Origin of the sequence: Methylosinus sp. LW4, from assembly GCF_000379125.1 — a bacterium.
Classification (GTDB): Bacteria; Pseudomonadota; Alphaproteobacteria; order Rhizobiales; family Beijerinckiaceae; genus Methylosinus.
In genome coordinates this window covers 393,595-448,935 of the sequence record NZ_KB900626.1, presented here as the reverse complement: position 1 = coordinate 448,935, position 55,341 = coordinate 393,595, and the positions used below count along the sequence as shown (strand labels likewise).

Sequence of the window (55,341 nt, the reverse complement as noted above, 5' to 3'; positions counted from 1 at the left end):
CGCAACGCCTCGGACGATTCGACGCTGATGCGCATGTCTATGCCCGAATGCGCCAGCTTCATCTTCACAGTGACCGCGCCCAGCGCCGCAGGCTCGAGCTCTATGGTCAGGATTTTCGGCGCGACGCTCTGCCGTTGCCCTTCGCCGACATTCGTAGCGGGCGCCGCCGCCGGCGTCGAAGACGTCAGAGATGCAGAAGCGATTAGGCTGCGCGCTTGCGGCGCGAGGAGCTCGGCGAAAGCCGTCGGCAGCTGCGCCGCCGGCGCGAGAATAGCGAGCGTTCCGATAGGCGCTGGCGTAACCGCGCTCGTTCCGTCATCGACCATCGTCGCGCTCGGTTGCGTCGAGACGCTCGGCGCATCTGGCGGCGGCGTCACATTGTCACGCGTCTCGAAACTCGCCGATCTGGAATCGATGGATGGCCGAGACCGATCGTCGATCGCCGCCATTGAGCCGCGATCGGAATTTCTGTCGGCGCTGGACGATGACGCCTCGATGCTGCGAGCATCGGCGAATGACGCGGCGACAGAGGAGGATTCGACGGACTCCGTCACCGTCGATGCGCTCGCGCGCCGATCGTCAGCGGAAGCTCGGTCGCTCGACCGGATAGCGGACGCGCGCTCACGCTGCGGCGCGGATATGATTGGCGCGGCGCTCGACGCAGCAAAGGCGGCGCGCGACGCATCGCCGCTCGCTACGACAGCCGAGGGTTGAGCCGACGCCGCGCCGGTCGATGCGGCGGACGCTCCTACTTCGCTGCCGGCGTCATCCGGCGGCGCAGATGTGGTCGGCGCAGCTCTCGACGCAGAGAAGCCGCCGCTCTGCGCATCGCCTTTCGTTACGACTGCGGAGGGCTGGACCGGCGCCGCGCCTGTCGATGCGACAGACGCTCCGACAGCGCTGCGGGCGTCATCCGGCGACGCCGATGTGGTCGGCGCAGCGATCGACGCAGAGAAGGCGCTGCGCGGCGCACCGCCATTCGCTACGACAGCCGAGGGTTGGACCGGCGTCGCGCCTGATGCGGCAGATGCTCCGACAGCGCTACGAGCGTCATTCGGCGGCGCGGATGTGGTCGGCGCGGGGCTCGACGCAGAGACGAAACTGCGCGGCGCATCGCCATTCGCTACGACAGCCGAGGGTTGGACCGGCGTCGCGCCTGCCGATACGGCTGACGCTCCGACAGCGCTGCGGACGTCATCCGGCGGCGCAAAAACGGGTGCGCGCGCGTCGGCCGCCGCAGATCGCGAGGCGGCAGGCTCCGACGATCGCCGCCCGGCCTGCTGCGGATCGCTGGCGCTTGCGACGCTCGGCGCCGACGACTCCACGCGCGATGCCGCGACGACAGGCGTAGCGCGATTGGTGACAGGCGGCGGGCGTCGAGTTTCGCTCGAGATCTGCGAAAAAGACGTCGCAGCCGGCGCGGCGACATAATTTGACGCGGCGCTCGCATCCGCGGTCGCAGCGTCCTGCAGCGGCGTCGAGAGCGACGAGCTCGGTTGATCCGCACCCAGCGCTATTGTCCCGGCGTCGGCGGCTCGGTCGACTTGAGCGCCTCGATCCGACGCCACGCCCGTGACATTGGACGCGCGCATCGATGCGACGCTCGTCGTCATTGTTCGAGATGCGAGCGCATCGGCCGGCGTCGCCGCAATATTGCTGCGGCTACGATCGGCTTCGAAAGACCTCGATGGCCAAGTCTGCGTGGGGGAAACGTCCGCGCTCCTCGCGTCGCCCTCGACGCGGGATTGGACGAGCGTCGCGCGCGACGATGTATTCTGCGCAATCGGCGTGGCGCCGTCCGCCGTCGAGCGCGCGGCGATGTCGACGCCGGCTGTCGCGCTCGCGGATTCGACGCGCGCGAAAGCCTGCGTCGAGATCGGAACGGTTCCGGCCAAGGCGTCACGCAGATCGAATGGAGTCGGCGTCGTTCGCGTTTCGTCCGACGAGATATTCGATGTCGAAGAACCAATGTCGTTGCGCGACGACGACGCGACGAAGCTCACATTGTCTTCCGTCATCGAGACGCTGGCGAAATCGTCCGAGGGAGACCCGCGCATGTCGCGAGCCGTGTATGACGCCGAGGGCGCGACATCGAATTGCGACGAAACATTCGTCGATCCCGGCTGCGGAAGCGAATTAGTGGCCGGCTGCGCTACCTCGCCGCGAAGCTCGAAGGACGGGTACGCGTGAATGTCGGCGGTCGCGACACTCTGTGCTCTCGGGGCGGCGGCGGCGAAAGCGCCCCCCTGCGATGCGACGAACGAAAGCGCTTCCGCGCCCCGCCCGAGCGAAGATCGGTCAGCGACGGCGGGCGCTCGGTCATCGGAGGGCGCCTGCGACGCGCGAGGCGCCGCACCGGAGCGCGATAGAGCGGAGGGCGCCGGAGCGACGTCGCCTGTCGTAGCGTCGATCGGCGACGAGTCGAGCGCGGCAATGGAGCTCGTCGTCGGATTCGCCGCGCTCCCTTGCGAAGACGTCGAAGCCGACGGACGCGCCGGATCACGCAAATCGAATGGAGCGAAGTCGCTCGTGCGAGTGACCGCCGCCTCGCGGACGTTCTCGTCCGAGTTCCGCATCCGCGGCGGCGCTTGCGTCTCGGCCGCAGACGGCGCCAATGGCGAGGGATCGCGATAGGCATAGGACGCAATGAGATCGGAGCGCATATTCACGCTGGCGGCTCGCGTCGCTATAGGCGCTTGCCTGGACGACGAAGAAGAAGTGGCGGGCGGCGCCTCTCTCTGCGTCGTCGCCTCATTGCCGTCGAGCGTCGACGAAATGTCAATCGGCCCGGACTCAGAAGCCGCCTCCTCCGACACGGCGAGCGCTTCGACCGTCGATGAACGCGCGTCCCCGATCGTCACGGCCGTGGCGACCGAATTGTTCGACGAAGCAAATCTGGAGGAAGTCCACTGCGGCGTCGAAGCCGGCGTCGCTGTCGGCGATACGCCTCGCTGAACAATCGGCGTAGCGATCGAAGCGGCGGAAATCTCAGCCCCCGACGACGGCCGGCTATTACGCAGATTGTCGGTGGCTTCTGTCGGCGCCGTCGAATTCGGGACGAGGGAGTCGCTTCCGATCGCCTGCGCCGATACGCGATTGTCGAGGTCGCGCTCCACGCGCATTTCGCCGGCGGGCGGCTCCGAAACAGGCGCATAGTCAGGAGTGAAATTCACGCGCGGGGATTCCGCGCGCAACGAAGGGTCGGCGGTCGAAGTCGTGACCGTCGAAACATAGACCGGCTGCGGCGCGACCGTCTCCGGCAAGGGACCTCGGACCGAAGAGGAGACTTCGGTTTGCACATTCGCCGCAAAGGACGACGACGAGGGCGAGCGTCGCTGCGCCGCGGCCGTGCTCGGCGCCGGCGCCGACGAGACGGATGCGGTCGAAACGATGCGCGGCGCGGGCGTCGTAGCGATGGCCGCCGCGTCATCGTCGAGCGAGAGAGCCCCGAGATCGCTCGACGTCACGACATTGGATTGCGAAGCGACGGCGCGCCTACCGACGGTCGAGTCCGCAGACAAAGAGGCGGCGGGTCGTGATGCGGATGGGCGCGAAGCTTCGTCCCGCCCCTCCGACGACGCTTGCATCGCGGAAGCCGCCGACTGCGAGACGCTATCGGATCGCCTGCTGGATGCGCCAATCGGCGACGCAATCGTCGACGCCTCGCCGGATGAGCCGACGCGCGGCTCTGCGGCCTGATCGCTTTTGTCCGGCTGCGGCGACGAGGGCGCCGGATCGGAGGTCGAAGCCTCCGTCGGCGCGTCGGAACCAGCGCTCGCCGCGATGGCCTTGTCGGACCCGATCGTACGTGGTCGCGGCGAAATCGCGGGAGCCGAGAGCGAGCGCGGAATCTCGTTCGCACTGCGTTCGGCTTGCGACGCGCTCGCTTCGTCGCGCGTCGGCGCCGACGCATCGTCGGTGGAGACGGCGCCGGCCGGCGACGAGGCCGATTGCGCATCGGCGGCGGGTCGCCAGCTCATGTCGAAGGCCGGGATCGCGACGAAAGTCTGCATCGGCGCCGGCGCATTGCTCGTCGCCTCGGTGGCCGGAGCTTCCGCGGCGTCAGCCGTCCTATGATCTGTCGTCGCTTCCGAGACGGGGACGCGCGAGGAAGCGGCGCTTCGATCGTCGAGATCGGAGAGCAGCGAAGCGAATTGATCTGCGTCCGTCGCCTCGGACTCGCGCTGCCCGGACGAAGCCGCATCGGCCGATCGGCCAAAAACACGCGTGGCGTGAAGATTGGGAAAGAGAGCGTCGAGCGTCATCTGCGTGTCGCCCGCTGCAATAGCGCGTCGGCGTCGCTCAAAGCCTGCTGCGCCGTGCGCTCGACCATCGAATCGGGACGCGGCTCCTCTTGCGCCGGCGGCGTCGCCGCAGCGGAAGAGACGCCGTCCGTGACGCCCTGAAGACGGCTGATCGCAGCGGTCACGATATTGCGAACCTCGACATCGGCCGAAGGGAGAATTCTCGGGTCGATTTTCTGAAACTCCGCTTCCGCCGTCTCGAACTCGCCGGCGAGCCCGGCGATCGCGGCGCGATACAGCTCCACGCGCGCGCGCGCCGCAGGCGTGTCGGCGAGCGGACCCGCATATTGCGTCTCGGTGGTCGCGAGAGCGACCCGGCCACTCAAAATCGCTTGCCGCGCGACTCCCATATGAGTCTCGAAGCGCAATCCTGGCGAAGCGCTTTTCAGCAGACCGCGAAATTCGCTCAAGCGCGAATTATCGCCATTGGCCGACACGCGCAGCGTCGCAGCGCGCATTTCGTCCCAATAATTACGCGAGAAGGGCGATTTGGCGTATTGCGCGCCATAGCGACGGCCGAGCACGAGAAATTTGGTGGAATCCTGCATCACATCGACGATCGACATCTCGCGTCGCAGCGCGGCCTCCTCGACGAGAGAGCTCGGCATCAGCAGACGCGCGAGATCGAACAGCTCGCGCGCCTTCGCTTTATCGGAGCCGATCAGCAGCCCGCCTTGGATCAAGGCGAGATGCGCGGCGAGCGTGTCCGTCTGCGCGCGCGCATCGATCGGGGTCAGCAGCTTCGCTGCCTCTTCATTGCGTCCTTCCGCATAGGCGACAGCGCCGGCGACGAGTGGCGCGTCCGCATCGGGGATGAGATGCGCGTCGAGAATCTTTCGGATCGAGCGCGAGGGTCCGCCGCAGAACAGAAAGATCGCTGCGGCGACGGAATTGCTCTTTTGCTTCCAATCATCCGCCTCGAGCGACGCGACGACCTGCTCTATGCGCTCGATCTGCGCGGGAATGGCGCCTCTCGCGCCAGCGGCGCCCTGCACCATCGAGCCTTGCAGAGTGTTGAGCGCGCGCACCTGCTCGGTGAGCTCGCCGGCGCCGGCGCAACAGGTCGGACCAAAGACCAGCCCGGCAGCGAGAATGACGGCGCGCACGGTTATCTTCAACGCTCGCTCCTGCGCAGCAAAATTTCGATGCGGCGATTGACCGCCGCGAGCGGCTCTTTGGGAGTCTTCGGCCGGCGATCGGCATAGCCGGCGATTTTCACCACGCGCTTCTCGGGAAACCCGCCCCGCACGAGCATGTAATAGGCCATGTTGGCGCGATCGGACGAGAGGCGCCAATTGTCATAAGTGGCCGATTTGTACGATCGCCCGTCCGTGTGTCCGCGCAGCTCGATCTCGCCGCTCTGCTTGGCGAGAAGCTGGCCGATTTGGCCGATGATGCGAACCGCCTGCGGCCGCGGCTCGACGGAGCCCACGGCGAACATCGAGAAATTGACGTCATCGGTCAGGCTGATGAGCAATCCCTCGGATGTCTCCGCAACCTCGACATGCGGCGCGGCGCGCAGAGCCGCGAGCTCCGCTTTGACGACCTTCTCCACCGCGGCCTTCACGCTCGCGGCCGAAGCCTCGCCCTTCTTGTCTTCGGCAGGCGCCGAAGCCACTCCGCGCGGAGGCTGTGCCGGAGACTTGCTCTGCGGCGTCGACGGCGCAGGCTTCGCGCGCGGACCTTCCAACGGCTCGGCCGTCGTCGATTTGTCGGGCGAGCCGCTGTCCTCGATACGCTCGTCCACATAGCCGACGCCATGGGCGCTGCGATCGAAGGGATCGCCGAAGGACGAGGGTTGCGCCGACTTTTTGTCGATCTCGTCGAGAGTCGACATCGGATCATAGAGGAGCGCGGCTTCGTGCTGCGGGCTCTCCTTCTCCGCAGAAGCCGGCGGCGCCGAAGCCGGCGCGCCCTTGTCCGGCGCGGTGCTGGATTGCTGGCTCTTGCCCTGCCCCGCTTCGGCCGGATCACGCAGCCCCTTATGCGCGGGATTCGAGTCGATGAGCTGAACAGGATTGAAATATTGAACGATCGCCGCCTTGGTCTCCTTCGATGTGGAATTGATGAGCCACATCACCAGGAAGAAGGCCATCATAGCCGTCATGAAGTCGGCGAAGGCGAGCTTCCAGACGCCGCCGTGATGCCCCTCCTCCTCATCGCCATGCTTCTTGCGGATGAAGATGATCTCGCTTTCTTCGTGGTCGCTCATGCGGCGTCATCCCCTTCGCGCAGCTGCGCCATCCATTCGCCGAGCCGTGTCTCGATCGTCGTGGCGTCGAGACGCGCGCGCACGTCGACCCCGCCGACTTCCTCTATCTTGGTGGAGATGTCCTCGCCATTCAGCTTGGCGCAGATCGCCTCGAGCAGATCCACCGGCCCGCTGAGGTGAATCACCGGATTTTCGCGATCGGCGATGAGGATGCGCAAAGTGTCCATGAGAGCGACGAGCATCTTCTCTCTGATCTCGCGCACCACGAATGGCTCGAGAATGCGCTCGACATCTTCGCCGATGCGCGCGGAGTAGCGGCCGAGCGAGTCGCGAAATTCACGACCGAGCCGCTCGCCTTCCTCGCGCGACCAGCGGCGCCGCTCCTCCTCCAACCGCTGCGCGACGACGGCGCGCTCGCGCGCGATCGTCTCGTCGCATTCGGCCTTGGCGGCGGCGCGTCCCTCGGCGAGCAATTGCTCGCGCAGCTCATCGGTGAGAACGGGTCGGATGTCCTCCGGCTCGGGCTCTGGAATGTCGATCGCCGGCTCGGGCTCGTCGAATTCGGGCGCGAGCGGCGGCGGCTCGGGCGCGAGAATTTTCGGCGGCTCGTCGAAGCAAGGGAGATAGAAGGCGACCGAGCGCGCCATCAAACGCGACCTTCCGCATACATCCATTGCTTCAGAATTGCGACCGCCTGCATCTCATCGGCCTCGATCAGCCGCTCGAGCCGCTTCTGCTGGGTGAATGTCTCCTGATCGGCGATATCCTCGATCAGTCCCGTATCGACCGCCGCCGCCATTGTGAACTCTGGCGCCTCGAGCGGCGTGAAGGGTAGCTCTATGCCGCCATCGAGATCGAGCATGGGCGAGTCGTTTTCGGCGAGCGCCACGCTCGGCGTTTCCGCGAGCAGCGCGCGCGTCGCGGGACGCAAGCCGAAGATGACGAGCATCACAGTGACGGCGATCAGCGCCAGCGCATTGATGACGGAGCCGAGCTGATGGGTGAGCGCGTCGGCCCAGCCGGGCGCCTCGACCGGCCCCATGTCGTTCTCATTCGGCATGAACTCGACGGCCGAGACTTTTACCGTGTCGCCACGCTCCTTATGCAGGCCGGCGGCCGTCGAGACCAATTGCTCGATCTCCTTGATCTGCCGCTCGACGGCTTCCGGCTTCGGCGCATCCTTGCCGGGGCCGCCGAGGCTGGCGCGATTGACCAGCACGGCGATAGAGATGTTCTCGACCGTGTAGCCGCCGCTGACCGTGGTGATCGTCTTGGACGAGAGCTCGAAATTGGTGAGCTCCTCATTCTTCTTGTTCTCGTCGTTGGACTGCTTGCCCTCGGATGCGGCCTGCTTATTGTCCTGCGGGATGTTGCGATCCGCGCCGGCGGAGCCGGTGGTGCTGTTGTTCTGCGACGTCGAATTCTCCTTGACGACGCGCACCGATCTCTCAACCCGCGACTCGGGATCGAAGATCGTCTCATTGGTCTGCTTGCGATCGGTGTTGATGCGCGTTCGCACGCTCACCTGGAAATTCGACAAGCGCAGATAGGGCGTGAGTGTGCGACGGATATTGTCTTGAATATCCTTGGCGACAGTGCGCTCGAGGGTGAGCGTCTTGCCCGGCACGGCGTCGCTCTCATCGCCTTCGGAGGTGGTGAGCAGCATGCCGTCGGTGTTGAGCACCGTGACCTGATCGACCGTCATGCCGGGAATGGAGGCGGCGACGAGATGCCGGATCGCATGCGCGGCTTTGGAGTCGTCGGGACTCTCCGTGCGAATGACGACGGAGGCGGAGGGCGGCTGCTTGGCGCGGCGGAACGAGCCCTCGTCGGCGAGCACGATATGCACGCGCGCCGCCTTCACGCCACGAATCAGCTGAATCGTTCGCGCGAGCTCGCCTTCCAACGCGCGTATGCGCGTCACCTCCTGCATGAAGGAGGTGAGGCCGAGCGAGCCGACCTTGTCGAACAGCTCGTAGCCGGCGTTGGCGCTCTGAGGCAGGCCTCGCTCGGCGAGCATCATGCGCGCTTGAGCGGTCTGGCCGTAATGGACCGAGACGGCGTTGCCTTCCGGGTTGATATCGAATGGAATTCCACTCGATTTCAAGGCGGCGCCGATGCGGCTCACATCCTCTCGATCGAGGCCGGCGTAGAGCACCTCGAAATTCGGACGTGATAGATAATAGGCCCCGACCCCGGTCACCGCCAGGACGAGGACAAAGATCATGGCGAGGGCGGCGAGCTTGCGGGGACCAAGTCCGAGCAGATTGTCTCGCAGCTGAATAAGGCGATCCATCGGGGGCGTTTCATCGGGTTGACGCGATGCGATGTCCCAATGTGCCGTCGGTGGCTTGCGCGAACTTTGCCGATCGTCTCGGCTCAGAGGAGGAAGGGTCTCGCCGTCTGCGGCGAGACCCTTCCTCGGATCCTCGAAATCGTCACTGGAACAGCTTGAGGATGATCTGGCTGTTCTGATTGGCGATCGACAGGGACTGCACGCCGAGCTGCTGCTGGGTCTGCAGAGCCTGCAGGCGCGTCGAGGCCTCGTTCATATCGGCGTCGACCAGCGAGCTGACGCCATTGGTGAGCGCCTCGTTCAAGGTCTTGACGAAGGCGGCCTGGCCCGTGACCGTCGTCTGCGTCGCGCCGATCTGCGCGGCATATTTGGTGAGATCGGAGATCGCCTTGTCGGCGTTGGTCAGCGAATCGGTGATGACCGAGCTCGAAGCGACATCCGTCGCGGACAGATTGGTGAAATCGGTCGCGGCGGTCGCGCCGGTTCCCTGCGCGGCTTCCAAAATGCCCGAGCCGGCCGCGACCGCAGGCGAAGCGCCGCCGCCGCCGATCAGCGCGGTCGCCGTGAGATTGATCGTGTTGAGCGCCGAAGCGGTCGAGCCGCCGCCATCCGTGTAAGAAGCGATGAAGGCGAAGGAAGACTGCGAGCCGTCGAGAATGTTGAGGCCGTTGAAGCTCGCCGAGGCGACAATGCTCTTCAGCTGATTGCTGAGGCCGGTCAGGCTCGTGCCGATCTTCGCCGTATCGGCGCCGGGCTGCGCCGCCTGCGCGACCGCCGACTTGATGTTGTTCAGCACCGAGATCGCATTGGTGACGGCGGTCTGGGCGATATTGAGAAGCGATGAGCTCACCGTCATCGAATCGCCGATCGTCGACAGCACGCCCTGATCGGACTTCATCGTCTCGGCGATCGACCAGGTGGAGGCGTTGTCGGTGGCGCTCGAAATCTTCAGACCCGTCGAAACTTCCTTCTGCGTGTTCGCAAGCGCCTGCTGCGTCGCACGCAACGACTGAAGTGCCGTGATAGCCGAGGGGTTAGTGAGAATGCTGGACATGACTCATCGATCCCTTTTGGGGTGAAACTAGTGACGAATGGCATCCCGGAATTTCACCGGCTCGACGGAAACGGCATCATGCCTTTGGGCTCGGGAGCCCTATCCGAAGCAGTCATCGGCGGAGCGCCACATCGCGGGAGCCAATCCACTCGACGACCCGTCGAAACCGTTGCGGTCTCGACGGTTACAGCACAGCCTGCACGGTGGTTAACCTAACTAGATAACCTTAACAAAGGTCTAAGCGGGCAAAAGCGCCGACGCTGGCGCGAGACAAAAAAAGCCGCGCCCCGAAGGGCGCGGCTTCCAGCCGGAGATAAGGAGGAAGGCGGCGTATTACTGGAACAGGCGCAGGATGATCTGGCTGTTCTGATTGGCGATCGACAGCGACTGAACGCCGAGCTGCTGCTGCGTCTGCAGAGCCTGCAAGCGGGTCGAAGCTTGGTTCATGTCGGCGTCGACCAGAGAGCTGACGCCCTGCGTCAGACCGTCGTTCAGTGTCTTGATGAAGGCGGCCTGACCGGTCACGCTCGTCTGCGCGGCGCCGATCTGCGCGGCGTATTTCGTCAAATCCGCGATCGACTTGTCGGCGTTCGACAGAGTGTCGGCGATGTTCGAGGAGGAGGAAACGTTGGTCTGCGACAGGTTGGTGAAGTCCGTCGCCGAGGTCGCGCCGGTGGCCTGAGCCGCCTCCAATATGCCGCTGCCGGCCGCGACCGCGGGAGAAGTGCCGCCGCCGCCGATCAGCGCGGTCGCGGTGAGATTGATGGTGTTCAGCGAAGAGGCCGTGCCGCCGTTTCCGTCGCTGTAGGAAGCGATGGAGTTGAAGTTGCTCCGCGAGCCGTCGAGCAGATTCAAGCCGTTGAAATTCGCGGAGGTCACGATGCTCTTGAGCTGATCGCTGAGGCCCGTGAGGCTCGTGCCGATCTTCGCCAGATCCGCGCCCGGCTGGGAAGCCTGCGCCACCGCGGATTTGATGTTGTTGATGACCGAAATGGCGTTGGTCACCGCCACATTGGCGACGTTGAGCACCGAGGAGCTGACCGACAGCGAGTCGCTGATCGTCGAGAGGACGCCCTGGTCGGACTTCATCGTTTCGGCGATCGACCAGGTGGAGGCGTTGTCGGCCGCCGACGAGATTTTCAGGCCCGTCGAAATCTCTTTCTGGGTCGAGGCGAGAGAGGACTGGACCGTGCGCAGCGACTGCAGAGCGGTGATGGCGGAGGCGTTGGTCAAAATGCTGGACATGACTCGTCGATCCTTGGATGAGGTGAACGCGACATCCCGGAAATTCACCGGCTCGACGGAAGCGGCATCATGCCTTGGGCGCCCGGCCCTATCCGAAGAACTCTGTCGACGGCGCGCCCGCGGTTTCGCACGGCGGCGCTCGACAATCGGATATTACACGCAGGGAGGAGGATCGCCACAAAACGCGGAGAATGCGATTAATGAAGGGCTAACAGGGATTTGGAGCCGCGCTGCGCGGCCGGCGCTCCCTGGGGCGCGCCTCAGCCATAGGAGCGGATGAGGCTGCCGACGAGGAGATTCCACCCGTCGATGAGAATGAAGAACAGCACTTTGATCGGCAAGGAGATGGCCGTCGGGGGCAGCATCATCATGCCCATCGACATTGTGATCACCGCGACCACCATGTCGATGACGAGAAAGGGCAGCACGATGAGAAAGCCGATCTCGAAGCCGCGGCGAAGCTCGGAGATCATGAAGGCGGGCGCGAGAACCTGGAGACCGATCTTCTCATAGTCTCCGGTCGTCCCTTTGTCCTTGGTCAAATTCTCGAACAGCTTGATGTCCTTGTCGCGCACATTGGCGATCATGAACTTGCGGAATGGCTGCGAGATTTTCTCGAACGCCTCCACCTCGGTGATCTTATTGTCCATCAATGGCTTCAGCCCGTCCTTCCAGGCCGTGTCGAAAGTCGGCGCCATCACATAGAAGGTCATGAACAGCGCGAGGCTGATGAGCACGAGATTGGCCGGCGTGCTCTGCAGCCCCAAGCCGCTGCGCAAAAAAGACAGCGCGATGGCGAAGCGGGTGAAGCTCGTCACCATGATGAGCAGGCCGGGCGCGATGGAGAGCACCGTCAGCAGAACGAGGATCTGCACGATCCTGCCGCTGGCCGCGCCGCCTCCTGCAGGCAGCAGAGCATTGAGATCGAACCCCTGCGCCAGAGCGGCGGTCGGCGCGAGGAGGAAGAGAAGAAGGATCGCGGCGGCGCGCTTCATTGAACGACCAGGGCTTGAATGATGACCTCCTGAATATGTCCTTCGGACCGTGTCGCCGCCCGATCGGTCAGATCTTCGTGCAGGCGCCGCAGTCCGTCCGAGCCTTCGAGCGAGGCGAGCGTCATCGTCCGCAGAAAGGCGACGATGTCCGCCGTCACTTGCGAGATCAATATGTCCGGCTGCGGCACGGCTTGGGAGTCGTAGACGATCGACGCCTGCAGACGCACCCATCCGGTCTCCGGCGAGGCCAGATTGGTGACGATCGGCGTGAGCTCCTTGAGCTTCATCTTCGCCTGCGGCGCATCCTTCGCGCCTTCGGCAGGCGCAGCGGCGCCATGTCCGCCATGACCTTGCGCGCCATGTCCCTTATCCGCAGGCTCCGCGCTTTTTTTCGGCGCCGCGCTCTCGGCCGGGACGGGCTCGCCAGGCTTGGCGGCCGTGGATGGATCGCCGGTCAGCGTGAAGCCGAGGAAGCCCCCGCCTCCGGCGCCGAGAACCGTCGCGACGATGAGCGCGAGCGCCAGCTGGCCGGAGGAAGACGAATGCGTTTCGGCGGCGGTGGTTATGCCAGGCGGCGCGGCCACGATCCTTCCCCTTCCTGTCTCAGAACGGCGCGAATATGTCGTAGGCCTGCTGGCCCCATGCGGGCTGCTGCACCTCCGTCAATCGCCCACGCCCGCCATAGGAGACGCGCGCCTCGGCGATTTTGTCGTAGGAGATCATATTGTCCTTGCCGATGTCGCGCGGCCGCGCGATGCCGGCGATGGTCAGCACGCGCAGCTCGTAATTCACGCGGATCTCCTGCGATCCGCGCAGCATGAGATTGCCGTTGGGCAGAACCGCGGTGACGACGGCGGCGATCGAAAGCCTTATCTGCTCCGAGCGATTGATCGACCCCTGCCCCTGCGTCGAGCTGCTCGACTGCAAATCATTATTGACCGTGCCGGTCCATTTGCGTTCCGGCGGAGCCGATGACGCGCCGGCGAGGAAATCGAACAGGAAGGACCAGGTCGTCTTGACCTTGGAGTCGCGCGAGCGATCGGTCGAATTACCGAGCACCGCCTTGTCGTCCATAGAAATGTTGACGGTGACGACATCGCCGACCGTCATCGCGCGAACGTCGCGATAGAGATTGACCCTGTTCTCGTCGAGCCGCATCTGCGGCCCGAGGGCCGGCGGGCGCACCGAGCCGGTCGGCAGCTGATCGTCATAGGCGGAAAATCCGCTGCCCACGGGACTCATATGCGGCTCGCGCCCGATGTCGCGCGGGTCTGCGGCGCATCCAGCGAGCGCCAGCGCCGAGCCGATCGCTATGGCGAGACGCTTCATTGCTTCTTCCCGCCGCCGACGAGGCTCGACAGAGCGGCCACCTTCTTGGTCAGCACGACGGCGCGGGAGGCCTCCATCTCATTGAGAATCGCGCTGGACTGCTTGGGCTGCAGCCGCATGAGCATGGCCGCCGCCATGTCCTCCTCCATATTCGCGAATTGCGCGGCGGCGGCTTCCGGCCGCATGCGTCCATAGATAGAGACCAGCCGCTCGTCCGTCTGCTTCAGCAGCGTGTCGTAGCGGTCGAGCACATCCTGCAGCTCCGCGCGCTTGGCTTCGAGCTCGGCGGTGCGCTTGGCGATTCGCTGCTCTATGTCGAGCAGCTCCTTCTCCTGCCGCGCATTGCGAGCGGCGCCGGCCGCGGCCGCTATGTCCGAGCAATATTGCCGCGCGTCGGGGGGCGGCGGCGCGGCGCGCGCCTCTCGCGTCCGCGGCGGCTCCTCCTTGGCGACAGGCTCCGCCTTCTTCTGCTCCGCCCCGACAGCAAAGGCGCATGAGACGAACGCCGCCGCGGCGACGAGCGGGAGCGCCTTTCGCAAATTTGACATTGGATCTGGCCCGGGATCTGGCTCGACGCCTATCTTCGACAGACATCAGGCTGACCGATCCGCCTTGCGTGTGGCTTGCACGCGTCGCGCCACGCCGCGGGCGCGGCGCGCAAGGCTGATTAAGAAAGCATTACTTTATATGGTTACTATTTCGTTGACGCCGCGGAATCGATGCGGCTAAGTAGTCCATATAATGATTCGCGCAGATTGCCAGGGCGAGACAGATGTCAAGGGGACGGCAATGTTCATAATCGTCGATGAGCGTGAACTGGTGACGAGTGGGTATGCGCGCCACTTCGGCCAGGAGGGAATCTCCTCGGCGGGGTTCTGTTCCGGGCAGTTCATCGATTGGGTCGACTCCGCGGTCGAGACCGACATGCTCGCGGTGGAGGCCTTTCTGATCGGGGAGTGCCCGGAGCGCGAGGAGCTGCCGAAGCTCATTCGCAAACGATCTCAGGCGCCCGTCATCGCGATGAACGAGGCGCCGTCGCTCGAGCAGACGCTCGGCCTGTTCACGGCCGGCGTCGACGATGTCGTGCGCAAGCCGATTCACGTGAAAGAGATTCTCGCGCGCGTCTACGCCATTCGCCGCCGCGCCGAGACGCGTCGCGACCATGCGGTGGTCGGGCCTATGCAGGTGTTCTTCGACGGGCGCGATCCGCTGGTGCGCGGAGAGCCCTTCAACCTGCCGCGGCGCGAGCGCAGGATTCTCGAATATTTCGTGATGAATCGCGGTCGCCGTCTGACCAAGTCGCAAATCTTCAACGCGGTCTATGGTCTCTTCGACGATGTGGTCGAGGAGAATGTCGTCGAGAGCCATGTGAGCAAGCTGCGCAAGAAGCTGCGCGCGCGCCTCGGCTATGACCCGATCGATTCGCAACGCTTCCTCGGCTATATGATGGTCGGCTGAAACAGCGTTGCAAGCTTCGATAAATGAGAGAAAAAAGGCGCAGGCCGGCGTTTCGCCGGCCGGCCTTTTTTTTCAGTGCGGGATGTCGTCTTTCGGGACAAAAGCGAAGCTCTTGACCAATGTCTCGCGCACGAGCTCGCCGCCGAGCCGCTGATTGATGCTCTTGGTGAGCTCCTTCGTCAGCGAATTGAGATCGTATTTTTCAATTCGCCGAAAATCGAGATTATTGTCCGCATAGAGCCGACGAAACGCCTCGTCCATCACATAGCTGTCGGCGTCGACCGACGCGCCGCCGCCGCCGTGCCCGCCCTTGTTCGACGCCTCGACGACATAAGCGAACTCCGCCGAAACATAGCCCTTGAGCGTCCCTTCCGAAATGATCGGAACGGTGATCGGCTTGACCTTCTTCACCTCGAGCTTTTCCGCATGCCGCGCGGCCTCGCCCGGCGCGCCGCGATGCGACTTCCAATAGGACGCGCCGAAAGTCGAGCCGAGCGTCACCACGCAGGCCCATATCCCGATCAAAACCATGCGCATCATCGATGGGGCTCCAAAATCAGCGTTCCACCGACGCTCTCGTGGAATAGGTTCCGTCGGATTCCGCCAGCTCGATCGTGCAGATCATGATTCCGGCGATTTCCCGCATCGCGCGAAGGCGCCGTTCCAGCAGCTTTCCATTTTCGACGAGCGTTTCGCGCAGCAGCTCGATCTTGGCTTCGATCGCCGGCGAACGAGGCGCCGCATAGGCTCTCGAGGCGCGCGAAAACTCCAGCAGCGCGTGCGTCTTGCGTGCGTTGAAATCCTCGAAGTCGACATTGGCGCGTGATCGTAATGCTTCGGTCTCGCGCTCGATCAACCGCGTCAATCGATCGACGCAGCCGACGAACGCCGCACGCCGCGCCTCCTGAGCATGATCGCTCCGCAACGGCGCTCCACTCATTCTCTCATCGCTATATCGATGCGCAGCCATGTCCCATATCCATTCGAACCGAGTCCAATCACAGTCGCCGAGAGAGTCGGCGGCCTCATGATGTCTTTGTGCGCTCGCCGCTCGAAGCCAAATTGTGATCGAGCAGCTTGCGCAGCCCGAGACCGCCCGCCTTCGCGATCTGATCGCCGATCTGCTCGGCGATCATCGAGCGCCATACATCGCCCGCGGTCCCATGACCGAAATAGCCGTTTTCCGATTTCGGCAGCATCGCCTCCAGCGACGACTGAATAACGAAGGCCTCGAACTTCTGCGTCGCCTCGCCAGGCCGAATCGTCGCCCGCGTCGCCGCCGCTGTCTCATCCCGAACCATCGGCGCAGCGACGAACGGCTCGACCGATTTCGACGCCTTGCCATTGTCCGCGACAATGGCCGCGAACCCATCGACATTGCTCGGCGTGGCGTTAGAGACGTCGCTGAGGCGCGTGACTGCGGCATTGCGACGAGCAGGATCTGCGGCTCTGGCGACTTCCGTGACGAGATCGGTAGCGGGAAAAATCGACATCGGTCTCCAATCCTTCGACTACGACTTTTCTACACGCGCAGACTTACGGCGCGCTGAAGTCGCGCGGCGTCGCGTAATGCTCGATCACCTCGCGCAACGCCTCGAGCTCCATCGCTTTGTCGCGCTCCATTTCGGCGTCGGCGACGAGCCGCTCCGCCTGCTTGACGCGCGTGGCCTGCTCCAAGGTCACATTCGTCTGCCGATCGACCTCCGTGCGAAGCTCCTGCTGCTGACGAATATTGGCCTTCAGCCTTTGCAGCACCACTTCTGGAAAGAGGGTGATCAAATTGCGATTGCCGTCGAGGCATTCGACGATCCGCGTCTCTTCTTCCTTCAGCTCGCGCGCCCTGCGCTCGAGCCGAGACAGGCGTCCCACCTCTATGCGATGCAATTGCTCATGAACTGCGAGAATCCGCCGCTGATTTTTCCAATTCATCGCCATTATCCCGACAAGAGCCAAGCGCCGAACGCTGAGGCGAAAGCCGTGAAGAAATCATCCGCCATCACATAGAACCAATAGATGCCGAGCCCGATCAGCAGCGGCGTCGAAACGAAATAAACAGGCACCGACGGCGTCATGCGATTGAGAAAGCCGAAGGCCAGATTGACGATGAAGCCGAACAAAAGAAACGGACTGCTGATGCGCAGCGCGAGCAAAAACGACTGCGACAGCACATTCGAATATTCCCGCAACAAGCCATCCGCCGGCATTCCGTCCCTCACGGGAATAGCGGAATAGGAGGCGAAGAGGCCACGTATCATCTCCCAATGCTGATCCATCACAAAAATCAGCGTCGTGGCGCCGAGCATGATGAAGGAGCTCATCGCCGGCAGCGTCTCGCTTTCCTCGATCGCCGCTCCCAAAATATTTCCGAGCCCGGTCGTCATCGCGGCCGCCGTCGTCATCGTCTCCAGCGCGAAGAAGAAGAGCCTCGCCATCGAACCGATCAGCACGCCGATGACGAGCTCCCCGAGGACGACGAAGAGAACGCCGCCCGGCGTGGCGTTCGCCACCACAGGCGTGACGACGTCGGCGAGCGCGGGCGCCAATGCGACCGTCAAGCCGATCGCGATGAACAGCCTCGCGCGCACAGGCACCCTTTGGCTCGCGAAGCCCGGTATCGTCACGATGCAGCCGCCGATCCTGCAGAACAGCACGAAGAGCGTCGTGACGACGCTCGTCAGCCCCGTCACGAAATCGTCCCGAGCGATTTGATCTCGACGCCGCGCGCGATCTCGAGATGCGATAGAATAGGAAGCGCCGAAAAGAGACGGCCGACGATCATCTTCACATAAGGCCGCGCTTCCGGCGTCGTCACCACCGCGAATATGTCTCCGCGCTCTATACGTTCGCGAATTGCAACCCCCGCCTCCTGGCCGAATTGCTCGATGAGCGACGGATCGGCGTTGAACTCCACGATCTCGCCTTTGGCGTCACGCCGCAGGCTCTCATGGAAGAACAGATCCCAACGCGCGCCGAGACGCAGCACGCCGAGCGTGCCATTCACCGCTATCTCGCCGCAAATCTGCGGCGCGAGGCGCGTACGCACATGCTCGACGATCGGCTCTGCGCGCCGTGCATAGGGAACCACCTCGCTGACCGCCTCGAGAATTAGATCGAGATTGCGGATCGAGACACGTTCTGCGAGCAGCAGCTTGAGCACGGAATGCAGGCCGGAGTTCGAGATGAGATTGGGCACCATCTCCTCGATCAGCTTGCGGTATTCCGGCTCGAGACGATCGAGCAGCATGCGCGCGTCACGATAGGACAAGAGCTGCGAGAGATTGTTGCGCAGCACTTCCGAAAGATGCGTCAGCAGCACCGAGATCGGATCGACAGGCTCGAACCCTTCGCGACGCGCCTCGGCGACGAGCGCATCGGGGATCCAGAAGGATTTGAGACCGAACGCGGGATCGACGGTCTCATCGCCCGGCAAATCCGGCTGGCGTCCCTGCCCGACGATGATGAGATGCTGGCCGAGCTGCAATTCCTGCGTGGTAACGACGGTCCCATGAATCTTGATCTGATAGCTCTTCTGCTTCAGCGCGAGATCATCGGTGAGCTTGATCTCGGGAATCACGAATCCGTATTGGCGAGCAAAATTGCGACGCATCTTGCCGACGCGATGCGCGAGCTCGTCCTGCGACATCAGCAGGCGGGCGGACAGCTGCTTGCCGAGACAGAGCTCGACCCCGGGCGTCTTCAAATATTCGCGGATAGAATCCTTCGCCTCCGCCTGCGCGCGCCTATCGTCCTCGGCCTTCTTCGCCTGCTCGCTGGCGCGGAGCTTCGCCGCCTGCTTCGGCATGGAATAGGCGACGAACGCCATCGCGCCGCCGAGCATCATGAAGGGTGTGAGCGGAAGCCCCGGCATCATCGCGAGCACGAACAGCAGCGACGAGGCGACATAGAGCGCCTTCGGATAATTGCCGAGCTGACGAACGATGTTCTGCTCGGTCGATCCGCGCGTGCCGCCCTTGGACACGAGCAGACCTGCCGCCAGCGAGACGATGAGCGCCGGGATTTGCGAGACGAGACCTTCGCCGACCGAAAGCTTGGTGAACACATCGGCGGCGTTCGACAAAGGCATGCCGTGACGCGTGACGCCGATGACGATGCCGCCGAAAATATTGACCGCGAGAATGACCAGGCCAGCGATCGCGTCGCCGCGCACGAATTTCGACGCGCCATCCATGGAGCCGAAGAAGGAGCTCTCCTCTTCCAGCTCACGGCGCCGCAGCTGCGCTTGCTTCTCGTCGATCAGCCCCGCCGAAAGATCGGCGTCGATCGCCATTTGCTTGCCGGGAATCGAATCGAGCGTGAAACGCGCGCCGACCTCGGCAATACGAGTCGCGCCCTTGGTGATAACCAAAAAATTAACCGTTACGATGATAGCAAAGACCGTCAGGCCGATAACGAAGTCGCCGCTCATCACCAATTTGGAAAAGCCGGCGATGATATATCCTGCCGCCGCGGTTCCCTCCGCGCCATGTCCGAGAATGAGGCGGGTCGTCGCTATGTTGAGCGAGAGACGCAATATCGTCGCGACGAGGAGAATCGTCGGAAAGGCGGAGAATTCGAGCGGCTTCTGGATCCAGAGCGACACCATCAATATCAGCACGGCGAGCGCAATGGAGAATGCGAGACCGATGTCGATGAGGAATGGCGGGATCGGCAGGAAGAAAATGCAGAGGATGAAGATGATCGCCAGAGCGAATCCGACGTCCTTCGCGCGTCCCTCGGATGCGCCCCCTGCCAATGCGACGTCGGTCATGTTTCGCTCCTAGCGGCGCCCCGCGACGTCGCGGGCGCTGCCGCCTTCAGAATCCCTTCTCGATACGCGAATACGCATAATCGGTGAACGCTTGAATCTGCGCGCCGACGAATGGCGCGGAGAGACCGAGCGCAACGAAGATCACGATGATCTTCGGCACGAAGGTCAAGGTCATTTCCTGGACCTGCGTGAGGGCCTGAAGCAGCGCGATCACGATGCCGACCGCCATTGCGGCGCCGACGACCGGGCTTGAGACGATGAGCACGGTGAAGATAGCGCGCTGCATGATTTCGAGCGCGTCGGCCTCGTTCATCCGCTCACCGTGACGCCCGACCCGAGCGAAATGGTCGAACCATCGGTCAGCGTCGCAGTTACGCCAGAGCTCGATGTCGACACCGAGGAGACGACGCCCGAGGTGGAGCCGTCGGAAGACGACACTGTCTTGCCGATGAAAGAGCTGGCCTGCGTGAGCAGATTGGAGTTCAAGATCGAGGTCAGCGTCGTGTTTGTCTTGACCGCCTGCTCGACCGACGAAAACGACGCGAGCTGAGAAACCGTCTCGGTCGGATCCATCGGCTTGGTGGGATCCTGATACTTCATCTCTGTGACGAGAAGAGTGAGAAACTGATCGTAGCCCAGCGTCTGCGTCGAGCTGCTAGAAGACGACGACGAGCTCGAGCTCGTGCTCGACGTCGCGGTCGCATTGGTGACGGAGGTCGTCGAGGTCACAGTCACTGTATCGCCCTCCTCAGGCTGCTTTGCCGCTGTCCTGCGCCGCGCTCGGCGCCAATATCTCGGACTCGAATGGGAACAGCGTGCGGATCGTCTTCAACGCGTCGAACATGCGCTTGTCCTCCACATATTTCGCGGCGAGCGCCAGCCCGTTGAGGATTCGCGGATCGGGAAAAGCGGCGGTGAGCGAAGCGAGCATGCTGCGGCACATGTCTAACGCCGCCGCAGTGTCGTTCGGCGACATCAGCATCAGCTGCACGACGAAGTAGAGCTGTCGCAATGGCGAGGTCGCATCCTTCGCCTGCATGACATGATTTTCGAGCAGGAAGGTCACGTCATTGAGCAGCTCGATGCAGACTTTTCGGTCGGCGCGAATCACTGCGCCGTTGAGATAGAGCTTTTCGCCCCGCCGTAACGAAATATTCATGCCGCCCTCAGCTCAGCCCATCGGCGATCATCTGATTGATTTCGATGACGCCGTCGAAATTGTCCGACCTGCCGCAGTCGATCGCCTCGAGCTCGCGAAGAATCCATAGGCCGATCGAGATGAGCGATGCGCGCAAAGCCTCGGGAAGCGCGTTTCCATCGCTGCCGAGATCCTCGATGAACACGGTCCAGATGCGGCGCATGTTCGCTGTCGCCTCGAAAGACTCGCTGCTCCGCACACCTTTGACCTTGGCGACCGCGAGCAGCCGGATCGCCCGCTCGAGCAGGGCGCGCTCTCGGCCACGCGCCACGGCGGGGGAGTCTTCGACCGTCTGAGCATAGACATTACGATACATGCGGTTCTCTTCGGGTCATTCGTGCGCTCAGATATATTTCGACAGCGTGAGCTGCTGAATCTTTCCGGTCAACGTGTACGACGTCTCGAGCTGAGTGGTCAGATTGTTCAGCCGCGTCGACGCCTCATATGGGTCGACGTTTTCGAGAGAGCCGATCTGCGTCGTGATCATGTCGCGTTGCGCAGAAAGCGAGTCGTTCGCATCCGAGACTCCCTTCTGCATCACGCCGACTGTCGCTCGCAGGCTGGTCAACCCAGAGATAGCGTCGGACATTGTCGCCGATGCAGTCTTGAGAATCTGTTGATATGCGGAGCTGCTCAGAGAATCGACGCCGAGATCGGCGACCATAGTATAGGCCTGAGCGAGCTGGCGCAGAGCTGTCGCGTTGGCGGACACAGAGGTCTCCGATGTCTGCGACAAGGAGATTCTGTTCGTCGCCGTCTCATTCGTCGCGCTCGACCAATTGCTGCTCCATCCCGACGAAGAGAACAGATCGGCGAATGACCCCGAGAGAAAGGTCTGCATCTGCTGATCGGTGATCGCGCTCGCCCCAGAGTCTCCCTGCGCGATTCCGAAGGCGCCGAAGAAGGCCTGATCGACGGACTGCTTGGCGGTGGACGTCGGAGTGGAGAAATAATCCGCGAGCGGCGCGACGCCGGTGTTGACGCCGCCGAATATCTGCACGCCGTCGACGCTGGTGTCGAGCGCGGAGATCAGCGACTTCAGGCCAGTCTCCGCATAGCCCTTTATGGCGCCGGGATCGCTGCCGGCGCCAGATTGCGCGCTCACCAGCGTCTGCAAAAAACTCTGGGCAGTGCTGGCGATCGAGCCGAGGGCCGTATCCGTCGCGCTGAGGCGCGTCGTGATCACATTATTGCTCGCGGTCAGGGCCGCGAGGTCATCGGCGTGAAAGCCGTAGGAATAGTCCTGCTGTATCGCCGAGCCGAGACCAAGGCCGATATCCGCGAGGCGTCCAGTCGAGACTTCCGATTGAGTCTTCGAGAGCTGCGTCTGAACGTCGAGAACGGACCGTCGCAACGCGTTGGTGAGCGATTGGGTCGAAGTGATCGAGACCATTTGTCCGTCCGTTCGTCAGACCGCCTGAAAGAGCGCGGTATACATGGCGTCTATCGCCGAGATGAGCTTCGCCGACGCTTGATAGGAATTTTCCAGATCGAGCATTTTCGACATTTGCTCGTCGAGATTGACGCCGGTCGCATTGGAGAGCGCGTCGGTCGTCTGCGACAGCAGCGTCGACTGATAGGATTCGGTGTCCTTCGCCTGCTGGCGCTGCGCCTCGAACCATCCGAGGGAGGAGGTCGCATAATCCTGGAGAGACAGGCTGGAGCCGAGACCAGAGGAAGGATCGAAGCTCTGCGTTGTCGAGAAGGATGCGACGAGCTGATTTATGCGATCCGTGTAGCCCGCGGCGCCGGTGGTGTTGTAGAGATAGGCGGCGTTGGTCGGATCGGAAATGCCGCCGTCGCGCAGCCTGTCGAGATTGCCGCCCTGGCTCGGATCGGCATTCGGATTGACGATGATCTGGCCCGCGAGGCCCGGCACGACGCTCGCGCTCGGCACGGACGTCGCGCCAGAGTAGGTGAACAGCCCCGGCGCCGTGGTTCCGAATCCAGATTGATCGCTCTCTGCGAAAGCGGCGATCAGCCCGCGCGCAGTTTCGTCGACCTGGCTTTGATATTGCGGCGCGACGACGTCGCGAAGCTGCGTGAGGCCTTGCAGCTTGCCGGATTGAATCGCCATCGACGCGGATGCGCCCGTCACAGGCACGCCATCGACATAGACAGCATTGCCAGTCGTCGAGGCCGTGTAGGCGCCGGTCGGCTGAAACGTCACCGATCGCGCCGTCGTCTCGAAGAGCGTCGCGCCGCCGTCAGCGTAGATCACCATATCATTATTGGCGCGCGTGACCGTGGTGACGCCGATTTCGGACGACAGCGACTTGAGAAGAGATTCGCGCTGGTCGAGCGCGGAAGAGACGTCTCGCCCGGCTTGCGTGCCTGCGACGACGTCGGCGTTGACCTGCTGAAACTGCGACAGGATCGAGTTGATATTGGCCACTGAGGACGCGATCTCGCCGTCGGCCTGCGTGCGCAATTGCTGCACGGTCGAATCCGCAGTGTTGAGCGCCTGCGCCACCGCCTTGGCGCTCGAGAGCACGTTTTGCGCGACGGTCGTGCTCGAGGGCGAGGCGCTATAGCTCTGCAATGCGCTCTTCAGCGCCGAGAGCAGAGACGCCGGAGACCGATTCGTGGTTGTGTCGGACGCCGTGCCGGAGGAGAGCCCGAGCGCTTGATCGATCTGATCGAAGCCGGAAGACAACGCCGCGGCCGAGGCCTGCGTCGCCGTCGCCTGCAGAGAGTTTTGAACGAGAGCGGCGTTGGTGGCGCGCGCGACGCCATCGATCTGCACGCCGCCATTGGAGGTCGTGGAAACCAGAGCGGTCTTGGTCGCATAGCCGGAGACATTCACTCCGGCTATGTTGCGTGACACGACATTTATTTGCGCGGCGATCGTTCCGAGCGATTGATTGGCGATCGCTCCGGCATTCGTGAGTGACATGGCGACCGCCTATCTTTTTATATCGCTTATTTCAGATTGTTCAGCACTTGCATCACTTCCGAAGCGACCTGGAAAACCTGGCTGTTCGCAGTGAAGGAGCGCTGCGCGACGATCATGTTCGACAATTGGGTCGCGAGATCGACAGTGGAGCCCTCGAGCTGATCGGATGCGATCGAGCCCATGCTTCCCGAATTGGCGTCGCCGAGATAGGCCGCGCCGGATTCCTTGGTGACGGCGAATGTGTTGCCGGAGAGCGCCTGCAGATTGCTCGGGCTCGCGACGGTGCCGAGCGGAATCTTATAGGCGGACACCGACTTGCCGTTGCCGAGCACATAGCTGAGCGTGCCATCCTTGGCGATGCTGACGCTGCTGACTTGCGAGGCGGCGTTGCCGTTGATCGTCGGATTGGAGACCGAGAAGGAAGATCCGAGCTGGGTCAGCCCGCTGAGATCGAGCGCGAGCGTGGAGCCATTCGGCACGTCGATCGAAGCGCTCGAGCCGCTGGTGATGCTTCCATCGGTGGAGGAGAAGGTGAGCGACTGAGTGGTGATCGGCCCGGACGAATAGGGGAATCCGCCGCTCGTCGCGTCTGCGGCGTTGTAGACCGACATTTCCCAAGTATTGGAGGACGTCTTCGAGAAGTAGACGTCCAGCGCCACCGCATTGCCGAGATTGTCATAGGCGGTGACGGAGGTCTTATCCGTGTAGGTCGACGTCGATGCGTTCGCGGAAGGCAGATCGGCGGCGGCGATCGTCGAGGCGGTGGAGGGAAGATTGGCGGTCAACGAGCCCGTCGTCGAAGCCGTGCCGATCTCCTTGCCATAGGGAATGGTGACGGCGGTGAGTCCAGAGGGATCCGTCGGCGCCGAGGCGGCCGATGAGCTGTAGCCCATGAGATAATAGCCGGCGGTATTGACGAGCCGACCTTGCGAGTCGGGAAGGAAAGAGCCCGCGCGCGTCAGGTAGCTGTTTCCGGTGCTGTCGCTGACGACAAAAAACCCATCGCCCTGAATGGCGAGATCGGTCGCCGACGTCGTGCTGAGCGTGGTGCCGGATTTGGTGACTTCGATGACATTGCTGGCGCTGACGCCGCCGTCGGCGTCATTGCCGCCTTGAAAGCTCGTCAGCATCGTCTGGAATTGAGTGGTCGCCTCTTTATAGCCGACTGTATTCGAGTTCGAGATGTTCTCCGCGACCGCGCTGAGCGCCGTGGTCTGCGCCGACATGCCCATAACCGACGTGTTGAAAAGCGCGCTCGCCGTCATCTGTCATTCCTTCATATCCGTGAGACGCCGGGATTAGAAGTCTCGAGGCTTGCGTGAGGCTGTCGGCTGCGCGCGAGTGAAGCTTTCGGTGAAAACGGTTAACCTTGAAATAATATCGCGCTCCTATCTTTCATGCGCCGACGGAGATCTCGACGTCTCGAGATGTTCGGCGCGACTGACAGAGGGGCGTTGGAGTTGACGAGACGAGATGCGATCAAGCCGCTTTTGAATGGCATGAAAGCGCGGGACATGGGCGCGGGCGCATGGCTTCGCTCGGTCACGTCGCGCGTGCTCCCGCGCGAGGGCGTTGTCACTTATTCGGTCGTCGTGGAAGAGCCGCCGTCCTTCATCGAGCGTCGCCGGGAGGCGCGGCGTCCGGTGCATTTGCAATCCGGCAAGATTCTCGACGGCGATGAACGCTTTTTGACGGAATTTCTCTATCGAAACCGAACGGGCGGCGGCATTCGGCTGCGCCTCGCCCAGCGCGTGCCGCTGCCCCGCTCCATCATTCTCTATGACGATCAGTTGGGCGCGCTGCTCTCGGCCAATGTGATATGGCAAAATGGCGTCGACGCCGGCTGCCGGATGAAGGGCCGCTGGCCGCACAATGAGAAATTGCTGCTGCGAATGAGCGGCCCGTACTATTCACTTCAATGAGTAGCGCAGGGACGGCGTAAGGCTCGCACCAGATTTGATTACTAATTTCTTAACGACCCGCCGTTCCTGGGAGACTCCACAATGCACCCGATCAATGAATTGAAGCAGCTTCGCGAGCAGATGATCGAACAGCTCACACAGATTCCCGAGTATCAGGCGTTGAAAGCCATGGAACGGTTCATCGGCGAGCTGTCGAGCATTTATGACAGCTCCAATGGTCAAGCGAGCGAGCCGGCGATGCACAAGCCCTCGGTCGCCGCGCTGGACGCTCGTCACAAGAGCGACATTGCGAGCGCTTCGCCGCGCGTCACGCCTTATATTCCCGCGCATCGCGTGGCCTGATCCATCGGTGGAGCGATGCGCCGAATTTTCGGCGCAGCGGCGTGTCCATTGTCTCGAATCATGGCGCCCGCCTGCGGCGGACGCCCTCTATTGCCCGCTAATGAAGATTTAACTGCCCATCGCTAGGCTTTGAGCATATCGGGTTGACCGTTCGAGCATCGGTCAAAAGCATGAAGCTGCCTCGATATGCCGGCGATCCGGCATGTCCCCGTCGGGGGCGCCTCCTTCCGCACGATCAGTCGAACCAACGCGACTCCGCTCTCCGCGCGAGAGCCATGCGCGCGTGACGGGACCTCGCGTCCTTTCGCCTGCCTAGCGATCACGAGGTCGTCCGTCACGGCGGAAGCCGATCGTCGTTACATCAGCAGCGGGGGCAGAGCGGTGAAGATATACGCGACACTTGTTGCGCCCGTCATCGGGATCGCGATCGGACCCATAGTTTCGCTCGGTCCGCGCCTGCTGCAGGGCGGAGCCTCCTTCGATCCATTATGGGGAGCCGCTGGAGCGAGCGTGTCGCTCATCGGCGCGATCGCCGCTTATCGCGTGATCTCGAGCCGCATATCCCGTCCGGCGACGGCCCTCGTCGCCACGCTCGATCGCATTCGCAATGGCGATCTCGAGACTCCGGTCGCAAGCAGCGGCAAGAGCGGCGAGCTGAGCGCCGTCTTCGACGCGCTGGAAAATCTTCGCGCCACATTGCAGAGCGACGTTCGTCGCCGCGCCGACGCGGCGAGCGCGGAGCAGCGCGCAGCGGCCGAGCGCCGCGCAGCGCAGGACGCCGAGTCGCACGGCTATGTCGCGGCGCATGAATTCTTCATGAAATCCTTCACGGAAGGGCTGGAGCGTCTCGCGGTCGGCAATCTCAAGCACCGGCTGAACGATCCTTTCTCGTCCGATTACGAGAAGATCCGTCATTGCTACAATGTCGCGCTCGACAAGCTGCGCGGCGCCTTCGCGGATATGCTCGGCCATATAGATGGCCTCACCTCGCGGACCGGCGAGATCGCCGGAGCGGCCGATGCGCTGGCGCAGCGCACGGAGCAGCAAGCGGCGAGCCTCGAGCAGACATCCGCGGCGCTCGAGCAGATCACCGCGACGGTGCATAAGACATCGGATGGCGCGCAGCGCGCGGCCGGCGTCGTCTCGGAGGCGCAGGCCGACGCCACGCGCAGCAGCGAGATCGTGCGCAATGCGATCGAGGCCATGGGGCGCATCGAGACCTCCTCGCGCCAAATCGGGCAGATCATCGGCGTCATCGACGAGATCGCCTTTCAGACCAATCTTCTCGCGCTCAACGCGGGCGTCGAGGCGGCGCGCGCGGGCGAGGCGGGACGCGGCTTCGCCGTCGTCGCCTCCGAGGTGCGTGCGCTCGCGCAACGATCGGCGGATGCCGCGCGCGAAATAAAGAGCCTCATCTCGACATCCTCCTCGCAGGTCGAAGATGGCGTGGCTCTGGTGGCGCAGACCGGCAAGTCGCTCGATCGCATCGTCGATCAGGTGGTCGAGGCCAATAAGGTGGTGGTCGAGATCGCCAATGGCGCGCGCGAGCAAGCGACAGGGCTCGCCGAGGTCAACACGGCCGTCGCCCAAATGGATCAGTTCACGCAGCAGAACGCCGCAATGGTCGAGGAGACGACCGCCGCGAGCCATGGCTTGAAGAGCGACATAGAGCGGCTGGCCACTTCCGTCGCCGCCTTCGATCTCGGCGAGCGTGGCGACCCCGCGGCTTTTGCGCCCAAGCGGCAAAAGCCGCTTTCGACGAACAAAGCGCCGGCGCAGCCGCGGCGCGTCACGACGCGTGGCGGCGCGCTTCCGAAAGAGCAGCCTGCGCAGGTCGAGGAAGGCTGGGAGGAGTTCTGATCATGGCCGAGACGTTTTCCCGCGTGGCGACGAATGAGGCGAAGGAGTTCATCGCCTTTCACATCGGCGCCCAGACTTTCTGCATCGACATAATGGCGGTGCGCGAGATTCGCGGCTGGACGCCGGCGACGCCCTTGCCGCATGCGCCGAGCTTCGTGCGCGGCGTCATCAATCTGCGCGGCGCCGTGCTGCCGGTCATCGATCTCGCCACGCGTCTCGGCCTGATGCAGAGCGAGCCGACGGCGCGTCATGCGGTCATCGTCGTGCAATCGGCCGGACAGGTCGTCGGCCTTCTGGTCGACGCCGTGTCGAATATTCTGACGCTGACGCAGGACGCGATTCAGCCGACTCCCGAGGTCGCCTCCGAGATCGCACGGACATTCGTGAAGGGCGTCGTCGCCGCGGGCGACGAGATGATCAGCGTGCTGACCATTCAGAATCTTCTGCCGGAGCCGGTTCTCGACGCGGCTTGAGCCATAGCCTCGCCCTCCCTCGCAACGACATAGAGACGAGCCGATGGTCACTGTCAGCCTACCCGAGATCCTCGACATTCGCGCGACCTCTCCGCTCGCCACGGAGCTTCTGCACGCGCGCGGCAATCCGCTGATGATCGACGCCTCGAGCGTCGCCAAGGTCGGCGCGCAATGCATCCAAGTCCTGCTGTCCGCGCATGCGACATGGACGGCGGATGGATTGCCCCTGAATGTCGTCCATCCGTCCGAGCCTCTCCTCGACGCCCTGGAGACGCTCGGCATTCCCTTCACCGATATTTCCGAACAGGAAAGCACGAAATGAGCAAGACTATTCTGACCGTCGACGATTCTCGAACCATGCGCGAGATGCTGATGCTCGCCCTGTCCGAAGCGGGCTTCAGCGTCGTGCAGGCCGAAGACGGAGTGCATGGGCTGGAGGTGCTCGAGAAGGAGACGCCCGATGTCATCGTCACCGACATCAACATGCCGCGGATGGACGGGTTCGGCTTCATCGAAGGCGTGCGCCGGCACGAGAAGCATCGCGGCGTTCCGATTCTGGTGCTGACGACCGAGAGCGACGGCGAGAAGAAGGACCGCGCGCGCCGGGCCGGCGCGACCGGCTGGATCGTCAAGCCGTTCAATCCTGTGAAGCTCGTGGACGCGATTCGCCGCGTGGCTGTGTAGAGCGTAGCGTTGCAAGGGAGATCGCCCGTGGATCCGATGGCCGCCATCAAGCAGACATTCTTCCAAGAATGTGAGGAGCAGCTCGTCGAGCTGGAGAGCGGGCTGCTCCGAATGGAGGATGGAGACGACGACCTCGAGACCGTCAACGCCGTGTTTCGCGCCGTTCACTCGATCAAGGGCGGCGCGGGCGCCTTCGGCTTCGACGAGCTCGTGGAATTCGTTCATGTCTTCGAGACCACGCTCGATCTCATAAGGTCCGCCAAGCTCGCCGCGACGCCGGCCGTCACCAAGACTCTGCTGCGCGCATCCGACGTGCTCGCCGATCTCGTTCGCGCCGCGCGCGAAGGCGGCAGCGCCGACGCCGGCGCGGTGAAGGTCATCGCGGACGAGCTCAGCGCTCTGCTCGGCGGCGCTCCGCGACATGGCGACGATGATGGCAAGGTCAGCGTCGAGGCGCTCGATTTCCAGCCTGTCTGCATCTCGCTCGATTCCATCTTCGACCTCGGCGAGCCGGAAGCGCCGGCGACGCAGGATTTCATCGTTCGGTTCAAGCCGAGCGCCGGCCTCTACGCCAAGGCCAACGAGTCGCTGCGCCTGCTGCGCGAGCTCGGCAGCCTCGGCGAGATGAGCGTCGAATGCGACATATCGGAGATTCCGCTGCTGACGGAGCTCGACCCGGAAGGCGCCTATCTCAGCTGGACGATTCGTCTGACGACGAGCGCTTCCGAAGCGCAGGTGCGCGAGGTGTTCGAATTCGTTGAATGGGATTGCGAGCTTTCGGTCGAGACGGCGGATGTCGGCAAGCTGCTCGAGGCTCTGCAGGAATCGCTCGAGCCGCATGAGGCGCCCGAGGAGCCCGTCGCCGTCGCGGAGCCCAAGCAGGCGAGCGTCGCCATCGATCCTGCGCCGGCGCCCTTCGCCGCGCCGAGCGACGATCATCCCGCCGCAGCGAAGGCGGAAGCGGCCAAGGGCGACGGCTCCGGCTCGGTGCAGGCGACGATCCGCGTCGATCTCGATCGCGTCGATCGCCTCATCAATCTCGTCGGCGAGCTGGTCATTAATCAGGCGATGCTGTCGCAGCGCGTCTCCGAGGCCGGCCTCTCGCGCGCCTCCTCGGTCGTGATCGGCCTCGACGAGCTCGAGCAGCTGACGCGCGACATTCAGGACAGCGTGATGGCCATTCGCGCGCAGCCGGTGAAGCCGGTGTTCCAGCGCATGTCGCGCACGGTGCGCGAGGTCGCGTCGATGACCGGAAAGGCCGTGCGCCTCGTCATGGACGGCGAGACGACAGAGGTCGACAAGACTGTCATCGAGCGCCTCACCGATCCGCTCACCCATATGATCCGCAACGCCGTCGATCACGGCATTGAGAAAGCGGAAGACCGGATCGCCGCCGGCAAGCCCGAGGAAGGATCGCTGCGACTCTCGGCGACGCATCGCTCGGGCCGCATCGTCATAGAGGTCGCCGACGACGGCGCCGGCATCAATCGCGCGCGCGTGCGTCAGATCGCGGTGTCCAAGGGACTCATACCGGCGGAGGCCAATCTCACCGACGATGAGATCGACAATCTCATCTTCCTGCCCGGCTTCTCCACCGCCTCCTCCGTCTCCAACATCTCCGGGCGCGGCGTCGGCATGGATGTGGTCAAGCGCGCGATTCAAGCGCTCGGCGGCCGCATCTCCATCTCCTCCGTTCCCGGCCGCGGCTCCACATTCTCGATGAGCCTGCCGCTCACCCTCGCCGTGCTCGACGGCATGGTCGTCACAGTCGGCGGACAGACTCTGGTCATTCCGTTGACGGCGATCATCGAAACGCTGCAGCCCAAGAAGGAGAGCGTGCACGAGCTCGGCACTGGCTCGCGTGTCATCGCCACGCGCAACACTTTCACGCCGCTGATCGATGTCGGCGCCGTGCTGCTCTATCGCGACGAGCCGATCGAGCCGACGTCGCAGGTCGCGCTTCTCGTCGAGTCGGAGAGCGGCGCCAAATGCGCGCTGCTCGTCGACGCCATCCAGGGTCAGCGCCAGGTCGTCATCAAGAGCCTCGAGACCAATTACGGCCATGTGCATGGCATTGCGGCGGCGACGATCCTCGGCGACGGCCGCGTCGCGCTCATTCTCGACGTCGATGCGATCGTCGCGCGGCCGCGCGCCGATATGATCGTCGCCGAAATGCCTGTGGCGGCGGAATAGTTCGCCTCGACGCCAGCATCGCGCCACGCCTCGCGTGGGCCGCCACTCCAGATAGAATCGCAAGCAGCCGCATGAAAACCCGCCAACTCGCCTCGGCTCCGCTCGTCCCTGGGGAATTCCTGCTGACTCAGGAGGATTTCCGGCGCATCGCCTCGATCCTGCACGAGGACGCCGGCATCTATCTTCCCGACGCGAAAGCCACGCTGGTCTACTCGCGTCTGGCCAAGCGGCTGCGCAGCCTCGGCCTCGAGAACTTTCGCGACTATTGCGCGCTGATCGTCAGCCAGGAAGGCGTCGACGAGCGGCAGAAGATGATGGCCGCGCTCACCACAAATGTGACGCGCTTCTTCCGCGAGCCGCATCACTTCAAGCATCTCGAGGAGAATGTGCTGGCCAAGCGCGCCGCCGCCGTGCGCAAGGGCGCGCGACTGCGCATCTGGTCGGCGGCCTGCTCCAATGGCCAGGAGCCTTATTCGATCGCCATGTCGATCCTCTCCGTCATACCGGACGCGGCCGATCTCGACGTCAAGGTTCTCGCCACAGATATCGATCCGAACATGGTGGCCGCCGGCGCCAATGGCGTCTATGGCCGCGACATAATGGAAGCTGTGCCGTCGCATCTGCGCAGCCGCTGGTTCACGCCGCTCGGCGGCGGCCGCGACGAATGGGGCGTGACGGAAGAGCTCGCCTCGCTCGTCTCCTTCCGCGAGCTCAATCTCATCGGACATTGGCCGATGAGCGGCCGCTTCGACGCGATCTTCTGCCGCAACGTGGTGATCTATTTCGAGGAGAAGACGCAAGAGAACATATGGAGCCGCTTCGTTCCTCTCCTCAATCCAGAGGGGCGTCTCTACATCGGCCATTCCGAGCGCGTGTCCGGCGCGGCCACATCCGCCTTCGAATATGACGGCGTCACCACTTATCGGCTTCGCTCCAGAGGAATTTCGTAAGATGTCTGTTCGTGTGCTGATCGTCGACGATTCCGCAACCATGCGCGGCCTCATCGCAGCGACGCTCTGTCGTGATCCCGCGATCTCCGTCGTCGGCGAGGCCGCCGATCCGCTGGAGGCGCGGCAGGCCATCAAGACGCTCGATCCCGATGTGGTGACGCTCGATGTCGAGATGCCGAATATGAACGGCCTCGAATTTCTCGAGAAGATCATGCGACTGCGTCCGACGCGCGTCATCATGGTCTCGACCGTGACGGAGCGCGGCGCCTCGACGACGATCAAGGCGCTCGAGATCGGCGCCTTCGACTGCGTCGCCAAGCCGTCGTCCAAGGATCCGCGCTCTTTCGACGAGCTGCCTGCGAAGATCAAGGCGATCGCCGCCTCTCCCATCGGCCGCCTCGAGCCGCTGCGCAGCGAGCCGGTCCGCGTCGAGCCCGCCGCGTCGCGACGCGAGGCGCCGACCGCTGCATCGCGCTATGCGCCGGACGGACGTCTCGTCGCCATCGGCTCCTCCACCGGAGGCGTCGAGGCGCTGCTCACCATACTGTCGCATTTTCCCGAGAATTGTCCGCCGACCATCGTCACCCAGCACATGCCGCCGGTGTTCACGGCGAGCTTCGCCGCGCGCCTCGACCGCATGTGCAAGCCGCAGGTCGCCGAGGCCACGGATGGCGCGCCGATCCTCCCCGGCCGCGTCTATCTCGCGCCCGGCGGCGCCGCGCATCTCGAGGTGGTGAAGAGCGCCGCCGGCGGCTATCGTTGCCGCCTCACCAATGCGGAGGCGGTGAACGGGCATCGTCCGTCGGTGGATGTCCTGTTCAATTCGGTCGCGCAGAGCGCGGGTCGCAACGCGCTCGGCGTGATCCTCACCGGCATGGGCCGCGATGGCGCGCAAGGCCTGCTGGCCATGCGCCAGCTCGGCGCCGAGACGATCGGCCAGGACGAGGCGAGCTCGCTCGTCTATGGCATGCCGAAAGCCGCCTTCGAGATCGGCGGCGTCGGCAAGCAGCTCACGCTGCAGCGCATCGCCGCCCATATCCTCACTTCGACGAACCAGTAACAGTACGGGGGAATTCCATGTCCATCGCCGACCAGTTGAGAGTCTTGATCGTGGACGACACGAGCACGAGCCGCATGCTCATTCGCGACGGTCTCGAGGAGCTCGGCGTTCGCAACATTTTTTTCGCCGGCGACGGCGAGCAGGCCCTGCAATTCATGATGGCCACTCCCGCGCATCTCGTGATTTCCGACTTCAACATGCCCAAGCTCGACGGGCTCGGCCTGCTGAAGGCGATCCGCAATTACAATCCGACCAAGAAAGTCCCCTTCATCATGCTGACGGGACGCGCCGACAAGGCGTTGCTCGAGAATGCGGTGAAGCTCGGCGTCAACAACTTCCTCACCAAGCCCTTCACCGTTCCGGCTCTCAAAAAAGCGCTCGAAGCGATCATCGGCAAAATCGCGTGACGCAAATGAACGCAGCCATGAAACGAGTCCACATCATCCAAGGCGAGTATAGGGTGGTCGACGATCCCAGCGTCGTCCTAGCGACGGTGCTCGGCTCCTGTGTCGCCGCTTGCCTCCGGGACGCCGGCGCCGGCGTCGGAGGAATGAACCACTTCCTCCTGCCCGGCGACTTCACCTCGTCGCGCAATGGCGAGGCCGAGCGTTACGGCGTGCATCTCATGGAGCTGCTCGTCAACGGCCTGCTGAAGAAGGGCGCGCGCCGCGACCATCTCGAAGGAAAGCTGTTCGGCGGCGCGCGCATGATGGAAGGCCTCTCGGACATCGGCGCCCGCAACGCCGAATTCGCGAAGCGCTTTCTGAGGAACGAAGGCATCCGCCTCGTCGCCGAGCATCTCGGCGGCGACCGAGGGCGACGCGTCGAATACGAGCCCGTTTCGGGACGCGCGCGGCAGAGCCTTCTCTCCGGCCCGACGCCCAACGTCGCTCCGGCGCCGGTCGTCATGCCGAAGCTGCCGGCCGCGGGCTCACTGGAGCTGTTCTGATGACAGAGCCGAAGACGACCTCGCCCTGCGGCGCGCATGAGCGACCCCAACCGCTGGTCGAGGTCCTCTCGCGGCTGGCCACAGAGCTGCGCAACGCGGCCAAGGAGACGGACCGCCTCCATTGCCTCGTCGACGGCGTCGAATGGAGCAATATCGAAGAGAAGCACGAGCTCATCCACTCGGCGCAAGCGATCGACTCGATCGAGCAGACGCTCTCGGGACTATCGGATTTCGTCTGCGCCCTCGCGGAGCTCGCGCCGGCGGAATGGCAGGTCTGCGGCGGCGCGGCGGCGCGCAGCGTCAAGCTCGCGGAGCTGGCGGCGCGCCTCGGCGATCACGACGACGACGGACGGACGGATCACCCCGCCGGCGAGCTGGAATTCTTCTGAGCGCGGCGCGCGCGCTCAATCGTCGTCGGCGAGCAGATCGCGCAGCTTGCGGCTCTTCGCCCATTGCGCTGCGTCCTCGGCGGCGTTCTTGAACGCGCCGACGTCGACAGGCTCGCGCGCGCGATCCGAAGCGGTCTCCATCAGCCCTGCGGCGACGGACAGCAGCACGGTCGTCGCCGCCCGCAGGAAGGTCGCCCCGTCACCCTTGGCGTCGTCCACCTCGGCCAGCAGGCGATTGGCGGCGCCGCGCAGCTCATAATCGAGCGTCTCCAAATCGCGACGCAGCTGCGGCGAGAGCTCGCGGCATTCGGCGATGGATATAGGGCCGAGCCCGCCCTGAGAGGGCGCCTCTGCGTCGCCGCCCGGCGAGGACGGCGGATCGACACGCGTCACGGCGACCTCCAAACGCTGACTTGCGACAGCCGCTCAATTCGAGCCCTATAGCATGGCTCCGCCAGAATCAATCCGCTGGACAACCGGTCGTTGCAGCCGCGTCGCCGCTTCGCCTCTCGCGTCATCGGAAGTCGGGTCCGCAGCGCTGCGCGTCCATCTGCGCATTGACCGCGTGCAGCTCGCCTTTGAGCCGCGCGATCTGCGGCTCGCGATCGTCGTCGAAGGGCGTGCCCATCGGCGTCGGAACGCCGAGCGTGCGCGTGCGATCGTCCGCGGCGAGCTGATCCTGCGCCGAGCCGGCGAAGATCAGCGCCTGCGAGATGCGCGCGCGCCGCGCCACGAGCTGCGCGCAATCGACGCCGACGAAGAGCGCCGGATCGACCGGCGCCGGCTCTATCTCCAACGTCGTCTTGGCGCAGGCCGAAAGGCCGAGCGCGGCCGCCAGCGCCACAGCGGCGCGGCGCGGAAGGATGCGGAGGAATGGCTTCGCTCTCATTGTCATGCGCGTTCAAAAATCCGTCCAGGCTCTGCTGCGACGGTCGCTCGCGCCGTGGCGCCGGTCGGGCGCTCCGACGCGGCGCGGCTCGTAGACGCTTTCGCCGCCCGAGGCGACGAGCCGCGGCCCACTCGCGCGCGCGTCCATGTCGCGGGCGATGCGGAAGCGCGAGATCATCTCGATCAGCCGCCGGGTCTTCTCGCTCAGCCCATGGCTGACGGCGGTAGTCTGCTCCGCCATCGCCGCGTTCTGCTGCGTGATCATATCCATCTGGCGGACAGAGCCATTCACCTCGTTCAGCGCGGCGGCCTGCTGGCGCGCGCGATCGGCGATCTCCGCCACCACGCCGTTGACGCGCGCGATCTCCTCGACGATATGCGACAAGGCTTCGCCCGTATCGCCGACGAGCGAGACGCCGCGGCCGATCTGCGCATTGGAGACCGAGATCAATGTGTCGATCTCCTTGGCCGCCTTGGCGCTGCGGCGCGCGAGATCGCGAATCTCGGCCGCCACCACGGCGAAGCCGCGTCCCGCCTCGCCGGCGCGCGCCGCCTCCACCCCCGCATTCAGCGCGAGAAGATTGGTCTGCGTCGCGATCGAGTCGATGACGCCGATGATCTGCGAAATCTTCTTCGAGGATTGCTCGATATCGCCCATGGCGCCGATGGCCTGCTGCACGATGCCGCCGCTCGCCTGCGCCTCCGAGCTCATGTTGGAGACGATCTGCCGCGCATTGCCGGCGTCCTCCGCCGTTCGCGTGACCGTCTCGGTGATCTGCGCGAGAGCCGCCGCGGTCTCCTCGAGATTCGAGGCCTGGCTCTCCGTGCGCCGCGACAGATCATCGGCCGCTGCGACGGTCTCCTGCATGCCGGCGCCCAGCAGCCGCGTGCTGTCGGCCATCTCGCCGATCGCCTCCGACAATTGGCCGACGGCGGTGTTGAAATCCGTCTGCAGCCGGCGATAGGAGCCGGGAAACTCGTCGTTCAGCCGATAGCTCAGATCCTTTTCGGCGATCTTGGCCAGCCCGTCGCCGAGCAGCTGGACGATGCGCGCCTGGGTGGCGTTGGCCTCGGCGATGAGATTCTCATTGGCGCGATGCGCGAGAATCACTTGCCGAAGATTGACGAAAGCCTCGGCGAGCCGCCGCACGCTCTCGGAACAATCCTCGATCTCGAGCCGATAGGAGGTGTCGCCATCGGCGAGTCGGCGGACCGCCTCGGTGACGGCGGCGAGCGGGCGGACGATGCGCGTGCGCACGGCCACGCCGCCGAGAATGCAGAGCAGGCCGATGAGAACCGGCCCGACGAAGAGCGCCGCCAATCTCGGATCGCGCGTCGCCTCCAGGCGACCGGCGAACAGGCTCCAGCTCGCGACGGCCTGCGCGAATGCGATGGCGGCGATGGCGGACAGCAGCACGGCCGACCGCATTCGCAACCCCCTCGGAATAATAGCGCGCAAGCCGATCACCCTTTTAATTTGCGCTCATCCGCAAGCAATTATTCGCGACGCGCCGGAAGCGCGCGCAGACGCGGCCATTCGACCGCGCACCGCGCGACATGGCGCGGGCGACAGAGAATCCTGACCCGCCGCCAAAAGCCAAAATGGCTCAGCCGACGTTAAGTTAAGGTTAATAGAAGCCTACTTCTGCGTGTCGGCCAGCGCCGCGGCCCGCGTGCTCGCGAGCGCCTTCTCGATCTCGGGAAGCAAGGTCTCTTCCAGAGCCTGCCGGGTCAAAGGCCCGACGAACTTATAGGCGATGGCGCCGTCGCCGCGAATGATGAAAGTCTCCGGCACGCCATAGACGCCGAAGTCGATCGCGACGCGCCCGGCGAGATCGACTCCGATCGCCGCGAAAGGATTGCCGACCTCCTCGAGGAAGCGCAGCGAATTGGCCGGCTCGTCCTTATAGGCGAGGCCGGCGAGCGCGACGCCCTTTTGCGCGAGCGCGGGATCCTTGGCGAGGGCCAGCAATTGCGCATGCTCCGCCCGGCAGGGCGCGCACCAGGAGGCGAAGACATTGACGACGCTGACGCGGCCCTTGCGCAGATCGTCGCCGGTGAGGCCGCCGACGCCCGCGAGTCCCGGCAGGGCGGGAAGCGTGAATTGCGGCGCCTGCTTGCCGATGAGCGCCGAAGGCAGGCGCGAGGCGTCGCCCGCGAAGAGGCGCGCGAGAAAGAGGCCGGCCAGCGCCACGAAGACGACGAGCGGCAGGAACAGCGCCAGCCGGCTGCGCGGCGCGGACTCTTCGGCGCTCACAGCGTCTCCCCTCGCGCGGCAGAACCGTTCTTCTCAAGCCGCGCCAGCTCGGACGAAAGGCGTCGATGCTCGAGCAGAATGCGAAAGGCGATGATGAGGATGGTCGCGGCGGTCAGGCCATAGGCCAGGAGAATATAGCCCCAATGCTCGTCGTTCACTGCGCCGGCTCCAGCAATTGTCCAGAAGCGCCGCCGTCTTCTCCGGCGGCGGCGATCTGCAGCGTCAGCCGCGCGACGCGGCGGCGCAAAATCTCGTTGCGGATCGCCATCAGATGCAGCGCCAGGAACAGCGCCGTCGCGCCGAGCGCCATGATGAGCAGCGGCCACAGCATGGAGGCGGCGATGGTGGGGCCGCCGGCGCGCAGCACAGAGGCCGGCTGATGCAGCGTGTTCCACCAATCGACGGAGAATTTGATGATCGGAATATCGACGAAGCCGACCAGAGTCATGATCGCCGCTATGCGCGCGCCGCGGGGGCTGTCCTCCATCGTCTGCCGCAGCGCGATGAGGCCGAGATAGAGCAGAAAGAGGATCAGCATGGAGGTGAGACGCGCGTCCCACACCCAATAGGTCCCCCACATGGGCTTGCCCCAGAGCGAGCCGGTCACGAGGCAGATGAAGGTGAAGGCGGCGCCCAGCGTCGCGGCGGTCTTTTGCGCGGCGTCGGCCAGAGGATGGCGCCAGACCAGCACGCCGAGCGAGGCGGAGGTCATGACCACATAGGCGAACATGGCGAGCCAGGCGGCCGGCACATGAATATACATGATCTTGACCGTCTCACCCTGCTGATAATCGGCCGGCGAGACGAAGAAGACGAGATAGAGGCCGAGGCCGAGGAGCAGCGCGCTCACGCCGCCGAGCCAGGGCAGGACGCGCTGCGTCAGCCGCAGGAAGACGGCGGGATTGGCTAAGGACGAAAACGCGATCATGACGGCCTGCGGAACGAGACGCGACGGGCGGACAGGGAAGCGCCCTCTCCGCCCGATCGATCAGTTGGAAGTCGATCAGTTAGAAGCCTTGGGCTTCGACGAGTCGGACGGCTTCGACTGCTCGGCGGCGCTCTGCGGCTTGAACTTGCCGTGCAGAATCTCGACCGCCGCGATCAGCTGCTTGTCCTTCTTGGGGTCCGGCGGCACATAGGCCTGCGAGCCGCTCTTCTCGTCCTCGCCATTCTTCAGATGGCCCTTGAGCGAGGCCTCGCCCTTGGTGTCGTCCTTGCCCTTCAGCTCGTCCGGCACGTCCTGCAGCAGGTTGATGTCGGGATCGATGCCCTTGGCCTGGATCGAGCGGCCGGACGGCGTGTAGTAGCGCGCCGTGGTCAGGCGCAGCGCGCCATTATTGCCGCCGAGCGGAATGATGGTCTGCACCGAGCCCTTGCCGAAGGAGCGCGTGCCGAGAATGGTGGCGCGCTTATGGTCCTGCAGCGCGCCGGCGACGATCTCCGACGCCGAGGCGGAGCCGCCATTGATGAGCACGACCACCGGCTTGCCGCGCGAGATGTCGCCGGCCGCCCGCGCATTGTAGCGCTGCGTCTCATCGGCCGTGCGGCCGCGCGTCGAGACGATCTCGCCATGGTCGATGAAGCTGTTGACCACCTGGATCGACTGGTCGAGCAATCCGCCCGGATTGTTGCGCAGATCGACGATATAGCCCTTGAGCTTGTCGCCCGGCATCTCCTGCTGGAACTTCTGGATCGCGGTGCGCAGCCCGTCCGAGGTCTCCTCGTTGAACTGGGAGATGCGGATATAGCCGATATCCTCGTCCTCCTTATGCGAGCGCACGGATTTGATATGGATCTCGGCGCGCGTGAGCTTGACCTCGATCTTCTCCTTGTCCTTGCCGCGCAGGATGGTGAGCTTCACCGGCGTGTTGATCTGGCCGCGCATCTTGTCGACGGCCTGATTGAGCGAGAGCCCCTGCACATTGTCGTCGTCGATGGCGAAGATGAGATCGCCGGACATGACGCCGGCCTTGGACGCGGGCGTGTCGTCGATCGGCGTCACGACCTTCACCAGGCCGTCCTCCTGCGTCACCTCTATGCCGAGGCCGCCGAACTTGCCCTCGGTCTGCGTCCGCATGTCCTTGAAGCCCTTGGCGTCGAGGTAGCTCGAATGCGGATCGAGCGAGGTGAGCATGCCGTTGATCGCCGATTCGACGAGCTTCTGCTCGTCGGGCCTCTCGACATAATCGGCGCGCACCTTGTCGAAGACATCGCCGAAGAGGCTCAGATTTTTATACGTGTCGGCGGCGGCGGCGAAGGCCGGGGAGCCGATCAATACGCGCGCATGCTGTCCGAGCGTGGCGCATCCCGCCCCGATGACGATTCCCGTTATGATCAATGAGGCCTTGCGCATCATCCGCCAACCTTCTGAAGTTCCGGCTTCGCCCACCATGGGCCCGGATCGATGGACGTTCCGTCCTTGCGAAACTCTACATAGAGAATGGGCTGTTTCGCGCCGATAGCAATGGCCGCCGCAGTCCTGACGGCGCCGCCGCCCATGTTCGCCACCGGCTCGCCGGCGAGGACGAATTGTCCCACGGCGACGGAGATCTGGTCCATTCCGGCCAAGGTCACATAATAGCCGGCGCCGGCGTTGATGATCAAGAGTTGACCGTAGGATCGGTAGCGCCCCGCAAAAACCACCCAGCCGTCGCTGGGCGCCGTCACGACCGCGTTTTCGCGCGCCGCGATGGAGACGCCCTTCTCGGTCGCGCCCTGGCCGTCCGAGGCGCCGAAGCGCTTGACGATGCTCCCCGCCGAAGGCAGCGCCAATCGACCTTTCAGATCGGCGAAGGCGACGGCTGGAGCGAGACGGGCGGGGTCCTTGAAGGGCGCCGCCAGCGCCTTGGCGCGGCTGTCCAGCGACATTGCGGCGTCGGCCGCGGCGCGCTCCGCGTCGGCCCGCCGCGCCGCTTCCGCCGCGCGCTTGGCCGCATCCACCTCGCTCTCCATGCGGGCGATCAGCTCTTTGAGGCTCGTCGCCTTGGACGCCAGATTGCGCGCGCGCTCGGCCTCGAAATCCAGCGCGCTCTGCGCCAGCATCAGCGCCTTCTGCCGCGTCTCCACCAGAGCCGAGAGGCGGACGCGCTCCTCCTTCAAATGCTCGAGCTCGGCGATGAGGCTCGTTCTCTCCGCCTCTATGCGCCCACGCAGCGCGATGAGATCGGAGAGGTCGGTCTTGAGCGTCTCCACTTCGGCGCGCATCTGCGGCAGCACGGAGCCGAGCAGCATGGCGGCGCGAATGCTCTCCAATATATCCTCGGGCTTGGCCAGCAGCGCCGGCGGCGGCTTGCGCCCCATGCGCTGCAGCACGAGCAGCACCTCGCCGATCAGCGCGCGGCGGCTGGCGAGTGATTTGACCAGCGCCTGCTCGCTCCGCACCGAGGCCTCGAGCTTGGCGCTGACCTCCTCGACGCGCTTCTCCAGCACGCCGACCCGCTGCGCCGCCTCGATCAGCGCGGCGTTGAATTTCGTGCGATCGGCGCGCAGCGTCTCGATTTCCGTCTCGATCTTGCGACGGCTCTCGGCGGAGACGGTGATCGTGTCCTCGAGGCTGCGCAGCTCCGAGCGTTTTCCAGAAATATCGGGAGAATCCGCATTGTCGGCCGCATCCCGCGTCTCGACGACCGGCGTCGGCTTCAGCGTCGTCGTCGCTATGGCGCCGCGCAGATGCTCGCCCCGCGCGGGCTCGGCGACAGCCGTCAATGCGAGACAAAGGGCGGGAAGACAGACGACGGGAAAAGAGGCCCCCGGCTCCCGACGCTCCGCTCTCCGCATAATCCCGCCGCTCGCCCCATGCCTCATGAACGGCGTTCCGCTCCGCCCGCAACTCTTTGCGCCCACCGGAATCCGGCGTGCGAATCTCGTTGCAGTTTGGCTATTCAATAGAGTCCATATTGCGGCGAAGCCGGCGCCCGAGAGCGCTATCCGATCCAATCGGATCGGATAGCGCTCTGGATTCTTTCGTCGGAAGCGAATTCCGATCGATCGAACGATTCCGTTCGATCGGAAAGCGCTAGCGGCGCGGCGACAGCAGGAAATCGACGCCGCTCCCGCTTTCGCCCTCCGGCGCACCCTTGGCGACCGGCTTGCCGCTCTCGCCGGCGACGGAGAGGCGCCCGCGCTCGACGCCCATGCGGCCGAGATAATCGACGACGCGGGCGGCGCGGTCGCGCGCCTTCTCGCGCGCCGCGCGGTCGCCGCCCTCGGCGCGCACGCGCACGTCGACCTCGGTCTGCGGGCAGCGCTGCAGCAGGCCGACGGCCTTGTCCAGCGCTCCGGTCGCGCCGCGCCGCACGCCGGCGCCACGCTTGGCGAAGCGCATAGGCTCGCTGGCCAGCGCGGCGCTCAGCGCTTTCTGGCAGCTCGCGAGGTCCAGCTCGCCGCTGGCGGGAACTGCGGCGCTCGGCTCCTCCCCCGCCGCCGGCTTCGGCAAATTGGACGGCTTGGCGAGGTCTGAAGGCTTGGAGACCTCCGAAGGCCTGGCGATCTCCGACGGCTTGGCGGGTCCAGAAGGCCTGGCAGGTTCCGAAGGCTTGTCGGACAGCTCGGCCGGCGCCGAAGGCTTGCCCATCTCCGCCTTTCCGCCGGCTTCATATTTCTTGCCGGCTTGCGCCGCGCCGGCCGGCTCGGAGGGCGGCGCGCCTATGGAGGGTCGCGCCAGCTCCGGCGCGACGGCGGATGGCGTCGAAGGCGCCGGCTTCACCCCTCCCCGGCCCTGCTCCTTCGGCTCGAGCGCGGGCTTAGGCGCCGCGGCGGGGCCGCCATTGGACGCTCGCGGCTGACCATTCTGCGCCGGCGGCCCGGCGGCGCCATTGGGCGCGGCCGGCTCGTCCTCGCGGGCGGCGCGGCGCGCAATGGCGGCGTTCTCATAATTCTTGGCGGCGGCGCCCGTCAGCGCGTCCACATCGGCGATTCCCCGCACGCCGGGAATATGGGCGATCTCCTCCGCCGCGGCGGCGCGATTGGGCGCATTGCGCGGCAGCAGGACATCGCGGCCGGCGACGTCGAGATAGGCGGGATCGCCGCCGATCTTCTCGATCGCGCTCGCCGCCTTGCGCCGCAGATCCTGCTCCATGGAACGTCCGGCCAGAATGCCGGCGCCGAGCCAGATGAGCGCCAGCGGAATGAGGCCGAGCGCCCAGCCCTCATTATCTCGCAGCGAATGCCGCCCGATGAGCGCGCCGACCAGCGCGCCGAGCAGAAAGGCGGGGAACAGCAGCAGCGCCGTCTCCAGCCAGAAGCCGGAGCGCCCCGGCAGCAGCCCTAGCATCGCCACCGGCAGGCCCGCGGCGAAAGCGAGGGCGAACCACACCAGCCAGCCGGCGACCGGCCCGCGCTCGGAGCGGCGCGCGATGGAGAGCGCCGTCGCGATCCCGACCGCGAAGGCCGAGACGCCCCAGGCCCAGAAATGCGTGAGGAGATATGTCATGGCGCTCGCATGGTCCGGCCTGCGCGAGATTGCGTCACGGCCCTATCTTTGGCAAGGCTCGGGCTTTCAACGGGAGAGGCGCGTGACACGGACATTTTCATTCCCCCTTCTGCTCGTCGCGACTCTGGCCGCCGCGCCGGCCGCGGCGCTCGACGCGGGCGGGGAAGCGCGAGCGCAAATCCTGCCCGTCGAGCGGACGCCCTTTCATGTGCCGGCCTTCCACAATGAGGCGGTCGCCATGCTGAATGTGCTGCTGCCGCCGCATCGCGTCGCGCCCTATCACGAGCATTCGCGCGATTTCGCCTATGTGGTGGTGCGCGAGAGTCCGACCCTCGTCCAGAATTGGGGCGACCCCGCGCCGACGTCGATCCATTGGTCCCGCGGCGCGGTGGGCTTCGGCGCTTTTTCCAAACAGAGCCTCACTCACAGAGCCGAAAATGTCGGGGATGCGCCGCTGAGCATCGTCGGCTTCGAGATTTTGCAGAAGGCGCCGCTCGGCCGCGCGCCTTCGGAACGGCCCGCCGCCTTTGCGCAGATCATCGACAATGAGCGCCTGCGCGGCTGGCGTCTCGCGCTGAAGCCGGGCGAGTCGACGCCCGCCTTCACGCAGACCGCGCCCGGCGTGCGGATCGTGGTGGAGGGCGGCGAGCTGATCGAGACCGATGCGGAGGGCGCCGGGCAGAACATGGCCTTGCAGCCGGGCGATTTCCAATGGCGCGACGCCGGCCCGGCCCGCGCGCTGCGCAACGCCGGCGCGACGACGATAGAGATGGTGGAATTCGAGGTGAAGTGACGCCGTTTTGGCGTCGGAGGCGGCGAGGCCCCCTCCCTCACCCTCCCCCGCTCCGCGGGAGAGGGAGGCGGCCGGCGTTACGCAAACATCTCGATGAAGCGCGGAATCTACTCCCTCTCCCGCGGCAGCGGGGGAGGGCTGGGGAGGGGGCCTGCGTGCGAAACCTCACACCCGCATCGGCATCAGCACATAGAGCGCGCTCGCCCCGTCGCGGTCCTGGATCAGCGTCGGCGAGCCCGGATCGGCAAGGCGGAACAGCGCCGTGTCGCTGTCGAGCTGATCGGCGATATCGAGCAGATAGCGGGAGTTGAAGCCGATATCGATCGGCGGGCCGTCGTAATCGGCCTCGATCTCCTCCACCGCCGAGCCTTGATCGGGATTGGTGACGGAGAGCACCAGCTTGCCTTCCGAGAGCGCCAGCTTCACCGCGCGGCCGCGCTCGGAGGAAATGGTGGAGACGCGATCCACCGCCTCGCGGAACACGCCGCGCTCGACGGTGAGCCGCTTGTCGTTATTGGCCGGAATGACGCGGCCGTAATCGGGGAAAGTGCCGTCGATGAGCTTGGTCGTCAGCACGGTCTCGCCGAAGGAGAAGCGCATCTTATTGGTCGAGAGCTCGATCGCCACCGCGCCATCGGCGTCCTCGACGAGGCGCAGCACCTCGGCCACCGCCTTGCGCGGCAGGATCACGCCCGGCATTCCCGCCGCGCCGGCCGGCGCCGGCAGCTCGACCCGCGCGAGGCGATGGCCGTCCGTCGCCACGGCGCGCAGCAGCTGATGGCCCTCCACCTCGGTCGCATGCAGGAAGATGCCGTTGAGATAATAGCGCGTCTCCTCGCTGGAGATGGCGAATTGCGTCTTCAGAATCAGCTTTTTGAGGTCCCCCGGCGCGAGCGAGAAGCTGTGCGTGAACTCGCCCGAGGTGACGTCGGGAAAATCGCTCTCCGGCAGGCTCTGCAGATTGAAGCGCGAGCGGCCCGAGCGCAGCGTCAGCTGGCCTTGCTCGCCGCTTCCCTCGATAGAGACCTGCGCGCCCTCCGGCAGCTTGCGGACGATATCATAAAGCGTATGGGCCGGCAGAGTGGTGGCGCTCGGCTGGCCGACGTCGGCGGGGACCTTCTCGGTGATCTCGAGATCGAGATCCGTGGCCTTCAGCAGCAGCGTTCCGGCCGAAGCGTCGATGAGCACATTGGCGAGGATCGGAATGGTCGTGCGCCGCTCCACCACTCTGTGAACATGTCCGAGGGCGCGCAATAGCGCCGCTCTCTCGATGGTGACTTTCATTGCGCTCGATCCATGCCGCGTTTTTCATAGCAAGGGCGGGATTTTCGCAAGCCGCGGCGAATAGCGCAAGGGCCGCGGCGCTCTGTGCATAAGTTCCTATTGCGGCGAAGCGCGGCGCCCCTCTTTGCTTAACCGGCCCTTAAATCGACAGCATTAAAGCTAGTGTCGGCGTCGGCCGCGCGCATTACGGCGCGGCGCAGAGGAAAACCGAGGCGGCGGACCCCATGGCGCGCGAGAAACAACGCCGCGAACCGCGTTTCGACGGCGACGGGAGCGGCGAGCTTCGCGCCGACCCGCGAGAGGATCGCATGGCGAAACCCAAACGCAAGGGCAAAAGCGCGCCGCCGGAGGACGATCCGGGCGACGCTCCGCCGGCGCGCGCCGCCAAGCCGAAAAAGGCCAGGAGGGGCGGCGGCTTCGGCCTCGGCGGCCTCGTCTATTGGGGCGCCGTGCTCTCCATCTGGGGCGCGATCGGCGTCGGCGGCGTCTTTGTCTATCATGCGGCGCAGCTGCCGCCGATCGACACTCTGGCCGTGCCCAAGCGCCCGCCCAATATCGCCATTCTGGCGTCGAACGGCGAATTGCTGGCCAATCGCGGCGACACGGGCGGCGCCGCGGTTCGGCTCGGCGATCTGCCGCCCTATCTGCCCAAGGCCTTCGTCGCCATAGAGGACCGCCGCTTCTATTCCCATTGGGGCGTCGACCCCATCGGCATCGCCCGCGCGCTGACGCGCAATGTCACCGGCCGCGGCGGCATGCAGGGCGGCTCGACGCTCACCCAGCAGCTCGCCAAGAATTTGTTCCTCACGCAGGAGCGCACCATCACGCGCAAGATTCAGGAGGCGATCCTCGCCCTCTGGCTCGAGCACAAATATTCCAAGGACCAGATTCTCGAGCTCTATCTCAACCGCGTCTATTTCGGCTCCGGCGCCTATGGCGTGGAGGCGGCGGCGCAGCGCTATTTCGGCCATGGCGCGAGCCAGGTGACGCTCGCGGAGGCCGCCGTTCTCGCCGGCCTGATGAAGGCGCCGAGCAAGCTCGCGCCGGATCGCAACCCCGAAGGGGCGACCGAGCGCGCGGCGCAGGTGGTGACGGCGATGGCGCAGGAAGGCCATATCACCGAGGCGATGGCCAAGCTCGCCCTCGGCCGCCCGGCCGTGGCGCATCGCGAGCGCGGCGCCGGCTCCATAAATTACGCCGCCGATTATGTGATGGACATGCTCGACGACACGATCGGCGCCATCGACCAGGACATTGTCGTGACGACGACGCTGGATCGCAAGCTCCAGGAGGTCGGCGAGAAGTCGATCGCCGAGGAGCTCGACAAGAAGGGCGACAAATTCGGCGTCAGCCAAGGCGCGCTGGTGGCGCTCGACCCCAATGGGGCCATTCGCGCGCTGGTCGGCGGCCGCAATTACGCCGAGAGCCAGTTCGACCGCGCCGTTTCCGCCAAAAGGCAGCCGGGCTCGGCCTTCAAGCCTTTCGTCTATCTCGCCGGGCTCGAGCATGGCCTCACGCCGGACACGGTGCGCGAGGACGGGCCGATCAATGTGAAAGGCTGGCAGCCGGAAAATTACAGCCACGAATATTTCGGCCCGGTCACGCTCACCAAGGCGCTGGCGCTGTCGCTCAACACAGTGGCGGTGCGCGTCGGCCTCGAGGTGGGGCCGAAGACGGTAGTGAAGACCGCGCATCGTCTCGGCGTCGCCTCCGAGCTGCAGCCCAACGCCTCCATATCGCTCGGCACGTCGGAGGTGACGCCGCTCGAGCTGGTCACGGCCTACGCCCCCTTCGCCAATGGCGGCGTCGGCGTGCAGCCGCATATCATCGTCAAGGTCCGCACCGCCGGCGGCAAGCAGCTCTATGCGCGCAAAGGCTCCAGCAATGGCCGCGTGATCGAGCCGCAATATGTGGCGATGATGAACACGATGATGGAGGAGACGCTCTCCACCGGCACCGCGCGCAAGGCGGAGCTGCCGGGCTGGCGCGCCGCCGGCAAGACCGGCACCAGCCAGGATTTTCGCGACGCCTGGTTCGTCGGCTACACGCCGCATCTGGTCGCCGGCGTCTGGCTCGGCAATGACGATAATTCGCCGACGAAGAAGGTCTCGGGCGGCAATCTGCCGGTCGAGGTCTGGAGCCGCTTCATGAAGGCGGCGCATCAAGGCGTGCCGGTCGCGGCCCTGCCCTCCGGCTCCTGGCGCTCGCCCTCCACGGCGGAGAGCGCCTCGCCCATCGCGCCGCTGCTCGATTTCTTTTCCTCCGATCCCGAGCCCGAGCCGCCCAAGCCCTCGCGTCGCCGGCAGGCACGCGACGAGGAGGACGACAACGCGACCGGCTCGGTCCATGGGCTGGAGGCGCTGCTGCCGCCGGCCGATATTCCAAACCAGAACCAAGCCCCGGCGCGCCGGCGCGCGCCCGCCCGCGAGGAGAAGAACATATTCGAGAAGCTGTTCGGCGGCTGAGGCTTATCGACCTCCTCAAATTGTGAGACGCGCGGCACGACAATTGCGAAGCTCGGGGCGAGAACCTGTCCCGCATGTCGCTTTTGTCGCAAAAGCGGCGTGCATTTCGCAAAGTGGAGAAAGCGATATGAGACTGGCGGAGGCTTTCGCTTCGGCGACGCTCGACGATATCAAGGCGGCGCTCGATGGCGGCAAACTGGTTCTGTATTCGACCGGACGTCCGATCGGACCGGACCATAAGATCACCCGTAGCGAGGTGATGGCGACCTTCACCTTCCAGTCTCCCGCTTTCGGCCCGGACGCCGCCGACGGCTCCGCCGCGCCGCTGTTCGCCGAAGCCACTGTCATCGCCAGCGGCATTGGCACGCCCGGCTGGGCGCGCCTCTCCAAGGCCGACGGCACGGCGGTCGTCGATCTCTCGGTCGGCCCCGGCAATACGGAGATCAAGCTGGCGAGCGTTTCCGCCACCAAGGATTTCCCCATCACCATCACGGCGCTGAAATTCCTGCCGGCCGAGTCGGTCGAGTGGAACAAGACCGAGTTCGGTCACGCCTTCCTGACCAATCACGAGAATCCGTTCCGCAAGGTTTCGGTTCGCGGCTGATTTCCGCTTGAAAGGTAGCGACGCCGTCTCGGCCCGACGGCGTCGTTCTCGCGCGGTCCACCGACGCATTCCCGGCGTCCGCGGACCGCGCCTTTTCGTAGCGCCTATGCGTCTATGTCGGCGAGCCAGCGCGCGATGAAACGTCGGCTGCGCTCGGCGAGGCCCGGCGCTTTGGCAGCAGCGGCGGCGCGCAGCCCGGCGATCGAGACGCCGGCGGCGGAAAGCTCGGCCGTATGGCCGATGAGCCAGCGCTCGAGCCCGTCCTTCTCCGCCTCTGGATGAAACTGCAGAGCGAGGCCGCGTCGCCCCACGGCGAAGGCCTGATGCGGATAGAGCGCTGAAGAGGCGAGCAGAGCCGCGCCATCCGGCAGGTCGAAAGTATCGCCGTGCCAATGCAGCACGTCCGCCTCCGGCTCGACCAGAGCGGCGAGCGCGCTCTCGCGTCCCGCCTGCGTCAGGCTTATCGGCGCAAAGCCGATTTCCTTGCCGGCGCCGCCCGGATAGACGCGGGCGCCGAGCGCCGCCGCCATCAGCTGGCCGCCGAGACAAACGCCGAGCGTCGGCGCGTCGCGCCCGAGCCGCCCGCGCAGCAGCGCCGCCTCATCCGTCAGAAACGGATAGTCTTCTGTCTGATAGACGCCGATCGGCCCGCCGAGCACGATGAGGAGATCGGCCCCGGCCGCCTCGGCGGGGATCGGCTGCATCCCCGCCTCGACATAGCGGATCGAATAGCCCGCCGCGGCGATCGGCTCGGCGAAGCTGCCGAGATCCTCGAAGGCGAGATGGCGTATGGCGAGCGCGGTCTTCATCGTTTCCTCGCGGGACGAAATGCCGATCGGCGCAGTCTAAGCCGCCGCCGATCGAGCAGAAAGGTCCAGAATGGAGACGATGACGGGACCTGTCGATCTCAGTCAGCGGTGATGACGACCTCGGGATAGACGTCGTTCTCCTCGCGATCGAGGCCGTCCTCCTCGGCAATGGTCACGCCGGCGAGGCAGACCTCATTGTCGTCTATGACCACCTCGACCTTCTCGAGCTGCGCGCCGACGCAGGGACCGTCGTTGCAGACGCCGGTCGGAATGTCGAATTGCGCGCCATGCTTGCCGCAGAGCAGGAAGCGCTGCGTCGGGTCCAGGAAGGATTTCGGCTCGAAATCGAGCCGGCTACCCTGGTGCGGGCAGCGGTTGACGTAGCCATAATATTTGCCGACGTGACGCACGATGACGACCGGGAAGGGCACGGTCTTGCCCTCGTCATTGACGCGGGCCAGCACATAGCCGACGGCCCGGCGTTTTGCGACATCATTCACATGGCAAACGGCGAAGATTTCGCGTGTCGGCTCTTCCATACCGTTCCTCCTCGGAATCGCTACAAAGTCGGGAAGAGCGAAGCAATCTCGGCGCCGGAACGGGCCTCAGCCCTGCCGGCCGTCGGGAAGCGGCCGCGGGACCGGCGCCTCATTCGGCCCCTCTCCTCCTCCGCGCCGCGCATATTCGGCCGCAATGTCGGCGACCGCGGCATGGAGCGCCTTTTCGCTCAGCACATTCAGCCGCGACTCCAGGCCTTGGATTCTGGCCTGCAGCTCGGCCTCGGCCTTTATCCTCTCCCGCTCGATGCGATCGATCTTGTCGCTCTGCCGCTCGAGCAAGCGCTTGAACTCATCGATCGATTCTTTCGTGTATTGCCGCAACCCGTCGAATTGGACCCTCGTCGTCACCATGTCGGCATAGAGATCGGCGAGCTTCTTCGCGCCTACGAACACCCGGCCAAACATGTCGGCGCTCTTTCGATATCAATTGAAATTCTTTGCCCAATTAATTGAAATTCTTCGCCCAAGCCGCGTAGCTGCGCAGCTCCTCTCGATATTCCTGCATCGATTTCGCGAGCTTGTGCACTTGATCGGAGATCGCCGCGATTTCCGCCTTGCGGATAGGCGTCGGCTCATTCAGACGCTCGGGCGCGCCGACGGCGGATCGCGCGATCGCCAGAGCGAAGCCTTCGCGCTCGAGCCGCTGCGCCTGGGGAAACACACTCGATAGGAGTCGCACGGAATTGGCGGTGTCGACCAGCATGGCGAGCAGGTCGGGGGCGAGCTCCTTGCGCCCCTCATCCGTATCGTAAGCCCGGCGATCCGCCTCGAGCGAATGGAAAGAGGAAAGGAGAAGACCGATACGGACGTCTTCCAGACAATCGCCGAGATGCTTTTCCAGCTGCTCGATCGAGCGAAGCAGACGAGGGGCCGACGCGGTTTCGACGAGACGCTTTCGAAGCTCTGCTGTCTTGCGCTTCGCCTCCGCGTGCAGATCGATCGCCATTTCGCGGTCGACCGACCATGCGTTGTCAGCGGGCGCCGTGACCGTGAAATCCCGAAAAGCGGCCTGTCGCGAGGCGTTGGTCATGAAACTACCCTTTGGACCCTCGGGCCAAAAACGTCGCTTCAGATAGGCTACACCAAGCGAGCGTCAGCCTCAATGGAGGCTGACGGTCTGCAGCTGCTGCTGCCAGGCGTTGGCGAGGGCGCCCTCTTCCGTGTCGGCGAGGACGATCGGCGTGCCGTCCGCGCCGAGCAGCGCGAAAAGCGTCAGGCCGGGCTCTATGGCCGGAGCCTGAGGGTAGAGCCGCTTGACATCCTCCGAGCTCATCGTCCGCACATAGGCGATCGCTCCATCGCCCAGATGCGCGAATTGCTCGGGGGTCAGCAGGGGGATTCTTCTCTCGGTCGCGGTCTTGACTTCCATCTCACCTCCTCGGCGGTCGTATCGACCCGCCCGGCGGACGCCTACTCATCGTAGCACGGGAGATATCTGTGCATCGGGACGGCGGATTTTGAGGGTGCCGTCCCAGATTTTTTCGCGAAACCGTCACAAATCAAGGACGAGGCGCGAAGGGTCCTCGAGCTGCTCCTTGACCCGCACCAGGAAGGTCACGGCCTCCTTGCCGTCGACGATGCGATGGTCATAGGAGAGTGCGAGATACATCATCGGGCGGATCTCGATCTTGCCGGCGATGACGACCGGCCGCTCCTCGATCTTATGCATGCCCAAAATGCCGGATTGCGGCGCATTGAGAATGGGCGTCGACATCAGCGAGCCGTAAATGCCGCCATTGGAGATGGTGAAGGTGCCGCCGGTCAGATCGTCGAGATCGAGCCTTCCTTCGCGCGCCTTCCTGCCGAAATCGCCGATCGCCTTCTCGATCTCGGCGACGCTCATGCGATCGGCGTCGCGCACCACCGGCACGACGAGGCCTTTGTCCGTGCCCACGGCAACGCCGATATGGCAGTAGTGCTTGTAGATGACGTCGGCGCCGTCGATCTCGGCGTTGACGGCCGGCACTTCCTCCAGCGCCTTGCAGCAGGCCTTCACGAAGAAGCCCATGAAGCCGAGCTTCACCTGATGCTTCTTCTCGAACAAATCCTTGTAGCGATTGCGCAACGCCATCACCGCGGACATGTCGACCTCGTTGAAGGTGGTCAGCATGGCGGCGTTGGACTGCGCTTCCTTGAGGCGCTTGGCGATGGTCTGGCGCAGGCGCGACATGCGCACCCGCTCCTCGCGCGCGGCGTCGGCCGGTGGGGCGGCGGGGCGCGGCGCCGGCGGAGCGATCGCCGGCTCGGGAACGGGCGCGGGGCGCGCCGCGAGCGCGAGAACATCGCCCTTCAGCACCTGCCCCTGCTTGCCGGAGCCGATGATTCCCGAAAGATCGACGCCCTGCTCTTTCGCGATCTTGGCGGCGGACGGCGCCGGCGGACGAGCCGGCGCGGCAGCGACAGGCGCGGGCGCCGGAGCGGCTGGCGGCGGCGCGACGATGGGCGCGGCGGGAGCCGGACGCGGCGCGGCGGCCGTGGCGCCTTCGGCGATCTGCCCCAGCAGCGCGCCGGGCGTGACCGTCTCGCCATCCTTGGCGACGACATCGGTCAGCACGCCGGCGGCGGGGGCGTTCACCTCGAGCGTCACCTTATCGGTCTCGAGCTCGACCAGCGCCTCATCCGCCGCGACGGCGTCGCCGGGCTTCTTGAACCAGCGGCCGATCGTCGCCTCGCTCACCGACTCGCCCAGGGTCGGAACGCGAATTTCCGTCATGATCACTCCGCCGCGAGAGAAATGCGCGTCGCAAAGGCCTCGTCAAGAAAGGCCCGCAGCTGCGCCTGATGCTTGGACATAGTGCCCGCCGCCGTGGAGGCCGAAGCCGGCCGGCCGATGTAGCGAGCGCGTTTGGACTTGCCGCCGACCTGCGTCAGCACCCATTCGAGATAAGGCTCGACGAAGGACCAGGCGCCCATGTTCTTCGGCTCTTCCTGGCACCAGAAGATATCGGCCTGCTTGAAGCGCGACATCATCGTCACCAGCCCCTTCAGCGGGAAGGGATAGAGCTGCTCGACGCGCAGGAGATAGACGTCGTTGACGCCGCGCGACTCGCGCTCCTCGAGCAGATCGTAATAGACCTTGCCGGAGCACAGGATCACGCGCGCGATCTTGTCGTCGGGCGCGAGGCGGAATTTGTCGGAGGGCTGCAATTCCGCGTCGTCCGAGATGAAGCGATGGAACATCGTCCCCTCGCCCATCTCCTCGAGCCGCGAGACGCAGCGCTTATGGCGCAGCAGCGACTTCGGCGTCATCAGCACCAGCGGCTTGCGAATGTCGCGATGCAGCTGCCGACGCAGAATATGGAAGTAGTTCGCCGGCGTCGAGCAATTGGCGACTTGCAGATTATCCTCCGCGCAGAGCTGCAGATAGCGCTCGAGCCGCGCGGAAGAATGCTCCGGCCCCTGCCCCTCATAGCCATGCGGCAGCAGGCAGACGAGGCCGGACATGCGCAGCCATTTGCGCTCGCCGGCGGAGAGGAACTGATCGAAGACCACCTGCGCGCCATTGGCGAAATCGCCGAATTGCGCCTCCCACAGAACCAGCGAGCGCGGCTCGGCGAGCGAATAGCCATATTCGAAGCCGAGCACCGCCTCTTCCGAGAGCATCGAATTGATGACCTCGAAACGCCCCTGCCCGACGCCGACGTGATCGAGCGGCAGATAGCGGGCTTCGTCCTCCTGATCGATCAGCACGGAATGGCGCTGCGAGAAGGTGCCGCGCTCGCTGTCCTGGCCGGAGAGGCGGACATTATAGCCTTCCGCCAGCAGCGAGCCGAAAGCCAACGCCTCCGCCGTCGCCCAATCTATGCCGGCGCCGCTCGAGATCGCGGTGCGGCGCGCGTCGAGAAAGCGCTGAATGGTGCGGTGAATGTGGAAATTCTCGGGAACCGTGGTCAGCTCCACGCCGATGCGGCGCAGGCTCTCCACCGGCACGCCGGTCTTGCCGCGCCGCTCGTCCTCGGAGGATTGATAGCCGGGCTTCACGCCCGCCCAACGCCCGTCGAGCCAGTCGGCCTTATTGGGCTTGTAGGATTGCGAGGCCTCCATCTCCTGCTCGAGGCGCTGGCGCCATTCGTTCTTGACCGCGTCGATCTCCTCGCGCGTCATCAGCCCTTCGGCGATCAGCTTCTCGCTATAGAGCTCGAGCGTCGTCTTATGCGCGCGGATCTTTTTATACATCAGCGGCTGGGTGAAGGCCGGCTCGTCGCCCTCGTTATGGCCGAAGCGGCGATAGCACCACATGTCGATGACGACGGGCTTGTGGAACTGCTGCCGAAACTCCGTCGCGATGCGCGCGGCGTAGACGACCGCCTCGGGATCGTCGCCATTCACATGGAAAATCGGCGCCTCGACCATCTTCGCCACATCGGACGGATAGGGAGAGGAACGCGAGTAGCGCGGATAGGTGGTGAAGCCGATTTGATTATTGATGATGAAATGCACCGAGCCGCCGGTGCGATGGCCCTTGAGCCCGGAGAGGCCGAAGCATTCCGCGACGACGCCCTGGCCGGCGAAGGCCGCGTCGCCATGGATGAGCAGCGGCATCACCTCGCGCCGGTCGGTCTCCGTGCAGCGATATTGATCCTGCTTGGCGCGCGCCTTGCCGAGCACCACGGGATCGACGATCTCGAGATGCGACGGATTGGCGGTCAGCGAGAGATGCACCTTGTTATTGTCGAACTCGCGATCGGACGAGGCGCCCAAATGATATTTGACGTCGCCCGAGCCCTCGACCTCGTCCGGCAAAAAGGAGCCGCCCTTGAACTCATGGAACAGAGCGCGATGCGGCTTCGCCATCACCTGGCAGAGAATGTTCAGCCGGCCGCGATGCGCCATGCCGAGCACGATCTCCTTGGCGCCGAGCGCGCCGCCGCGCTTGATGATCTGCTCAAGCGCCGGAATGATGGCTTCCGAGCCGTCGAGGCCGAAGCGCTTGGTGCCGGTATATTTGACGTCCAGAAATTTCTCGAAGCCTTCCGCCTCGACCAGCTTGCGCAAAATCGCCTTCTTGCCCTCCTCGGTGAAGACGATCTCCTTCTTCGGACCCTCGATGCGCGCTTGAATCCAGGCCTTCTCCTCTGGATTGGAGATATGCATGAACTCATAGCCGATGGGGCCGCAATAGGTGCGGCGCAGGATCGCCACCATCTCGAAGACGCTGGCGTATTTCATGCCCATCACGCCATCGATGAAGATCTTGCGATCATAATCCTCATCGGTGAAGCCATAGGTCTCTGGATGCAGCTCGCCATGGTCATGGCGCTGCTCGAGGCCGAGCGGATCGAGATTGGCGTGCAAATGGCCGCGCATGCGATAGGCGCGGATCATCATCAGCGCGCGCACGCTGTCCCGCGCGGCGCGCTGAATCTCCTCCGCCGAAGGCGCGCGCTCGGCCTGCCCGCCCTTGCCTTCCGCGGATTTGCCTTGCGTGGATTTGGCCGTCTCGCGCGGGGCCTCGCCGCCCAGAGCCGCGACCAGCTCGTCCGCGGGCGTCGCCGGCCAGCCCGGCCGCGCCCAGGACGGTCCCGCAGCCGCGCCGGCGTCGGCGCCGAGGCTCGCGAAATAGTCGCGCCAGGCCGGGCCGACCGAGGACGGATCGGCCTCATAGGCTGCGAGCAGATGCTCGAGGTATCTCGGGTCGACGCTCTGCAGCAGTCCGTTCTGGGCAGAAGCGTT

At 64.7% G+C, this 55,341-nt stretch carries 60 protein-coding genes (2 of these 60 cut by a window edge); 19 read left to right on the top strand and 41 right to left on the bottom strand.

The window, feature by feature from the left end; genetic code table 11:
* Positions 1 to 554, bottom strand: the 5' portion of a protein-coding gene (gene fliK, locus METLW4_RS27540; RefSeq protein ID WP_157234796.1) for a flagellar hook-length control protein FliK. It extends 316 nt beyond the left edge of the window; 554 of the gene's 870 nt are visible here — the first part of the coding sequence; it begins with the start codon at positions 552 to 554; its stop codon lies off the left edge, out of view.
* A gap of 229 nt (positions 555 to 783) precedes the next feature.
* Between fliK and METLW4_RS27535 the strand changes: the two genes are divergently transcribed.
* The 3 genes from METLW4_RS27535 (at position 784) to METLW4_RS28215 (ending at position 2,955) form a co-directional block, all read left to right on the top strand.
* Positions 784 to 1,431: a hypothetical protein gene (locus tag METLW4_RS27535; RefSeq protein ID WP_018264581.1), complete on the top strand. Its 648-nt coding sequence runs from the start codon at positions 784 to 786 to the stop codon at positions 1,429 to 1,431.
* Positions 1,432 to 1,572: 141 nt separating this feature from the next.
* Positions 1,573 to 2,190 carry a hypothetical protein gene (locus METLW4_RS27530; RefSeq protein ID WP_157234794.1) on the top strand — a complete coding sequence of 206 codons (618 nt, stop codon included), beginning with the start codon at positions 1,573 to 1,575 and terminating at the stop codon, positions 2,188 to 2,190.
* A gap of 456 nt (positions 2,191 to 2,646) precedes the next feature.
* Complete coding sequence (locus METLW4_RS28215) at positions 2,647 to 2,955, top strand: hypothetical protein (protein WP_018264578.1); 309 nt, start codon at positions 2,647 to 2,649, stop codon at positions 2,953 to 2,955.
* A 1,306-nt stretch (positions 2,956 to 4,261) separates the two neighbouring features.
* Here the strand turns inward: METLW4_RS28215 and METLW4_RS0102220 are convergent.
* From METLW4_RS0102220 to METLW4_RS23670, 10 genes are all read right to left on the bottom strand, one after another.
* Entirely contained in the window at positions 4,262 to 5,422 is a 1,161-nt protein-coding gene (locus METLW4_RS0102220; protein ID WP_018264575.1) for a hypothetical protein, read from the bottom strand.
* Complete coding sequence (locus METLW4_RS0102215; RefSeq protein ID WP_018264574.1) at positions 5,419 to 6,516, bottom strand: flagellar motor protein MotB; 1,098 nt, start codon at positions 6,514 to 6,516, stop codon at positions 5,419 to 5,421. Before METLW4_RS0102215 ends, METLW4_RS0102220 begins: the two co-directional genes overlap by 4 nt.
* Positions 6,513 to 7,163: a hypothetical protein gene (locus METLW4_RS0102210; RefSeq protein WP_018264573.1), complete on the bottom strand. Its 651-nt coding sequence runs from the start codon at positions 7,161 to 7,163 to the stop codon at positions 6,513 to 6,515. The genes METLW4_RS0102215 and METLW4_RS0102210 overlap by 4 nt, the downstream gene beginning before the upstream one ends.
* Positions 7,163 to 8,812, bottom strand: coding sequence for a flagellar basal-body MS-ring/collar protein FliF (gene fliF, locus METLW4_RS0102205; protein ID WP_018264572.1), 1,650 nt, complete (start codon positions 8,810 to 8,812; stop codon positions 7,163 to 7,165). Before fliF ends, METLW4_RS0102210 begins: the two co-directional genes overlap by 1 nt.
* A gap of 142 nt (positions 8,813 to 8,954) precedes the next feature.
* Positions 8,955 to 9,866 carry a flagellin N-terminal helical domain-containing protein gene (locus tag METLW4_RS0102200; protein WP_026191184.1) on the bottom strand — a complete coding sequence of 304 codons (912 nt, stop codon included), beginning with the start codon at positions 9,864 to 9,866 and terminating at the stop codon, positions 8,955 to 8,957.
* Positions 9,867 to 10,199: 333 nt separating this feature from the next.
* A complete protein-coding gene (locus tag METLW4_RS0102195; protein ID WP_018264570.1) occupies positions 10,200 to 11,111 on the bottom strand; it encodes a flagellin N-terminal helical domain-containing protein in 912 nt (303 codons plus the stop codon).
* 260 nt (positions 11,112 to 11,371) lie between these two features.
* A complete protein-coding gene (fliP, locus tag METLW4_RS0102190) occupies positions 11,372 to 12,106 on the bottom strand; it encodes a flagellar type III secretion system pore protein FliP (RefSeq protein WP_018264569.1) in 735 nt (244 codons plus the stop codon).
* Entirely contained in the window at positions 12,103 to 12,690 is a 588-nt protein-coding gene (locus METLW4_RS0102185) for a flagellar basal body-associated FliL family protein (protein WP_018264568.1), read from the bottom strand. The genes fliP and METLW4_RS0102185 overlap by 4 nt, the downstream gene beginning before the upstream one ends.
* A 19-nt stretch (positions 12,691 to 12,709) precedes the next feature.
* A complete protein-coding gene (locus tag METLW4_RS0102180; RefSeq protein WP_018264567.1) occupies positions 12,710 to 13,435 on the bottom strand; it encodes a flagellar basal body L-ring protein FlgH in 726 nt (241 codons plus the stop codon).
* Positions 13,432 to 13,983: a MotE family protein gene (locus METLW4_RS23670; RefSeq protein WP_018264566.1), complete on the bottom strand. Its 552-nt coding sequence runs from the start codon at positions 13,981 to 13,983 to the stop codon at positions 13,432 to 13,434. Before METLW4_RS23670 ends, METLW4_RS0102180 begins: the two co-directional genes overlap by 4 nt.
* 241 nt (positions 13,984 to 14,224) lie before the next feature.
* Here METLW4_RS23670 and METLW4_RS0102170 point away from each other — a divergent pair, with 241 nt between their 5' ends.
* Entirely contained in the window at positions 14,225 to 14,893 is a 669-nt protein-coding gene (locus tag METLW4_RS0102170) for a response regulator transcription factor (protein WP_024879095.1), read from the top strand.
* A 72-nt stretch (positions 14,894 to 14,965) separates the two neighbouring features.
* Here the strand turns inward: METLW4_RS0102170 and METLW4_RS0102165 are convergent, their stop codons facing one another.
* From METLW4_RS0102165 to METLW4_RS0102105, 13 genes are all read right to left on the bottom strand, one after another.
* Positions 14,966 to 15,433: a hypothetical protein gene (locus tag METLW4_RS0102165; RefSeq protein WP_026191183.1), complete on the bottom strand. Its 468-nt coding sequence runs from the start codon at positions 15,431 to 15,433 to the stop codon at positions 14,966 to 14,968.
* Between the two features lie 16 nt (positions 15,434 to 15,449).
* Positions 15,450 to 15,833: a hypothetical protein gene (locus METLW4_RS0102160; protein WP_026191182.1), complete on the bottom strand. Its 384-nt coding sequence runs from the start codon at positions 15,831 to 15,833 to the stop codon at positions 15,450 to 15,452.
* An 85-nt stretch (positions 15,834 to 15,918) separates the two neighbouring features.
* Entirely contained in the window at positions 15,919 to 16,386 is a 468-nt protein-coding gene (locus tag METLW4_RS0102155; protein WP_018264562.1) for a rod-binding protein, read from the bottom strand.
* Positions 16,387 to 16,429: 43 nt separating this feature from the next.
* Positions 16,430 to 16,822 carry a hypothetical protein gene (locus METLW4_RS0102150; RefSeq protein ID WP_157234790.1) on the bottom strand — a complete coding sequence of 131 codons (393 nt, stop codon included), beginning with the start codon at positions 16,820 to 16,822 and terminating at the stop codon, positions 16,430 to 16,432.
* Positions 16,823 to 16,827: 5 nt separating this feature from the next.
* Complete coding sequence (locus tag METLW4_RS0102145) at positions 16,828 to 17,580, bottom strand: flagellar biosynthetic protein FliR (RefSeq protein ID WP_018264560.1); 753 nt, start codon at positions 17,578 to 17,580, stop codon at positions 16,828 to 16,830.
* On the bottom strand, positions 17,577 to 19,661 hold the full coding sequence (flhA, locus tag METLW4_RS0102140) for a flagellar biosynthesis protein FlhA (RefSeq protein WP_018264559.1): 2,085 nt from the start codon (positions 19,659 to 19,661) through the stop codon (positions 17,577 to 17,579). The genes METLW4_RS0102145 and flhA overlap by 4 nt, the downstream gene beginning before the upstream one ends.
* 46 nt (positions 19,662 to 19,707) lie before the next feature.
* Entirely contained in the window at positions 19,708 to 19,974 is a 267-nt protein-coding gene (gene fliQ / locus METLW4_RS0102135) for a flagellar biosynthesis protein FliQ (protein ID WP_018264558.1), read from the bottom strand.
* Positions 19,971 to 20,396 (bottom strand): flagellar hook assembly protein FlgD, encoded by a 426-nt coding sequence (gene flgD / locus METLW4_RS0102130; protein WP_026191181.1) that lies wholly within the window; start codon positions 20,394 to 20,396, stop codon positions 19,971 to 19,973. The genes fliQ and flgD overlap by 4 nt, the downstream gene beginning before the upstream one ends.
* Before the next feature lie 13 nt (positions 20,397 to 20,409).
* Positions 20,410 to 20,820: a flagellar biosynthesis repressor FlbT gene (flbT, locus tag METLW4_RS0102125; protein WP_018264556.1), complete on the bottom strand. Its 411-nt coding sequence runs from the start codon at positions 20,818 to 20,820 to the stop codon at positions 20,410 to 20,412.
* A gap of 7 nt (positions 20,821 to 20,827) precedes the next feature.
* Entirely contained in the window at positions 20,828 to 21,175 is a 348-nt protein-coding gene (gene flaF, locus METLW4_RS0102120) for a flagellar biosynthesis regulator FlaF (protein WP_018264555.1), read from the bottom strand.
* A gap of 27 nt (positions 21,176 to 21,202) precedes the next feature.
* Complete coding sequence (locus tag METLW4_RS0102115; protein ID WP_018264554.1) at positions 21,203 to 22,252, bottom strand: flagellar hook-associated family protein; 1,050 nt, start codon at positions 22,250 to 22,252, stop codon at positions 21,203 to 21,205.
* Between the two features lie 15 nt (positions 22,253 to 22,267).
* Positions 22,268 to 23,755 (bottom strand): flagellar hook-associated protein FlgK, encoded by a 1,488-nt coding sequence (flgK, locus tag METLW4_RS0102110; protein ID WP_018264553.1) that lies wholly within the window; start codon positions 23,753 to 23,755, stop codon positions 22,268 to 22,270.
* A gap of 26 nt (positions 23,756 to 23,781) precedes the next feature.
* On the bottom strand, positions 23,782 to 25,020 hold the full coding sequence (locus METLW4_RS0102105) for a flagellar hook protein FlgE (protein WP_026191180.1): 1,239 nt from the start codon (positions 25,018 to 25,020) through the stop codon (positions 23,782 to 23,784).
* 195 nt (positions 25,021 to 25,215) lie between these two features.
* On the opposite strand from METLW4_RS0102105, the gene METLW4_RS26200 reads away from it, so the two are divergent.
* From METLW4_RS26200 to METLW4_RS0102040, 12 genes are all read left to right on the top strand, one after another.
* Positions 25,216 to 25,677, top strand: coding sequence for a hypothetical protein (locus METLW4_RS26200; protein WP_020493701.1), 462 nt, complete (start codon positions 25,216 to 25,218; stop codon positions 25,675 to 25,677).
* An 81-nt stretch (positions 25,678 to 25,758) separates the two neighbouring features.
* Positions 25,759 to 26,019, top strand: coding sequence for a hypothetical protein (locus METLW4_RS0102095; protein WP_018264550.1), 261 nt, complete (start codon positions 25,759 to 25,761; stop codon positions 26,017 to 26,019).
* A 381-nt stretch (positions 26,020 to 26,400) separates the two neighbouring features.
* Positions 26,401 to 27,879, top strand: a complete 1,479-nt coding sequence (locus METLW4_RS0102085; RefSeq protein ID WP_245258396.1) for a methyl-accepting chemotaxis protein — start codon at positions 26,401 to 26,403, stop codon at positions 27,877 to 27,879.
* Positions 27,880 to 27,881: 2 nt separating this feature from the next.
* Complete coding sequence (locus METLW4_RS0102080; protein WP_018264548.1) at positions 27,882 to 28,352, top strand: chemotaxis protein CheW; 471 nt, start codon at positions 27,882 to 27,884, stop codon at positions 28,350 to 28,352.
* A gap of 43 nt (positions 28,353 to 28,395) precedes the next feature.
* Positions 28,396 to 28,674, top strand: coding sequence for an STAS domain-containing protein (locus tag METLW4_RS0102075; RefSeq protein WP_018264547.1), 279 nt, complete (start codon positions 28,396 to 28,398; stop codon positions 28,672 to 28,674).
* Entirely contained in the window at positions 28,671 to 29,036 is a 366-nt protein-coding gene (locus METLW4_RS0102070) for a response regulator (protein ID WP_018264546.1), read from the top strand. The genes METLW4_RS0102075 and METLW4_RS0102070 overlap by 4 nt, the downstream gene beginning before the upstream one ends.
* 36 nt (positions 29,037 to 29,072) lie before the next feature.
* Positions 29,073 to 31,229, top strand: a complete 2,157-nt coding sequence (locus METLW4_RS0102065; protein ID WP_018264545.1) for a chemotaxis protein CheA — start codon at positions 29,073 to 29,075, stop codon at positions 31,227 to 31,229.
* Positions 31,230 to 31,300: 71 nt separating this feature from the next.
* On the top strand, positions 31,301 to 32,179 hold the full coding sequence (locus tag METLW4_RS0102060; RefSeq protein ID WP_018264544.1) for a CheR family methyltransferase: 879 nt from the start codon (positions 31,301 to 31,303) through the stop codon (positions 32,177 to 32,179).
* Position 32,180: 1 nt separating this feature from the next.
* Entirely contained in the window at positions 32,181 to 33,239 is a 1,059-nt protein-coding gene (locus METLW4_RS0102055; protein ID WP_018264543.1) for a protein-glutamate methylesterase/protein-glutamine glutaminase, read from the top strand.
* Positions 33,240 to 33,256: 17 nt separating this feature from the next.
* Complete coding sequence (locus METLW4_RS0102050; protein WP_018264542.1) at positions 33,257 to 33,646, top strand: response regulator; 390 nt, start codon at positions 33,257 to 33,259, stop codon at positions 33,644 to 33,646.
* Between the two features lie 17 nt (positions 33,647 to 33,663).
* A complete protein-coding gene (locus tag METLW4_RS0102045; protein WP_245258395.1) occupies positions 33,664 to 34,188 on the top strand; it encodes a chemotaxis protein CheD in 525 nt (174 codons plus the stop codon).
* On the top strand, positions 34,188 to 34,577 hold the full coding sequence (locus METLW4_RS0102040; protein WP_018264540.1) for a hypothetical protein: 390 nt from the start codon (positions 34,188 to 34,190) through the stop codon (positions 34,575 to 34,577). Before METLW4_RS0102045 ends, METLW4_RS0102040 begins: the two co-directional genes overlap by 1 nt.
* A gap of 15 nt (positions 34,578 to 34,592) precedes the next feature.
* On the opposite strand, the gene METLW4_RS0102035 is transcribed toward METLW4_RS0102040, so the two are convergent.
* The 9 genes from METLW4_RS0102035 to METLW4_RS0101995 form a co-directional block, all read right to left on the bottom strand.
* A complete protein-coding gene (locus METLW4_RS0102035) occupies positions 34,593 to 34,970 on the bottom strand; it encodes a hypothetical protein (RefSeq protein WP_157234788.1) in 378 nt (125 codons plus the stop codon).
* Positions 34,971 to 35,091: 121 nt separating this feature from the next.
* The gene (locus METLW4_RS0102030; RefSeq protein WP_245258394.1) at positions 35,092 to 35,466 is read right to left on the bottom strand and encodes a hypothetical protein; all 375 of its coding nucleotides are present in this window, start codon (positions 35,464 to 35,466) and stop codon (positions 35,092 to 35,094) included.
* A 12-nt stretch (positions 35,467 to 35,478) separates the two neighbouring features.
* Complete coding sequence (locus tag METLW4_RS26195) at positions 35,479 to 36,894, bottom strand: methyl-accepting chemotaxis protein (protein WP_018264537.1); 1,416 nt, start codon at positions 36,892 to 36,894, stop codon at positions 35,479 to 35,481.
* A gap of 210 nt (positions 36,895 to 37,104) precedes the next feature.
* Positions 37,105 to 37,722 carry a DsbE family thiol:disulfide interchange protein gene (locus METLW4_RS0102020; RefSeq protein WP_018264535.1) on the bottom strand — a complete coding sequence of 206 codons (618 nt, stop codon included), beginning with the start codon at positions 37,720 to 37,722 and terminating at the stop codon, positions 37,105 to 37,107.
* Entirely contained in the window at positions 37,719 to 37,880 is a 162-nt protein-coding gene (gene ccmD, locus METLW4_RS0102015; RefSeq protein WP_018264534.1) for a heme exporter protein CcmD, read from the bottom strand. The genes METLW4_RS0102020 and ccmD overlap by 4 nt, the downstream gene beginning before the upstream one ends.
* Positions 37,877 to 38,650 carry a heme ABC transporter permease gene (locus tag METLW4_RS0102010; protein ID WP_018264533.1) on the bottom strand — a complete coding sequence of 258 codons (774 nt, stop codon included), beginning with the start codon at positions 38,648 to 38,650 and terminating at the stop codon, positions 37,877 to 37,879. Before METLW4_RS0102010 ends, ccmD begins: the two co-directional genes overlap by 4 nt.
* Before the next feature lie 75 nt (positions 38,651 to 38,725).
* The gene (locus METLW4_RS0102005) at positions 38,726 to 40,078 is read right to left on the bottom strand and encodes a S41 family peptidase (RefSeq protein ID WP_018264532.1); all 1,353 of its coding nucleotides are present in this window, start codon (positions 40,076 to 40,078) and stop codon (positions 38,726 to 38,728) included.
* On the bottom strand, positions 40,075 to 41,499 hold the full coding sequence (locus METLW4_RS0102000; RefSeq protein ID WP_083919174.1) for a murein hydrolase activator EnvC family protein: 1,425 nt from the start codon (positions 41,497 to 41,499) through the stop codon (positions 40,075 to 40,077). The genes METLW4_RS0102005 and METLW4_RS0102000 overlap by 4 nt, the downstream gene beginning before the upstream one ends.
* Positions 41,500 to 41,737: 238 nt before the next feature.
* Positions 41,738 to 43,153 (bottom strand): hypothetical protein, encoded by a 1,416-nt coding sequence (locus tag METLW4_RS0101995; RefSeq protein WP_018264530.1) that lies wholly within the window; start codon positions 43,151 to 43,153, stop codon positions 41,738 to 41,740.
* Between the two features lie 82 nt (positions 43,154 to 43,235).
* Here METLW4_RS0101995 and METLW4_RS23655 point away from each other — a divergent pair, with 82 nt between their 5' ends.
* On the top strand, positions 43,236 to 43,946 hold the full coding sequence (locus METLW4_RS23655) for a hypothetical protein (protein ID WP_245258393.1): 711 nt from the start codon (positions 43,236 to 43,238) through the stop codon (positions 43,944 to 43,946).
* Positions 43,947 to 44,111: 165 nt separating this feature from the next.
* Here the strand turns inward: METLW4_RS23655 and dnaN are convergent, their stop codons facing one another.
* The gene (gene dnaN / locus METLW4_RS0101985) at positions 44,112 to 45,230 is read right to left on the bottom strand and encodes a DNA polymerase III subunit beta (protein ID WP_018264528.1); all 1,119 of its coding nucleotides are present in this window, start codon (positions 45,228 to 45,230) and stop codon (positions 44,112 to 44,114) included.
* A gap of 224 nt (positions 45,231 to 45,454) precedes the next feature.
* On the opposite strand from dnaN, the gene METLW4_RS0101980 reads away from it, so the two are divergent.
* Both METLW4_RS0101980 and METLW4_RS0101975 read left to right on the top strand, forming a co-directional pair.
* Entirely contained in the window at positions 45,455 to 47,695 is a 2,241-nt protein-coding gene (locus tag METLW4_RS0101980; RefSeq protein ID WP_018264527.1) for a transglycosylase domain-containing protein, read from the top strand.
* Between the two features lie 127 nt (positions 47,696 to 47,822).
* Positions 47,823 to 48,299, top strand: a complete 477-nt coding sequence (locus tag METLW4_RS0101975; protein ID WP_018264526.1) for a hypothetical protein — start codon at positions 47,823 to 47,825, stop codon at positions 48,297 to 48,299.
* Between the two features lie 104 nt (positions 48,300 to 48,403).
* Here the strand turns inward: METLW4_RS0101975 and METLW4_RS0101970 are convergent, their stop codons facing one another.
* The 7 genes from METLW4_RS0101970 to METLW4_RS0101940 all read right to left on the bottom strand — a co-directional run.
* Entirely contained in the window at positions 48,404 to 49,108 is a 705-nt protein-coding gene (locus METLW4_RS0101970; protein ID WP_018264525.1) for a glutamine amidotransferase, read from the bottom strand.
* A gap of 98 nt (positions 49,109 to 49,206) precedes the next feature.
* The gene (locus METLW4_RS0101965) at positions 49,207 to 49,647 is read right to left on the bottom strand and encodes a Rieske (2Fe-2S) protein (RefSeq protein ID WP_018264524.1); all 441 of its coding nucleotides are present in this window, start codon (positions 49,645 to 49,647) and stop codon (positions 49,207 to 49,209) included.
* A gap of 66 nt (positions 49,648 to 49,713) precedes the next feature.
* On the bottom strand, positions 49,714 to 50,073 hold the full coding sequence (locus METLW4_RS23650) for a hypothetical protein (protein ID WP_018264523.1): 360 nt from the start codon (positions 50,071 to 50,073) through the stop codon (positions 49,714 to 49,716).
* A 40-nt stretch (positions 50,074 to 50,113) separates the two neighbouring features.
* A complete protein-coding gene (locus tag METLW4_RS0101955) occupies positions 50,114 to 50,698 on the bottom strand; it encodes a hypothetical protein (protein ID WP_018264522.1) in 585 nt (194 codons plus the stop codon).
* 69 nt (positions 50,699 to 50,767) lie between these two features.
* Positions 50,768 to 51,037, bottom strand: coding sequence for a DUF1150 family protein (locus METLW4_RS0101950; protein ID WP_018264521.1), 270 nt, complete (start codon positions 51,035 to 51,037; stop codon positions 50,768 to 50,770).
* Positions 51,038 to 51,160: 123 nt separating this feature from the next.
* On the bottom strand, positions 51,161 to 52,381 hold the full coding sequence (gene odhB, locus METLW4_RS0101945; RefSeq protein ID WP_026191176.1) for a 2-oxoglutarate dehydrogenase complex dihydrolipoyllysine-residue succinyltransferase: 1,221 nt from the start codon (positions 52,379 to 52,381) through the stop codon (positions 51,161 to 51,163).
* Positions 52,382 to 52,383: 2 nt separating this feature from the next.
* Positions 52,384 to 55,341, bottom strand: the 3' portion of a protein-coding gene (locus tag METLW4_RS0101940; protein WP_018264519.1) for a 2-oxoglutarate dehydrogenase E1 component. It continues 63 nt past the right edge of the window; the window shows 2,958 of its 3,021 coding nt (coding positions 64–3,021); the start codon falls outside the window, past its right edge; its stop codon occupies positions 52,384 to 52,386.

Excerpts from the sequence above, each read along its gene's own strand:
- fliP (WP_018264569.1), bottom strand. The coding sequence starts at position 12,106 with ATGAAGCGCGCCGCCGCGATCCTTCTTCTCTTCCTCCTCGCGCCGACC.
- flaF (WP_018264555.1), bottom strand. The coding sequence starts at position 21,175 with ATGTATCGTAATGTCTATGCTCAGACGGTCGAAGACTCCCCCGCCGTG.
- METLW4_RS0101970 (WP_018264525.1), bottom strand. The coding sequence starts at position 49,108 with ATGAAGACCGCGCTCGCCATACGCCATCTCGCCTTCGAGGATCTCGGC.
- METLW4_RS0101965 (WP_018264524.1), bottom strand. The coding sequence starts at position 49,647 with ATGGAAGAGCCGACACGCGAAATCTTCGCCGTTTGCCATGTGAATGAT.
- METLW4_RS28215 (WP_018264578.1), top strand. The coding sequence starts at position 2,647 with ATGAGATCGGAGCGCATATTCACGCTGGCGGCTCGCGTCGCTATAGGC.
- METLW4_RS0102005 (WP_018264532.1), bottom strand. The coding sequence starts at position 40,078 with ATGATGCGCAAGGCCTCATTGATCATAACGGGAATCGTCATCGGGGCG.
- METLW4_RS0102210 (WP_018264573.1), bottom strand. The coding sequence starts at position 7,163 with ATGGCGCGCTCGGTCGCCTTCTATCTCCCTTGCTTCGACGAGCCGCCG.
- odhB (WP_026191176.1), bottom strand. The coding sequence starts at position 52,381 with ATGACGGAAATTCGCGTTCCGACCCTGGGCGAGTCGGTGAGCGAGGCG.
- METLW4_RS0102070 (WP_018264546.1), top strand. The coding sequence starts at position 28,671 with ATGAGCAAGACTATTCTGACCGTCGACGATTCTCGAACCATGCGCGAG.
- METLW4_RS0102055 (WP_018264543.1), top strand. The coding sequence starts at position 32,181 with ATGTCTGTTCGTGTGCTGATCGTCGACGATTCCGCAACCATGCGCGGC.
- METLW4_RS0102000 (WP_083919174.1), bottom strand. The coding sequence starts at position 41,499 with ATGCGGAGAGCGGAGCGTCGGGAGCCGGGGGCCTCTTTTCCCGTCGTC.
- flhA (WP_018264559.1), bottom strand. The coding sequence starts at position 19,661 with ATGACCGACGTCGCATTGGCAGGGGGCGCATCCGAGGGACGCGCGAAG.
- METLW4_RS0102115 (WP_018264554.1), bottom strand. The coding sequence starts at position 22,252 with ATGGTCTCGATCACTTCGACCCAATCGCTCACCAACGCGTTGCGACGG.
- METLW4_RS0102065 (WP_018264545.1), top strand. The coding sequence starts at position 29,073 with ATGGCCGCCATCAAGCAGACATTCTTCCAAGAATGTGAGGAGCAGCTC.
- fliF (WP_018264572.1), bottom strand. The coding sequence starts at position 8,812 with ATGGATCGCCTTATTCAGCTGCGAGACAATCTGCTCGGACTTGGTCCC.
- METLW4_RS0101980 (WP_018264527.1), top strand. The coding sequence starts at position 45,455 with ATGGCGCGCGAGAAACAACGCCGCGAACCGCGTTTCGACGGCGACGGG.
- dnaN (WP_018264528.1), bottom strand. The coding sequence starts at position 45,230 with ATGAAAGTCACCATCGAGAGAGCGGCGCTATTGCGCGCCCTCGGACAT.
- METLW4_RS23670 (WP_018264566.1), bottom strand. The coding sequence starts at position 13,983 with ATGTCAAATTTGCGAAAGGCGCTCCCGCTCGTCGCCGCGGCGGCGTTC.
- METLW4_RS0102150 (WP_157234790.1), bottom strand. The coding sequence starts at position 16,822 with ATGAATTGGAAAAATCAGCGGCGGATTCTCGCAGTTCATGAGCAATTG.
- METLW4_RS0102010 (WP_018264533.1), bottom strand. The coding sequence starts at position 38,650 with ATGATCGCGTTTTCGTCCTTAGCCAATCCCGCCGTCTTCCTGCGGCTG.
- METLW4_RS0101955 (WP_018264522.1), bottom strand. The coding sequence starts at position 50,698 with ATGACCAACGCCTCGCGACAGGCCGCTTTTCGGGATTTCACGGTCACG.
- METLW4_RS0102040 (WP_018264540.1), top strand. The coding sequence starts at position 34,188 with ATGACAGAGCCGAAGACGACCTCGCCCTGCGGCGCGCATGAGCGACCC.
- METLW4_RS26195 (WP_018264537.1), bottom strand. The coding sequence starts at position 36,894 with ATGCGGTCGGCCGTGCTGCTGTCCGCCATCGCCGCCATCGCATTCGCG.
- flgK (WP_018264553.1), bottom strand. The coding sequence starts at position 23,755 with ATGTCACTCACGAATGCCGGAGCGATCGCCAATCAATCGCTCGGAACG.
- METLW4_RS0102030 (WP_245258394.1), bottom strand. The coding sequence starts at position 35,466 with ATGAGAGCGAAGCCATTCCTCCGCATCCTTCCGCGCCGCGCCGCTGTG.
- METLW4_RS0102160 (WP_026191182.1), bottom strand. The coding sequence starts at position 15,833 with ATGAGTGGAGCGCCGTTGCGGAGCGATCATGCTCAGGAGGCGCGGCGT.
- METLW4_RS0102195 (WP_018264570.1), bottom strand. The coding sequence starts at position 11,111 with ATGTCCAGCATTTTGACCAACGCCTCCGCCATCACCGCTCTGCAGTCG.
- METLW4_RS0101995 (WP_018264530.1), bottom strand. The coding sequence starts at position 43,153 with ATGACATATCTCCTCACGCATTTCTGGGCCTGGGGCGTCTCGGCCTTC.
- METLW4_RS0102165 (WP_026191183.1), bottom strand. The coding sequence starts at position 15,433 with ATGATGCGCATGGTTTTGATCGGGATATGGGCCTGCGTGGTGACGCTC.
- flbT (WP_018264556.1), bottom strand. The coding sequence starts at position 20,820 with ATGAATATTTCGTTACGGCGGGGCGAAAAGCTCTATCTCAACGGCGCA.
- METLW4_RS0101975 (WP_018264526.1), top strand. The coding sequence starts at position 47,823 with ATGAGACTGGCGGAGGCTTTCGCTTCGGCGACGCTCGACGATATCAAG.
- METLW4_RS0101950 (WP_018264521.1), bottom strand. The coding sequence starts at position 51,037 with ATGGAAGTCAAGACCGCGACCGAGAGAAGAATCCCCCTGCTGACCCCC.
- METLW4_RS23650 (WP_018264523.1), bottom strand. The coding sequence starts at position 50,073 with ATGTTTGGCCGGGTGTTCGTAGGCGCGAAGAAGCTCGCCGATCTCTAT.
- METLW4_RS0102200 (WP_026191184.1), bottom strand. The coding sequence starts at position 9,866 with ATGTCCAGCATTCTCACTAACCCCTCGGCTATCACGGCACTTCAGTCG.
- fliQ (WP_018264558.1), bottom strand. The coding sequence starts at position 19,974 with ATGAACGAGGCCGACGCGCTCGAAATCATGCAGCGCGCTATCTTCACC.
- METLW4_RS0102075 (WP_018264547.1), top strand. The coding sequence starts at position 28,396 with ATGGTCACTGTCAGCCTACCCGAGATCCTCGACATTCGCGCGACCTCT.
- METLW4_RS0102050 (WP_018264542.1), top strand. The coding sequence starts at position 33,257 with ATGTCCATCGCCGACCAGTTGAGAGTCTTGATCGTGGACGACACGAGC.
- METLW4_RS0102105 (WP_026191180.1), bottom strand. The coding sequence starts at position 25,020 with ATGACGGCGAGCGCGCTTTTCAACACGTCGGTTATGGGCATGTCGGCG.
- METLW4_RS0102170 (WP_024879095.1), top strand. The coding sequence starts at position 14,225 with ATGTTCATAATCGTCGATGAGCGTGAACTGGTGACGAGTGGGTATGCG.
- METLW4_RS0102045 (WP_245258395.1), top strand. The coding sequence starts at position 33,664 with ATGAAACGAGTCCACATCATCCAAGGCGAGTATAGGGTGGTCGACGAT.
- METLW4_RS0102155 (WP_018264562.1), bottom strand. The coding sequence starts at position 16,386 with ATGTCGATTTTTCCCGCTACCGATCTCGTCACGGAAGTCGCCAGAGCC.
- METLW4_RS0102180 (WP_018264567.1), bottom strand. The coding sequence starts at position 13,435 with ATGAAGCGTCTCGCCATAGCGATCGGCTCGGCGCTGGCGCTCGCTGGA.
- METLW4_RS0102080 (WP_018264548.1), top strand. The coding sequence starts at position 27,882 with ATGGCCGAGACGTTTTCCCGCGTGGCGACGAATGAGGCGAAGGAGTTC.
- METLW4_RS0102095 (WP_018264550.1), top strand. The coding sequence starts at position 25,759 with ATGCACCCGATCAATGAATTGAAGCAGCTTCGCGAGCAGATGATCGAA.
- METLW4_RS0102215 (WP_018264574.1), bottom strand. The coding sequence starts at position 6,516 with ATGAGCGACCACGAAGAAAGCGAGATCATCTTCATCCGCAAGAAGCAT.
- METLW4_RS0102060 (WP_018264544.1), top strand. The coding sequence starts at position 31,301 with ATGAAAACCCGCCAACTCGCCTCGGCTCCGCTCGTCCCTGGGGAATTC.